The sequence below is a fragment of the Entomomonas sp. E7T21 genome (genome assembly GCF_058693955.1).
In genome coordinates this window covers 3056324-3112170 of the sequence record NZ_CP191672.1, presented here as the reverse complement: position 1 = coordinate 3112170, position 55847 = coordinate 3056324, and the positions used below count along the sequence as shown (strand labels likewise).

Annotated in this window: 69 protein-coding genes (1 of these 69 cut by a window edge); 49 read left to right on the top strand and 20 right to left on the bottom strand. The window is 37.5% G+C overall.

The genetic code is table 11. The features are described 5' to 3' along the window. On the top strand, window positions 1-74 hold the 3' portion of the coding sequence (locus ACQVD9_RS14845; protein ID WP_264746701.1) for a phosphatidate cytidylyltransferase. Its footprint begins 862 nt before the window's first position; only the last 74 of its 936 coding nucleotides appear in the window; the start codon falls outside the window, past its left edge; the stop codon is at window positions 72-74. Window positions 75-131: 57 nt separating this feature from the next. On the opposite strand, the gene glsA is transcribed toward ACQVD9_RS14845, so the two are convergent. Beyond that, window positions 132-1166 carry a glutaminase A gene (gene glsA / locus ACQVD9_RS14840; RefSeq protein ID WP_264746700.1) on the bottom strand — a complete coding sequence of 345 codons (1035 nt, stop codon included), beginning with the start codon at window positions 1164-1166 and terminating at the stop codon, window positions 132-134. Between the two features lie 91 nt (window positions 1167-1257). Here glsA and ACQVD9_RS14835 point away from each other — a divergent pair, with 91 nt between their 5' ends. From ACQVD9_RS14835 to ACQVD9_RS14815, 5 genes are all read left to right on the top strand, one after another. Beyond that, window positions 1258-2058 carry a hypothetical protein gene (locus ACQVD9_RS14835; RefSeq protein WP_264746699.1) on the top strand — a complete coding sequence of 267 codons (801 nt, stop codon included), beginning with the start codon at window positions 1258-1260 and terminating at the stop codon, window positions 2056-2058. A gap of 81 nt (window positions 2059-2139) precedes the next feature. Continuing rightward, on the top strand, window positions 2140-2724 hold the full coding sequence (locus ACQVD9_RS14830; protein ID WP_264746698.1) for a hypothetical protein: 585 nt from the start codon (window positions 2140-2142) through the stop codon (window positions 2722-2724). 46 nt (window positions 2725-2770) lie between these two features. Continuing rightward, the gene (locus tag ACQVD9_RS14825; RefSeq protein ID WP_264746697.1) at window positions 2771-3103 is read left to right on the top strand and encodes a phage holin, lambda family; all 333 of its coding nucleotides are present in this window, start codon (window positions 2771-2773) and stop codon (window positions 3101-3103) included. 132 nt (window positions 3104-3235) lie between these two features. Next, a complete protein-coding gene (locus tag ACQVD9_RS14820) occupies window positions 3236-5446 on the top strand; it encodes a LamG-like jellyroll fold domain-containing protein (protein WP_264746696.1) in 2211 nt (736 codons plus the stop codon). Window positions 5447-5564: 118 nt separating this feature from the next. After that, window positions 5565-8168: an RHS repeat-associated core domain-containing protein gene (locus ACQVD9_RS14815; protein WP_264746695.1), complete on the top strand. Its 2604-nt coding sequence runs from the start codon at window positions 5565-5567 to the stop codon at window positions 8166-8168. Between the two features lie 149 nt (window positions 8169-8317). Here ACQVD9_RS14815 and ACQVD9_RS14810 read toward each other — a convergent pair whose 3' ends face one another. From ACQVD9_RS14810 to ACQVD9_RS14730, 17 genes are read right to left on the bottom strand one after another with little or no spacing between them, the layout of a single operon-like run. Then, window positions 8318-8683: a Mor transcription activator family protein gene (locus tag ACQVD9_RS14810; RefSeq protein WP_264746694.1), complete on the bottom strand. Its 366-nt coding sequence runs from the start codon at window positions 8681-8683 to the stop codon at window positions 8318-8320. A 1-nt stretch (window position 8684) separates the two neighbouring features. Continuing rightward, complete coding sequence (locus ACQVD9_RS14805; RefSeq protein WP_264746693.1) at window positions 8685-9233, bottom strand: HI_1489 N-terminal domain-containing protein; 549 nt, start codon at window positions 9231-9233, stop codon at window positions 8685-8687. After that, a complete protein-coding gene (locus ACQVD9_RS14800; RefSeq protein ID WP_264746692.1) occupies window positions 9230-9469 on the bottom strand; it encodes a hypothetical protein in 240 nt (79 codons plus the stop codon). The genes ACQVD9_RS14805 and ACQVD9_RS14800 overlap by 4 nt, the downstream gene beginning before the upstream one ends. After that, a complete protein-coding gene (locus tag ACQVD9_RS14795) occupies window positions 9466-10023 on the bottom strand; it encodes a gp16 family protein (RefSeq protein WP_264746691.1) in 558 nt (185 codons plus the stop codon). Before ACQVD9_RS14795 ends, ACQVD9_RS14800 begins: the two co-directional genes overlap by 4 nt. Before the next feature lie 13 nt (window positions 10024-10036). Then, window positions 10037-10249, bottom strand: a complete 213-nt coding sequence (locus ACQVD9_RS14790; protein WP_264746690.1) for a hypothetical protein — start codon at window positions 10247-10249, stop codon at window positions 10037-10039. Window positions 10250-10293: 44 nt separating this feature from the next. After that, window positions 10294-10578, bottom strand: a complete 285-nt coding sequence (locus ACQVD9_RS14785; protein WP_264746689.1) for an HU family DNA-binding protein — start codon at window positions 10576-10578, stop codon at window positions 10294-10296. Continuing rightward, complete coding sequence (locus tag ACQVD9_RS14780; protein WP_264746688.1) at window positions 10571-10852, bottom strand: hypothetical protein; 282 nt, start codon at window positions 10850-10852, stop codon at window positions 10571-10573. Before ACQVD9_RS14780 ends, ACQVD9_RS14785 begins: the two co-directional genes overlap by 8 nt. Continuing rightward, entirely contained in the window at window positions 10849-11166 is a 318-nt protein-coding gene (locus tag ACQVD9_RS14775) for a hypothetical protein (protein WP_264746687.1), read from the bottom strand. Before ACQVD9_RS14775 ends, ACQVD9_RS14780 begins: the two co-directional genes overlap by 4 nt. Beyond that, window positions 11163-11345, bottom strand: a complete 183-nt coding sequence (locus ACQVD9_RS14770) for a hypothetical protein (protein WP_264746686.1) — start codon at window positions 11343-11345, stop codon at window positions 11163-11165. The genes ACQVD9_RS14775 and ACQVD9_RS14770 overlap by 4 nt, the downstream gene beginning before the upstream one ends. Next, window positions 11332-11580 carry a hypothetical protein gene (locus tag ACQVD9_RS14765; RefSeq protein WP_264746685.1) on the bottom strand — a complete coding sequence of 83 codons (249 nt, stop codon included), beginning with the start codon at window positions 11578-11580 and terminating at the stop codon, window positions 11332-11334. Before ACQVD9_RS14765 ends, ACQVD9_RS14770 begins: the two co-directional genes overlap by 14 nt. Further along, window positions 11534-11713 (bottom strand): hypothetical protein, encoded by a 180-nt coding sequence (locus ACQVD9_RS14760; protein ID WP_264746684.1) that lies wholly within the window; start codon window positions 11711-11713, stop codon window positions 11534-11536. Before ACQVD9_RS14760 ends, ACQVD9_RS14765 begins: the two co-directional genes overlap by 47 nt. 2 nt (window positions 11714-11715) lie before the next feature. Beyond that, window positions 11716-12882: an ExeA family protein gene (locus ACQVD9_RS14755; protein WP_264746683.1), complete on the bottom strand. Its 1167-nt coding sequence runs from the start codon at window positions 12880-12882 to the stop codon at window positions 11716-11718. Window positions 12883-12886: 4 nt separating this feature from the next. Beyond that, window positions 12887-14638: a TnsB C-terminal domain-containing protein gene (locus ACQVD9_RS14750; protein ID WP_264746682.1), complete on the bottom strand. Its 1752-nt coding sequence runs from the start codon at window positions 14636-14638 to the stop codon at window positions 12887-12889. A 3-nt stretch (window positions 14639-14641) separates the two neighbouring features. Further along, the gene (locus ACQVD9_RS14745) at window positions 14642-14800 is read right to left on the bottom strand and encodes a hypothetical protein (RefSeq protein ID WP_264746681.1); all 159 of its coding nucleotides are present in this window, start codon (window positions 14798-14800) and stop codon (window positions 14642-14644) included. Between the two features lie 5 nt (window positions 14801-14805). Beyond that, window positions 14806-15771: a hypothetical protein gene (locus tag ACQVD9_RS14740; RefSeq protein WP_264746680.1), complete on the bottom strand. Its 966-nt coding sequence runs from the start codon at window positions 15769-15771 to the stop codon at window positions 14806-14808. After that, window positions 15764-16087: an IclR family transcriptional regulator gene (locus tag ACQVD9_RS14735; RefSeq protein WP_264746679.1), complete on the bottom strand. Its 324-nt coding sequence runs from the start codon at window positions 16085-16087 to the stop codon at window positions 15764-15766. Before ACQVD9_RS14735 ends, ACQVD9_RS14740 begins: the two co-directional genes overlap by 8 nt. An 11-nt stretch (window positions 16088-16098) precedes the next feature. Then, window positions 16099-16326 carry a DNA-binding protein gene (locus ACQVD9_RS14730; protein ID WP_264746678.1) on the bottom strand — a complete coding sequence of 76 codons (228 nt, stop codon included), beginning with the start codon at window positions 16324-16326 and terminating at the stop codon, window positions 16099-16101. A 111-nt stretch (window positions 16327-16437) separates the two neighbouring features. Between ACQVD9_RS14730 and ACQVD9_RS14725 the strand changes: the two genes are divergently transcribed. From ACQVD9_RS14725 to ACQVD9_RS14530, 40 genes are all read left to right on the top strand, one after another. Continuing rightward, window positions 16438-16848, top strand: coding sequence for a helix-turn-helix domain-containing protein (locus tag ACQVD9_RS14725; RefSeq protein WP_264746677.1), 411 nt, complete (start codon window positions 16438-16440; stop codon window positions 16846-16848). Window positions 16849-16851: 3 nt separating this feature from the next. Then, window positions 16852-17280: a hypothetical protein gene (locus ACQVD9_RS14720; RefSeq protein ID WP_264746676.1), complete on the top strand. Its 429-nt coding sequence runs from the start codon at window positions 16852-16854 to the stop codon at window positions 17278-17280. A gap of 10 nt (window positions 17281-17290) precedes the next feature. Further along, window positions 17291-17626, top strand: a complete 336-nt coding sequence (locus ACQVD9_RS14715) for a hypothetical protein (RefSeq protein WP_264746675.1) — start codon at window positions 17291-17293, stop codon at window positions 17624-17626. 97 nt (window positions 17627-17723) lie between these two features. Next, complete coding sequence (locus tag ACQVD9_RS14710; protein ID WP_264746674.1) at window positions 17724-18227, top strand: lysozyme; 504 nt, start codon at window positions 17724-17726, stop codon at window positions 18225-18227. Next, window positions 18224-18655 (top strand): hypothetical protein, encoded by a 432-nt coding sequence (locus tag ACQVD9_RS14705; RefSeq protein ID WP_264746673.1) that lies wholly within the window; start codon window positions 18224-18226, stop codon window positions 18653-18655. The genes ACQVD9_RS14710 and ACQVD9_RS14705 overlap by 4 nt, the downstream gene beginning before the upstream one ends. Further along, on the top strand, window positions 18564-18758 hold the full coding sequence (locus tag ACQVD9_RS14700; RefSeq protein WP_492089216.1) for a hypothetical protein: 195 nt from the start codon (window positions 18564-18566) through the stop codon (window positions 18756-18758). Before ACQVD9_RS14705 ends, ACQVD9_RS14700 begins: the two co-directional genes overlap by 92 nt. Then, the gene (locus ACQVD9_RS14695; RefSeq protein WP_264746672.1) at window positions 18755-19036 is read left to right on the top strand and encodes a DUF2730 domain-containing protein; all 282 of its coding nucleotides are present in this window, start codon (window positions 18755-18757) and stop codon (window positions 19034-19036) included. Before ACQVD9_RS14700 ends, ACQVD9_RS14695 begins: the two co-directional genes overlap by 4 nt. Before the next feature lie 9 nt (window positions 19037-19045). Next, window positions 19046-19342: a VpaChn25_0724 family phage protein gene (locus ACQVD9_RS14690; RefSeq protein ID WP_264746671.1), complete on the top strand. Its 297-nt coding sequence runs from the start codon at window positions 19046-19048 to the stop codon at window positions 19340-19342. Between the two features lie 2 nt (window positions 19343-19344). Further along, a complete protein-coding gene (locus ACQVD9_RS14685; RefSeq protein ID WP_264746670.1) occupies window positions 19345-19902 on the top strand; it encodes a DUF3486 family protein in 558 nt (185 codons plus the stop codon). A 1-nt stretch (window position 19903) separates the two neighbouring features. After that, on the top strand, window positions 19904-21598 hold the full coding sequence (locus tag ACQVD9_RS14680) for a hypothetical protein (RefSeq protein WP_264746669.1): 1695 nt from the start codon (window positions 19904-19906) through the stop codon (window positions 21596-21598). After that, on the top strand, window positions 21598-23076 hold the full coding sequence (locus tag ACQVD9_RS14675; RefSeq protein ID WP_264746668.1) for a DUF935 domain-containing protein: 1479 nt from the start codon (window positions 21598-21600) through the stop codon (window positions 23074-23076). Before ACQVD9_RS14680 ends, ACQVD9_RS14675 begins: the two co-directional genes overlap by 1 nt. Next, window positions 23060-24286, top strand: coding sequence for a phage head morphogenesis protein (locus tag ACQVD9_RS14670; protein WP_264746667.1), 1227 nt, complete (start codon window positions 23060-23062; stop codon window positions 24284-24286). Before ACQVD9_RS14675 ends, ACQVD9_RS14670 begins: the two co-directional genes overlap by 17 nt. 2 nt (window positions 24287-24288) lie before the next feature. Then, window positions 24289-24774, top strand: a complete 486-nt coding sequence (locus tag ACQVD9_RS14665; protein WP_264746666.1) for a phage virion morphogenesis protein — start codon at window positions 24289-24291, stop codon at window positions 24772-24774. A gap of 273 nt (window positions 24775-25047) precedes the next feature. Further along, on the top strand, window positions 25048-26109 hold the full coding sequence (locus tag ACQVD9_RS14660; RefSeq protein ID WP_264746665.1) for a peptidase: 1062 nt from the start codon (window positions 25048-25050) through the stop codon (window positions 26107-26109). Between the two features lie 3 nt (window positions 26110-26112). Continuing rightward, entirely contained in the window at window positions 26113-26472 is a 360-nt protein-coding gene (locus ACQVD9_RS14655; RefSeq protein ID WP_264746664.1) for a capsid cement protein, read from the top strand. A gap of 11 nt (window positions 26473-26483) precedes the next feature. Beyond that, complete coding sequence (locus ACQVD9_RS14650) at window positions 26484-27425, top strand: phage capsid protein (RefSeq protein WP_264746663.1); 942 nt, start codon at window positions 26484-26486, stop codon at window positions 27423-27425. A gap of 22 nt (window positions 27426-27447) precedes the next feature. Beyond that, a complete protein-coding gene (locus tag ACQVD9_RS14645; protein ID WP_264746662.1) occupies window positions 27448-27870 on the top strand; it encodes a DUF7210 family protein in 423 nt (140 codons plus the stop codon). Continuing rightward, window positions 27870-28382 (top strand): gp436 family protein, encoded by a 513-nt coding sequence (locus ACQVD9_RS14640; protein ID WP_264746661.1) that lies wholly within the window; start codon window positions 27870-27872, stop codon window positions 28380-28382. Before ACQVD9_RS14645 ends, ACQVD9_RS14640 begins: the two co-directional genes overlap by 1 nt. Beyond that, window positions 28334-28846: a phage tail terminator protein gene (locus ACQVD9_RS14635; protein ID WP_264747913.1), complete on the top strand. Its 513-nt coding sequence runs from the start codon at window positions 28334-28336 to the stop codon at window positions 28844-28846. The genes ACQVD9_RS14640 and ACQVD9_RS14635 overlap by 49 nt, the downstream gene beginning before the upstream one ends. A 2-nt stretch (window positions 28847-28848) precedes the next feature. Continuing rightward, window positions 28849-29073, top strand: a complete 225-nt coding sequence (locus ACQVD9_RS14630) for an Acb2/Tad1 domain-containing protein (protein ID WP_264746660.1) — start codon at window positions 28849-28851, stop codon at window positions 29071-29073. Window positions 29074-29085: 12 nt separating this feature from the next. Beyond that, a complete protein-coding gene (locus tag ACQVD9_RS14625) occupies window positions 29086-29292 on the top strand; it encodes a DUF7210 family protein (protein WP_264746659.1) in 207 nt (68 codons plus the stop codon). Between the two features lie 6 nt (window positions 29293-29298). Further along, entirely contained in the window at window positions 29299-30054 is a 756-nt protein-coding gene (locus tag ACQVD9_RS14620; RefSeq protein ID WP_264746658.1) for a phage tail tube protein, read from the top strand. Window position 30055: 1 nt separating this feature from the next. Beyond that, window positions 30056-30523, top strand: coding sequence for a DUF6631 family protein (locus ACQVD9_RS14615; RefSeq protein WP_264746657.1), 468 nt, complete (start codon window positions 30056-30058; stop codon window positions 30521-30523). Between the two features lie 276 nt (window positions 30524-30799). After that, the gene (locus tag ACQVD9_RS14610; protein ID WP_264746656.1) at window positions 30800-34795 is read left to right on the top strand and encodes a tape measure protein; all 3996 of its coding nucleotides are present in this window, start codon (window positions 30800-30802) and stop codon (window positions 34793-34795) included. A gap of 11 nt (window positions 34796-34806) precedes the next feature. After that, window positions 34807-35688 (top strand): hypothetical protein, encoded by an 882-nt coding sequence (locus tag ACQVD9_RS14605; RefSeq protein WP_264746655.1) that lies wholly within the window; start codon window positions 34807-34809, stop codon window positions 35686-35688. Next, on the top strand, window positions 35689-36669 hold the full coding sequence (locus tag ACQVD9_RS14600) for a hypothetical protein (RefSeq protein WP_264746654.1): 981 nt from the start codon (window positions 35689-35691) through the stop codon (window positions 36667-36669). A gap of 4 nt (window positions 36670-36673) precedes the next feature. Continuing rightward, window positions 36674-38350 (top strand): hypothetical protein, encoded by a 1677-nt coding sequence (locus ACQVD9_RS14595; RefSeq protein ID WP_264746653.1) that lies wholly within the window; start codon window positions 36674-36676, stop codon window positions 38348-38350. Beyond that, window positions 38340-39161 (top strand): phage/gene transfer agent baseplate hub protein, encoded by an 822-nt coding sequence (locus ACQVD9_RS14590; RefSeq protein WP_264746652.1) that lies wholly within the window; start codon window positions 38340-38342, stop codon window positions 39159-39161. Before ACQVD9_RS14595 ends, ACQVD9_RS14590 begins: the two co-directional genes overlap by 11 nt. A 13-nt stretch (window positions 39162-39174) precedes the next feature. Further along, a complete protein-coding gene (locus tag ACQVD9_RS14585; protein ID WP_264746651.1) occupies window positions 39175-39405 on the top strand; it encodes a hypothetical protein in 231 nt (76 codons plus the stop codon). Window positions 39406-39409: 4 nt separating this feature from the next. Next, entirely contained in the window at window positions 39410-39664 is a 255-nt protein-coding gene (locus tag ACQVD9_RS14580; RefSeq protein ID WP_264746650.1) for a hypothetical protein, read from the top strand. After that, the gene (locus tag ACQVD9_RS14575) at window positions 39664-42453 is read left to right on the top strand and encodes a LamG domain-containing protein (protein WP_264746649.1); all 2790 of its coding nucleotides are present in this window, start codon (window positions 39664-39666) and stop codon (window positions 42451-42453) included. Before ACQVD9_RS14580 ends, ACQVD9_RS14575 begins: the two co-directional genes overlap by 1 nt. Window positions 42454-42894: 441 nt before the next feature. After that, window positions 42895-43695 (top strand): Mom family adenine methylcarbamoylation protein, encoded by an 801-nt coding sequence (locus ACQVD9_RS14570; protein WP_264746648.1) that lies wholly within the window; start codon window positions 42895-42897, stop codon window positions 43693-43695. Window positions 43696-43874: 179 nt separating this feature from the next. Then, window positions 43875-44222 (top strand): DUF4288 domain-containing protein, encoded by a 348-nt coding sequence (locus ACQVD9_RS14565; RefSeq protein WP_264746647.1) that lies wholly within the window; start codon window positions 43875-43877, stop codon window positions 44220-44222. A 222-nt stretch (window positions 44223-44444) separates the two neighbouring features. Then, entirely contained in the window at window positions 44445-44912 is a 468-nt protein-coding gene (locus tag ACQVD9_RS14560) for a tetratricopeptide repeat protein (RefSeq protein WP_264746646.1), read from the top strand. A gap of 190 nt (window positions 44913-45102) precedes the next feature. Further along, window positions 45103-45450 carry a YbbC/YhhH family protein gene (locus ACQVD9_RS14555; RefSeq protein WP_264746645.1) on the top strand — a complete coding sequence of 116 codons (348 nt, stop codon included), beginning with the start codon at window positions 45103-45105 and terminating at the stop codon, window positions 45448-45450. Between the two features lie 120 nt (window positions 45451-45570). Further along, on the top strand, window positions 45571-46146 hold the full coding sequence (locus ACQVD9_RS14550) for a hypothetical protein (protein WP_264746644.1): 576 nt from the start codon (window positions 45571-45573) through the stop codon (window positions 46144-46146). 103 nt (window positions 46147-46249) lie between these two features. Next, window positions 46250-46465, top strand: a complete 216-nt coding sequence (locus tag ACQVD9_RS14545) for a hypothetical protein (protein ID WP_264746643.1) — start codon at window positions 46250-46252, stop codon at window positions 46463-46465. A gap of 590 nt (window positions 46466-47055) precedes the next feature. Continuing rightward, window positions 47056-47661 (top strand): tetratricopeptide repeat protein, encoded by a 606-nt coding sequence (locus ACQVD9_RS14540; protein WP_264746642.1) that lies wholly within the window; start codon window positions 47056-47058, stop codon window positions 47659-47661. 78 nt (window positions 47662-47739) lie between these two features. Further along, the gene (locus ACQVD9_RS14535) at window positions 47740-48135 is read left to right on the top strand and encodes a pilin (protein ID WP_264746641.1); all 396 of its coding nucleotides are present in this window, start codon (window positions 47740-47742) and stop codon (window positions 48133-48135) included. A 192-nt stretch (window positions 48136-48327) separates the two neighbouring features. Next, window positions 48328-48537, top strand: a complete 210-nt coding sequence (locus ACQVD9_RS14530) for a hypothetical protein (protein ID WP_264746640.1) — start codon at window positions 48328-48330, stop codon at window positions 48535-48537. Between the two features lie 103 nt (window positions 48538-48640). Here the strand turns inward: ACQVD9_RS14530 and nfi are convergent, their stop codons facing one another. Next, a complete protein-coding gene (gene nfi, locus ACQVD9_RS14525; RefSeq protein ID WP_264746639.1) occupies window positions 48641-49339 on the bottom strand; it encodes a deoxyribonuclease V in 699 nt (232 codons plus the stop codon). A gap of 21 nt (window positions 49340-49360) precedes the next feature. Next, window positions 49361-50278, bottom strand: coding sequence for a DMT family transporter (locus tag ACQVD9_RS14520; RefSeq protein WP_264746638.1), 918 nt, complete (start codon window positions 50276-50278; stop codon window positions 49361-49363). A 264-nt stretch (window positions 50279-50542) separates the two neighbouring features. On the opposite strand from ACQVD9_RS14520, the gene ACQVD9_RS14515 reads away from it, so the two are divergent. The 3 genes from ACQVD9_RS14515 to mnmC all read left to right on the top strand — a co-directional run bounded on the left by ACQVD9_RS14515 (window position 50543) and on the right by mnmC (window position 55840). After that, window positions 50543-51946: an FAD-binding oxidoreductase gene (locus tag ACQVD9_RS14515; protein WP_264746637.1), complete on the top strand. Its 1404-nt coding sequence runs from the start codon at window positions 50543-50545 to the stop codon at window positions 51944-51946. A 305-nt stretch (window positions 51947-52251) separates the two neighbouring features. Then, window positions 52252-53655, top strand: coding sequence for a glutamate--ammonia ligase (gene glnA, locus ACQVD9_RS14510; protein WP_264746636.1), 1404 nt, complete (start codon window positions 52252-52254; stop codon window positions 53653-53655). Window positions 53656-53827: 172 nt separating this feature from the next. Beyond that, a complete protein-coding gene (gene mnmC, locus ACQVD9_RS14505) occupies window positions 53828-55840 on the top strand; it encodes a bifunctional tRNA (5-methylaminomethyl-2-thiouridine)(34)-methyltransferase MnmC2/FAD-dependent 5-carboxymethylaminomethyl-2-thiouridine(34) oxidoreductase MnmC1 (protein ID WP_264746635.1) in 2013 nt (670 codons plus the stop codon). Window positions 55841-55847 lie beyond the last annotated feature (7 nt).

The window sequence follows — 55847 nt, the reverse complement described above, 5'->3', positions numbered from 1 at the left end:
TGTTAGATAGGTTAGACTCTGTTTGTTTTGCAGCACCTATTTTTTTCCATGTGGTTCGTTATTGGTGGGGATAAGTAGTTTTAATATAAATATAGAAAAGGCTGTATCATTACAGCCTTTTTTGTTAGTTTTTAGTATTGTGGTGGAGCTTGATTAAACATATTGAGATTTAGGGATCTGGTTATATCTCTTACAATTTGTTGGCCGCGTACACTATTACCTGCTTCATCTAAAGGGGGAGAAAATACAGCAATTGCCATTCTGCCAGGAGCAATAGCTAATATGCCACCTCCAACACCACTTTTACCTGGTAATCCTGTCCAATATAACCAATCACCACTGGTCTCATATAATCCATTCATTGTCATAATAGCTAAAATATGAGCTACTTCTTCTTCAGTTAATAAACGTTTTTTAGTAATAGGGTTTATACCATTATTGGCTAACACAGAACCCATTACTGCAAGATCACGAGCTGTTATATTAATTGAACACGCTTTTGTATAAACATCTGTGGTGGTGAAAGGATCATCATAGAGTCTGTCATATGATTGAAGTAATACTGCGATAGCTTGGTTGTGTTGATTAGTAGCAGCTTCTGATTCATAAACCTCTTTATTTAAAGATAGTCTATGGCCTGCGAAATCGGACATAATATCAACAATACGTTTATATTTTTCTTCAGCATTATTTCCTTTCACTAAACTAGTAGTAGCTATAGCTCCTGCATTGACTAAAGGATTCATAGCTGCTTTACCTGTTTGGTTTTGCTCAATAGCTAGTACAGAGTTAAAAGGTAATCCTGTTGGATTGGTACCAATTTTATCAAACACTTCTTTAGCATTATGATCTTTCATAGCTAAGGCAAGTGTAAAAACTTTTGAAATAGATTCAATGGCAAAAGGTGTTTTATAATCTCCTATATTAATAGCAGTACCATCGGCAGTTACTATACTAACACCTAATAATTTTGGATCAACTTTAGCTAAAGCTGGAATATAGTCAGCATTTTTACCTTCATTATTTTGCTGAGCACGACTATAAGCAATTTGTGCTGCTGTATGGATAGAAGTTTCCGAAACGCGTGCATAGCCAATAGATGTAATAGCTAGATTACTAGTGATTAGAAGGGTGTAGCATATTCCTTTAAAAAATTTGATAGACATAAAAATTCTCTATATTAAATAAGGTGATTTTAGTGTTTTTGTTTGGGTACAATACAATCAATGAAGTTTTACAAAACTTAAAGAGTCTTATATGTTAAAACACTTTATCGCATTTCTAGTATTCAGTTGTATTAGTGTAACAAATACTTATGCAGAAACTAAAGTTATTCATGTTTTAGTTGCATTATGTGATAATAAATATCAAGGTATTGTCCCTGTTCCTACTGCTATTGGCAATGGACAAGATCCTCGTAATAATCTTTATTGGGGAGCGGGTTTTGGTCTGAAAACTTATTTTAATAAACAAAAAGATTGGCAATTGATTAGTAGTGAGAAAAATAATCAATCAATTATTTTGGAGCGATTAATTTATAAAAATAAGCAAAAAGATATTTATTTAGTAGCAGATGCGTATGATGGCCAATATATTAGAAATACTATACAGGATTTTTTAAATTACAGTGCTGGTTTGAACGACTTGACTATAACTATAAATAATAAAAAAATAGTGGTTGGAGGTAAAGCAAATCTAGTTATTTATGTAGGACATAATGGTTTAATGGATTGGTCATTATCTAGTATATTTTATCCACCCAGTTCTCCTGTTATATCACAACAACAAAGAAAACTGCAAAGTGATAGAACAGCGGCTGTGTTTGCCTGCAAAAGCCAACAATATTTTTCTAAGCCTCTTGAGGAAACAGGCATATCTCCAGTAATTCTAACTACACACTATATGGCGCCTGAAGGATATGTAGTTTATGCTTTAGTGGATGGCTATGTTAATAATCTATCAAAGCAACAGATTCATGAAAATGTAGCCAAAGCTTACAGTAAATACCAAAAATTAAAGCAGCCAGCTAGAAAATTATTTACTACAGAATATCAATAAATTTATTCTTGCTATGGCAAAAATACTTTCATAGGAAATCTCTGTAATCTTCTATCATTAGCGTAGTTATGAGTAAAGAAGATGAGATTAATTAACAGCAGACAAGCATGGCATGATGCTTATTATCCCAATATAAAATCCACAACATCATTTGGTTTAGATTCATTACAATTAGGGATTGTAGTAGAGCGGCCTTTAAAACATCATAATACTTATCAAATAATTCATCAATGGTTGGCAGGTAAGGTACAGCATTGCATAGATGTATTACCAATTCCTTTACAGTGTTTTGGTCATTACCTCTATTCACCAATAGCAACTGCATATGATTTAGATGTGGCGCATGAGTTAGTGTGGAGTATTTTGGCTAAACAAATTGCTCAAAGCCATCTTAATAAAGAAAATCAACAAAAAGCTTATTGGTTAGTAAGAGCTGCTTTGAAAAGTTACCAAACTTTAGTGGTTAATAAAAAGGATTATTTAAAAAAACCACAAAAAATTATTAAATTTATCAAAGATAATTACCAAGTTGAATTGCAATATTCAGACTGGAAAAAAGTTTGGCAACCACTTTATAACAACATGCTTTTTATCTGTAATGAGTTAGATAAACAAGCACTCATACCAATTAGCAGCTTAATAAAACAGTTTAAAGAAACAAATTAAGTTCTTTCTAAAAAATATCATTATCTAATTATTTATGGAGTAAAAAATGCCTGATAAAGACCCAAGTTTTTGGCAAAATTTATATATTTCAATTACTACAAGTCCTATATGGCAAGGCTCAATTCTTGCCACAATTATTGCAGCTTTAAGAGTACTTTATGATGATCAAGAAACAAAAATGATCAGCGTAATATTAGAAGCCTTACTTTGTGGCTCATTAGCACTTTGTGTTAGTAGTATTGTGGAAATGTTAAGCCTTCCTACAAGTGCAACTGTGACTATTGGTGGCGCTATAGGATTTGTAGGTGTAACAACATTGAGAGATAAACTTTTAAAGATTATTAATCGAAAAATGGATAAGGAGGAGAAAGATAAATAGTGTAATTATTTTGAGGCTTACTTATTGATGATAGACGCCTATTAGGCGTTTTTTTATGGTTGTTAGAAATTTTTTAAATAAAAATAGTTTTTAACTAAAAGAAAATTTAATTATTTAGTAGGAATAAATTATATGAAAATTAAAAGATATTTATTTTCATTACTAGTAATGTTGATGTTCGTTAATATCAATATTAGTGCAACAAGTTATTCGTGGAGCTGGCTTAATTCAGGTCCAAATTATAGCTCACCAGATGAGCTTTGTGCAGATGCTGGAGGAACGCCCAGTTATCCAATAACTGGCCCTGGTGGTTGGTATGGTTGTTGGGGTGTTTGTTATGGTTCTAGTAAGGGACCATGTTTTGTTCGTTGGGGAGATAGTTGTCCAACAGGAACACAATATAATAGTGATCTAGGTAGTTGTGAGAATACAGATAAGCAAGTGCCTGCTCCTGGAGTTGCAGGTGAACCACAATCAGATGACTGTCCAAATGGAAGAAATGATAATACAGGGCATTGTAATCCTGAGCCCGATATGTGTGAGTTTGTAGGTAACCCTATACTAATAGCAACTGGGCAAAAAGTAGAGTTTGAGGAAGATTTAAGTATTAATGGTTCAGCATTATCTTTCAAAAGAAACTATTGGAGTAGTAGAAGAAATGTTAGTAATGTAGGTTTAGGTTGGCAGTTTAATTGGCGTATGTATATTCAGAAGCTAACCTATAAAAATCAAGTTAAGCTTTATAGAGATGATGGTTCAGGCTATATCTTTACACCTAAAGAAAATGGCGCATGGGAAGGAACGGTTGGTACTAATTTAAGTTTAACTTCTCTACCTAATAACAATGGTTGGAAAGTAATAACAGCAAATGGCAATGTTGAAATTTACAATAATCAAGGGCAATTGATTAACTATAGTAAGAATGGTTATCCAACTATCAACTTTACTTATAATACGATAGGTCAGTTGATAACTTTATTAGAAGACAATACTGCTAGAACACTGACTTTAACCTATAACACTAAAGGTTTAATTACCAAAGTGGCAAGTAATGTAGGTTTATCAGTAACTTTTAGTTATGATACTCAAAATCGTTTAGTTTCTAGAGTAAAGAATGCTAAAACCAAGAAGTATCACTATGAAAATACACAATTTCCTAATGCTTTAACAGGTATTACTGATGAGCGTAATATACGTTATGTTACATGGATGTATAATGATAAAGGGCAAGCTATTAGCAGTGAAAATATAGGAGGTGCTAATAAATATCAATTGGAATTTTTAGATAGTAATCGTACTCAAGTAACTAACCCTTTAGGTAAGCAAACTATCTATCACTTTGGCAATTTTTTAAATAAGAGAAAAATAACAAAGGTGGAAGGGATTGCTATGAATTCTTGTGTTGCAAGTAATTCAGCGTATTATTATGACTATCAAGGATTATTAACCAGTAAAACTGATGAAAATGGTGCTACTACATCTTATAAATATAATGATCGTGGCTTTGAAACAGAGCGTAAACTTGTCGGTTCAGGTTTGAATTATACCGTTTATACGAAGTGGCATGATATATTACCATTACCTGTAGAAGTTAATCACAATGGACAAAAACAAGCCTACCAATATGATGAAGATGGAAGATTAGTTGAATTTACTGATGGCTTTAAAGATTTCAGTCATATAGGACAAGGCTATGATGTTGCATTATTGCAGTTTGATAATTTTTCTGATGCAGCAGGTAATATATGGACGCCAGTAAATAATCCACAAATAGTACAAGATGACGAAGCTATTGCAAATAATACCCTATACCTTGATGGAAATGCTTACCTAACAACCAATAATAATGGCGTGTTTGACTTTGGTCGAGAGGATTTTACTATTGAAATGTGGGTAAAACCAGAGGCTAAAACGGATTATTCTGCTACTTTATTAGATGGTACTTTTAGGCAAGGAAATGGATCCTCATTTTCAACTTATATCACTACTCAAGGATATGTCTATTGGCAAGGTTACAATCATGGTACTAATGAAATGGTTTATTTTAGAGCCAGTAAAAAAATATTGGATAATCAATGGCACCATATTGCCTATAGTAGAGAAAATGGAGTTTTAAGAATATTTATTGATGGTCAATTATTAAATTATCAAACAGATAAAAATAATTATCTATTAGATGAAAAAGTAATTGTTGCTATTGGAGCAAGTGCTAGTGAGCGAGAATATCAATATAATTACAAAGGTAAGATTGATCAATTACGTGTTACTAAAAAAGCCTTATATACAAAAAACTTTACTCCAAGTCACGAGCCCTACCTTTTTAATGGTAGTCCTACGGAGTAAACATTAATTTAATAACTAAATTTTAATTTTTTAAATAAGACAAAAAGTATCAAGAGCATGATATAAAAATTATGCACTAAGGGGTGCTTTTGTCTTTTAAATAGTCAAAGGAACTACAATGAAAAAACAAGTGATACCGATGCTGCTTGCATTAGCAGTATCTACAATTCATGCAGAGCAAACAATAAAGTATACCTATAATAATATGGGGCAAATAACGAGTATTGATGGATCACGCTATGATGTGGAAGATATTACACATTATAACTATAACAATGATGGACAATTAACAAGTATTGTAAACCCATTAGGTCATACTGTTACTTATAGTAATTTTGATAACTATGGAAATCCTCAAACGATAACCGACGAAAATGCTATTATTAGTACACTAACCTATACAACGCAAGGATGGCTAGCCAGTATTACAACGGCTGAATCAACAACACGTTTTACCTATGATGAAATAGGTCAAATAACGAAAGTAACCTTTCCTGATAATAGTGTACTAAGCTATACGTGGGATGAGGCTAAGCGATTAACTTCCATTAAAAATAATCTTAATGACAGTATTAATTATACTTATGACGCAATGGGTAATCGTACCGAAGAAATAGTTAAAAAAGGTACCACTATTACCTATCAATTAAAACGTCAATTTGATGAGTTAGGGCGTGTATTAGCTTTAGTAGGATCAACTAATCAAGCCTATCAATACTCTTATGGTACTCATAGCAAACCTTTATCAGAAACAGATCCAAAAGGTACTCAAATTACCCACAGTTATAATGCAGATAACTATTTAACTCGAGATTATTATGGTAAATACTATAATTATCATGATCGTGATGTACATGGTAATGTGACTATAGAAAAAGATTTTGGGAATAGTAGTACTTGGTTTGCTTACAGTGACCTTAATCAGGTGGTTGAAGAACAAAGTAGTGCAACTGGTACCACAACAAATAGATACGATAAAGCAGGTAACTTAGTAAAAGAAACTAATGCTAGAGGTCATATTACTCAATATAGTTATGATGGACTTAATCGCTTAATCAACCAAGTTTATCCTAATAAGCCTGAATTAAATATAGAATATATTTATGATCAACCTGTGACAGGTTTTTATAATATAGGTTATTTAACCTCGATTAATGATAGTAGTGGTACTACAGAATATAACTACAATAATTTAGGATTAGTTGCTCAGGAAAAAAGGCAATTAAAACTAGATGGCGAGTTATTAGGCGATCAACAAGTTATTAACTACACTTATGATAAAGCAGGTCGTGTATTAACAACAGATTATGGTCTAGCTACCCTAAGATATACGAGAAATATAGGAGGGCAAATTACTGCCATTACATTGGTTCAAAATGGTAGAACACTTACCTTAGTTAACCACATTACCTACCAACCTTTCCAACAAGGTATTACTGGATTAACATGGGAAAATGGTTTAATGCTAAGCCGTAGTTATGACTTAGATGGTCAACTCACCCAACAAACCATAGGTACAGTTACTACTAATTATCAATATGATGTTAATGGCAATATAACCCAAATAGTCGATAGCCAATTTGGTACTACCAATTATGAATATAATGAATTCAATCGACTTACCAAAGAGCAAGGAGAGTCAACTATCACCTATAGTTACGACATTGTGGGTAATCGAACTACACGTCAGAGTGATCAAGGTCTACAACAAGCAACTTATGCTGGAGGAAATGTCCTTTCTGGTATCAATGGTACTTACTATAAGAAAGACATTATAAATAATATAACATCCTTTAAAGACAACACAAAAACCTATGAGTATGATGAAAGCAATCGTTTTTCAAAAGTGATAAAAACAGAAAATAATGTACAAACGACGTTAGCTCGTTATATTCATAATGCTTATGGTGAGCGTACTATTAAAGTTAAGGAAGATGGCAGTATTAGTACATTTATGTATAACGATATTGGTCAGCTAATTAGTGAAACACAATATAATGCCAACAAGGAAAAAGTAAAAGAAATCTACTGGGCATGGTTAGATACAATGCCAATTGCCCAAATAGAAGTTCCTTTTACGAATGGTGTAGCAAGTGCGCAAACAGTCTACTATATTCATAGTGACCATTTAGATACCCCAAGATGGGCAACTAACCAAAATGGACAAAAAGTTTGGAGTTGGCAAAGTGATGCTTATGGTACTACAATGGCAAATGAAGACCCGTTAGGTACAGGAGTCAATACCACTATTCCATTGCGTTTTGCTGGTCAGTATTTTGACTCAGAAACAGGTTTCCACTATAACTATTTTAGAACCTATATTCCTGATTTGGGTAGATATAGTCAGAGTGATCCTATAGGGCTTGAGGGGGGGTGGAATACTTTTCTTTATGTTGAAGGGAATCCAATATCATATAATGACCCTTATGGGTTAGCTATTCCTTTGCCAGGTGATTCGACACAACATGCCAAAATAAAAGCTTATATGGCTAGAGGTGATGTGAAAGGGTTAAAAAACTTACTAGATTCTTTGGATCCAAAGAATGCAAGAATCGTAAATGAGTTTATAAAAAAAATGGAGTCTAATGCTTCAAAATGGATACAAGAAAAATGCAAAGGAAGTATTCGAGGAAAATTTCCTGAAGAGTTTTTGAACAGTAATATTAAAGACATCTGGAAATTATCTCAGCAAGGTAATGAAAGATGTTTACTAGCTTCATAAATAATAGAAAAAAGTTTCATAATTGCGGGATATTATAATTATTATTGGTATATAGTGGGATTAAAATTGTAAAAGGTTTTCAAATAGTGAAAAAATAAAGGGCAAGTTTTAAAGTAAACAATTTAACCTTAAAAATTAAAATAAATATTTTAAAGTTTAAACATTACTTGCCCATTTTGATCTATTTCCCTTTTTTTAGCTTCTTTTAATTTTTGGTTCATCCATTTATAAAGAGTGCTTTCGGAAATGTTATGCCGTCTTAATAATTCCGTTTTATTATAGCCTGTATATTCAGAGATTACTTGCTCTTTTAACCGCTCAAAGTATAAACGCGGTTTAGCTGGAAAATTTAAATTTTGCCCTCTCCATTCTTCGTGAAGTTTGAGCGCTATTTCTTCGGCTGCTTTTTCTGGTTCATTAATATTATTGGCTATCAAGTGGCGCGTTAAGCCGTCTATTAAATCTTCAAAAAAACCGTTTCTACGCTTGGCTTGTTCTGATACATGATATTCCATACTAACCCCCAATCTTTAATTGGCTTATAAGCTGGTGTGCTTGTTCTTCATTAATTAGACCTAGCCGCAGATCGGAATAAATTGCGGCTATTTTTTCGTTTTTTTCTTCTTGTGTACTGGTTACCTTTTTAGCTGCTTTAGGTATTAATAGTTGTGCTTGTTTAGGATCGCTGGCGATACCCCACACTATAGCCCTTAAATAGTTATGGTTTTTAAGCGGTAAGGTTAAGCTGCTATATTGCTCTGTTACTTGTTCTAACCCTGCTAGCCACATTTCCATAGTTGCTGGCTTTGTTTCATTGGTTCGAGCGTCATTAGTTACAGTACCAGCCTTAATAAGTATTATTAAACTATCCAATAACTTAATAGCTTTACTATTTTTTAAAGCACTTTTTGCAGGGCTAAACAGCCTTAAATAGAGTAAAGCAGCCTTTGCTAGTGCTGGTTGCAATTCACCAGTTAAAGCTGCTAGCTTTTTTCCGTCAACTTCTACAAAACCAGCTTCAAGAGGAAAAGTAGCAGCACAGCAGGGGCATTGAATCTGTATCATTTATTCACCAAAGAACTATTAACAGTTTCACCAAACATTAAAGTAAGCAGTTTTTTTGCGTCATCTATAATTTTGCTTTGATTAGAAGATGACATAATAGAAGCACATAAAAGTATTGAATGATAATCTACTAATACACAACAATAGTATTTTGATAATCTACGGCTAGAAATTTTGTTTTTTATAAGCTGCCTTAGTTGCTCATTATTAAGCGTTGATATAGCTACCTTACTCATAAGCTACGCCCCTCTAAATTACTTAAAGTATTAATAACATCTTCAAATTTTTGTTTGCGCTCTACCCATTCGCCACCCTTGGTATAACTTAAAAAACGTGCTTTTTCTTCATTAGAAATATTATGTTTTTGGCATAGGTCATTAATTATGTTGTGGTAGTAGTCTTTTTGTTGCTTATAGTAAAGGGCTGCAACAATATCATGCAATTGTTGCTCTTTTTTAATCCATGCTACTTTATCAACTTTAAACATGCGCTTTGCCATGCTATCGGCATAATTCCAATCTAGTTTCATGTCAGCTAGTAATGCTTCTAGTTTTTGCATGATAGCTGGCTGATTATCAAAGTTATGTGGTTTACCTTTGGCCTTGTTAGGTTTTTTAGGCTTCCAGCCTTTAGCTATAAATTCATCTATTACCCTTTCAGCTTGTACAATAGTTAAATCTTTAGATGATGTAACACCAAAGCGCTTAAGCATTAGCCTATAAGCGTCTTCTGGTATGTTTAATTGCTGTTTAGCAATATGAATTTTAGCTATTTGAGATTGTCTAGCCATAACACAATACCTGCTAAGGAAATTTAGTTGGAGTTAAAGAGTTAATTTTTTGCCTTAGTTCATCATTTAATGCTTTTAAAGACATAAAAGCGTTAGTTTTTAGGTTTCCTAAAACATTTTTTAATTCTGGGCATTCTGTTTTAATTATGTATTCAGCATGTGCAATACCACAGTCTAAAGACGTTTGTATATCTCTTAATAAAATAGCTAGTTGTTCATTTGTCATAATGCCACCATAGGTAAAGCCCCTATTGCTAGGGGCAATTAGGGTTAATTTAAAGCTTCTTTTAAATCTTTAGTTAAAGTAAATTTAACTGATCTACTAGCAGCTATTTCTACTGGTTCGCGTGTTTTAGGGTTGCGGCCTATACGGGCATTACGCTTAATAGGTTTTAACTTACCTAAGCCATGTAATGTAACAATTACATCTTTTTTTAAGTTTTCTGTAGCTACTTCTGCTAAAGCAGCTAGTACACTTTTAACAGTCGTTTGTGCTTCTTCGGTTTTAGCTGCTACAGCTTCTACTAAGTCTGCATGATTAATAGTCTTAGACATTGTTTAAATCTCCGTTGTATTGTGGTTTTAAGCCGTTTTTGTAGTTGGTCAATAACTGGGCGGCTTTTTCCTCAGTTAATGAATTTAGAAAATCAGTAGCTTTTAATAGATCGGCTTCGTTTGCTTCCTTTGGAAACATGTAAATAGAGGTAGTAAAATTAGCGCCTAGATATTTATACTTAAATTCTATGCGCGTACCATCACTTCTAGTGTTGGCATGGGCTACAATTTCGCCATGCTCTTTAGTTGTAAATACTTTGTTAGCTTCAATCATTGTTCACCCTCGAACATATCTATAGTTTTATCTTCACGTATAGGCGGTATAGGTTCACCTTCTGCAATAAAAGCAGTGCAGATCGGGTGGCCTTGTTCGTTGTATTGCCATTGTTTAGGGTAGTCAGGATCGTCAACCTCATAAATAAACGTATCGCCCAAAATCTCGCATTTTTGGCTATCGTCACATTCATCTATTGATAACCCTTCATTCATGGCAGAATCACGCGCACATTTGCGACACCATTCGCAATGAAACCAGTCGCCCTCATAGCTATTACTAGGTCTATAAAGTTGTATTTTTTTATCGGTCATAATGTCTCCCTTTGCCAGCCACAAGGGTTAATGTTTAGCTGCTTGTCTTTATAGCTGGCTAGCTGCTTAATAGTTCCGCCATTTTTAACAAATAACTCGACTTGGTTAGCAAGCATAGTTCTATCAAAGTCCGCTAGTATTTGCTTTATAGTAGTAACGGGTGTTTTATGCTTTGGCATGAAATACACCTCGCTCTAATTTGCTAGCCTTATCTAGTGCATTGACATAATCAGAAGCAAAGCCAACAACGCGGCCATGCTGGAATAAATGAAAAAAGTTTTTGCCTTTGGCTACTATGGTTACCTTTTCTTTTCTTCTACGTGCAAAAACTAAAGCAATACCAATCAATCGCCAATTAACAATAGCCTTAGTATCTGTTAAAGCCTGTGTTTCTACGTTGTCTAAGTTTGTCATAAGCTTTTTTACCTTCGTGAGTATAAGCTTCTTTAAGCCGTTTACCTTGTTCACAATAGCGGCCGCTTGGTGCATGACAGCAGCCGCCTTTGTTAGCCATTAAGTGATTCATAAAATCATTAAAGGTGGACATTGCTACACCTCTTTTATGATCTCCCCAGTAATAAGACTTTGGCCTGTTTCGGCTGCTATATTCATAGCGGCAATAAGGGTGTTATTAATCACTAGTGGATAATGGTTCGGTTCTGTTTCACCGTAACGGCGGTAGCTAAGTTTTTGCTTAAGTTCATCTATGCCGCTTTGGTCGATCACTTCGGCTAGTTTTTTATTGGCTTTGTTAAAGGTATGGGCTAGATAATCTTCTAAGTAATTAGTTACAGGGGCTAGCTTTTCTATTGTACAGCGCTGGGTTACTTCGCGAATTTCTTTGTTATGCTTACTTAAGGTTAGCAATAGTTCTGGCTGGGCAATAAGTAGCACAGTAAATAGGCTGTTAAATCCGTCTGGGCTTTCCATTTCCAGTATGCGCTTAAAGTGTCTTAGCGTATCATTTGGCAGGCTGTGGGCTTCTTCTATGATAATAACAATTTGATAGCCATTGCTGACAGCCTCAGCCGCTAACGTATGAACTTGTCTAAAACGATCATCTATTGATCTAGGTTTAGCAGCAGTAGGCGCAATAGCAGCCTTAATAGCGTCTATAATTTGGGTTACTTTTAATGACTTTCCTTTTTGGTCGTTGCTTTCCATTCCTATAATATAGGGTTCTACAAAGATAACTTTGTCTTTAGCCCTAGCTACACGGGCTTTTAATGCTTTTTTAAGGGTTGTTTTGCCGCTGCCAGACTCACCAATAACAGCTATAAACTGTGAACATTTAGTCGCTATATATAAATCTTCATAGAGTATTTTTGCTTCTGGCGATAGATAAAGGTCGTCAATACTGCGCGGTTCGTCAAAGGGATTTACTTTTAAATCAAAAGCATTTCCGGCAGCTTTGGTTAAATGCTGTTTTTCAAGTATCATATAATAGTCCTCATTATTTGTAGGTGGGGATATTTCCAATAGTGGCTGGGGGTGGCCGCCCTCAGTCACTACATTAAAAACACTATCATTAGCAGTTATACCTTTTTGAGCTAACCAGCTAATAATGCGTTGCTTAAATTCGGCCTTATCTGTCTTTTTAGGCCATGTATTTAAGTTAATTAATAAAGATACGGCGGTATTACTAACATTAAGATATTGGGCTAAATTCGACTGTTTAAGCCTGTGATCTGCTATGACTTGTTTAAGCTGTAGCATTGTTTTAACCTCCTACCACACTTAAGCGGGGGCGTTGTTTATAGCGTTCTGCTATGGTGTTAAGTTCGTTTTCTGGTGCGCCTTGTGGGTAGTGCTTTTGTAGCCATGCCATGTGTTGTGGCGACCATTCACCCAGTAAGCCTTTAAGCTGTTTAGCCATAGCGGTTAGGGTTAAATTAACTTCTACTACAGTAGGTATAGCTATTGTTGTTTCTAACTCGCTACCCTGTTTAGGTAAGAATGCGGGTAGCTCGGTATCTTTAATGGTTTTAAAGGGGTCAATTGCACCCTTAAAAGGTAGTTGCTTAGCTTTCTTGGCTTGTTCTGCTTCTTCTACACTGTTAGTACCAGTTACTAACTGGTCTAGTTGTTTAATGTTTTGTTGTGCTGGGTTTTCGGCATGTTGTTTGTAGTTAGTACCAATAATGGCGGCGGTATCTGTAAAGCCGTATTGATTTTTATTAACACGCTCTACAACTTGGAAGTACTCGCGGCCATCTTCATTAACTAACACTACTTGGGCGCTGTCATCATCTCGCCAAGGGTTACGGGTAATAAGTAATTTTTCACCTACTAGCACATTAGGTACTTGGCTAACGTCATATTCATGGCCTCTAAATGATACTGTTAGGTATACATTAACTTTACGCTCTAGGGGTTGGCTTATGGCTAATTCGCGGCATATATCTGCACTAGGGGCTAGTCTTAGCTGTTCTTTAGTGATTGTTTGCCAAACACTGTAGCGGCTTTTACCTGTGCGGCTATGGGTTTTAAAGGTGTTGTAGTGGTGCATCCAAACATGCAACAACTTGTTAAGATCGTTTAAGTTACTTGCTGGGCGTAGTTTTAAACCGCTTTCAAAATTACATTCGATTAAATCGTGTGCTTTCTCTACTGAACCTTTAGCCCGTGCATTTTTAACTTTGTTAATAATTAAGGTTATACCAAGCGCCCTGCATAGGTTACGGAACATGGCAGACTTCATAGCTGCTCCGGGGTCTGTCATGATTATTTTAGGTACACCATAAAAGGGGTATTTGCCCCGTTGCTGTATGGCATTAATTAAACAATTGCATAGGCTTTCGGCACTTTCACTGCCTAGCGTGTATTCAGCATAGATAGTGCCTGTGGCATGGTCTGTAATTGCATAACGTTGTAAACGCTTCTTTTCTATGCGTTTAAGGTTTTCTGGCTTGCCGTCGTAGTATTCAGAGGGGTCTATTTTTTCTAGGCCGTTATCATCTAAATAATACTGGGCGCAAATAGAGGCGTCTATTTGCCAAACGTGGTTGGGGTGTTCACTGGCTAAGCGTGTAGCTGGTTCTGGTTGTAATAGCTGTTTAGGGTGTAAGTTATAACCATACAGAGCATTAATAATAGCACTGGTTGAAAGTGGTTTAACTTCGCCTGTTTCTTCGTTAGTAGATACGGCATTAATCATGCCCTCAGCTTGTAAACGTTCTACCGCTAATTCAATACTAGAAAGTTGCTTTTTGTTGTTATTGCGTAGGCTAAGCATTAATAAGGCGGATATGTGTTGCGCGTCAGTGATTGAAAGCGCAAACTTGCCCGCGTCACTACGTTTTTTACGTGTACCTTTATCTACAAACTTTTTAACTAAGTTAATAGCTGTACGGGTTGATTTATTTAATTTTGCTGCTAATCCCTCATAAATAGCCATGTTTTGCCCATGCTTAGCGCTGGCTATCTGTTTAGCTGCTTCTGCAATAAGTTGATTAATAGCAGGGTTATTCATGGCTTACTTACCTTTAAAATAAAAATACAATCCAGCACAACCACTAGCAATAACTAAAATAGCGGTTAAGCTTGCTATTACAAGGTTATTACTGGCTACATACTGGTTTAGAAGAATGACAAGTAACAAAGTAACTAAGGTATTAAATTTAAATTCATTCATTGCAATTATTCCCCTATACCTAACTCGGCTTTTACTAGTTCCTCAGCGTTAGGTGCTTGCCAGTCATTTACAAGGCTTTCGGTTAATTGGTCTGGTAGTCCTAATTGGTTGCTAACAAAATTAACAGCGCGCTTAACAGAAATAACTAAACCTGTCATAGTTGCTTCATGGTCTATGCCTGTTTTGTTTTGATGGTCTTGTAAAGCCTGCATAGCTATTAATAAATTGCCATATATCATGCCCTCTACAGTGGTAGCAGCTACAGTGGCTTCTTGGCGTAGTTCTTCGCCCACTTCTTCTGGTTCTAGGTTAGCTATACGTTTTTTGGTTTTTTCAAGTTCCAGCTTAACCTTGTCTAACTCTTTTCCTTTCTTTTCGGTTACTTTGCTTAAAGCGTCATAGCTGCCCTTGGCTTCTTCAAGGTCTTTAGTAAGGTTTTCTTTATCGTTTTTATGCTTAACAGCCATTTCCTGTAGTAACTCTATTACTTTGTCGCGGTCTTGAGTTTCTATAGCTTGTTTAACTATTTCCTGATCGTCAGCAGGCAAAGCCTTTAATGCTTGGTAATCCCTAGCCCTAAAGCCTATTTGTTCGGCTTGTTGGTATAATTCCTCACCTAATAAATTAAGGTTTTGCGAAAGTTCGGCACAGCGTCTGTAGGATTTATGTAAAAAGACTTGGCAAAATTCCTCTAAATCTGCGACATGTCGCACATTTCCGTCGGCGTCATTATATGGTAAGTCCTTATATTTCTTGCTGTTTTTTATTTCTTCAAACTGTTTAGCTATGGCTAAATCTGAAATTGTCGCATAAAAATGTGATGTTTCAATACGGCCAATAGCTTTGAAAATTTCATAAGAAGCTATTACAGAGTTATCCGCTATAGAAGACTGTACAGCTACTTCTTGTACTATTTCTAGTTCTTGGTTTTCTGTAGTCTCAGCTACAGTAGTCTTGGTTTTCTTAGCCATTTAATAAAGCCCTCGCATTTGCTGTAATTTGGTTATAACGTTGGTTAGTTCTTTGTACTGTTTCTTGTGTTTCTAAAGTATGGGCGTGTGCTATTTCAAGCAGTAGAGAGCTATAGCGGAATCGGTTATCGTCCCATTTCTCAACTAAGCCAGCACTTATAAGGGTATTTAAGGCGCGGGTAATATTGGTAGGTGTTTCCTTTAACTGTGTAGCTAGTTCATTATTAGTAAAACCAGCAATACTTTTTCCGCGCATGGCTTTTAATACTTCTAATGATTTTAAGGCGCTTTTGTTTATGCCTGTTTCTTCAATCATGGCTTAACCCCTTATGCTACTTGTATTTCTGGGATTTTTAACCCCAATTTAATAGCTATATCATGGGATACACCATAATTGCCTTTTATTAATCCATTCGTTAATAAGTAAACACGGTTTACAGGAAAATTATTTTTTTTAGCCCATTGAGCTATAGGAATACCAGCCTTTTTAAATAAGGCTTTTACTTGTTCATGTGTATAAGGCTTTGTTTTGGGCAGTGCGTATGGTACTTGCATTGACCTTTCTCCTATTGTTGGTAAAATTATCAAAATACTTTAAATTAATTTATGTTTATTATATTGCGGAAATCTGCAATTGTAAATATAAATATTGCGGATAATTGCTAAATGATAGGCGCTCGAATAAAAGAAGAAAGGGAAAGACTAAAACTCACACTGTCAGAATTTGCGGTAATTGCTGGCGCTGGAAAAAGAACGTTAAGCGATTGGGAGAAAGGCACAACATACCCTACAGCATTGCAGTTATCCGCGCTAAATACTGTAGGCGTTGATGTCACATATATTGTAACTGGTCAACGTTCACAGGCAGCTATAACACCAGAAGAACAAGTGATGTTAGACGCTTATAGAAAACTACCAGAAGAAAATAAAAAGCGTTTGATGGTTTTAGCTTTAACGGGTGTTGATATTTCCAGCAGTGATGAGAAGAAAAAAGGCAAAGCTAATACTAAAGTATCAATAAAAGGCGACAATAATACTGGCAATATAGCAACGGGAAATATCAAATTGAGGAAGTAAATTGTGGGTACTGATATTAAAATAAAAGGCTCGAACAATAGAGGTAATATTTTAGCTGGCCGTGACTATGTAAATATCAATATTAATCCAGACAAATACAAACCCTGTCCATATTGTCAAAGAAGCTGGATAAATTTAAATGATGATATTTGCAACCCTTGTTTAACTATTTTAGAAGAAGAACAAAAAAAACAAAACCGTTTAAAAATAGCAAAAAAACTACAGTTATTTTTTTTATTAACAGTAGGTCTAACATTAACTCTAACTGTATTAAATTTATATTTGACTAAAGTCGAAAATCAAAAAAATATTTTTCATATTGTACAGAACTTTAATAGAGCCATTCTTAGTAGTTTATTAATTTCTTTATTAACTGTAGCATTAAGTTATTTATTATATTTTCTAATTAATTATTTACTTAAAAAGCGTTAAAGGAGGACTAATGCAATTAATTAAAATACTTTTTACTATCACTGCTTTTGTTTTATTGACTGCCTGTGCTACTTCTGGCTATGATTTTAAAGAACAAAACATTAGCCAATTACAAATAGGTGTTACTACCCCATACGATGCCGAAAGCATTTTAAAAGGTACACCATACCAAACAGTAAATAATGATAGTGGTACTTTTTTAGTTTTTGTTTTTTCTAGTGCAGACCCTATGGGCGTTAAAACTAAAATGGTAGAACTACAATTTAATAATAATGTATTAACGCGCATTTCAAGAATGAGTGGCTTTGAGTTACCACAAGCCGACAGAGCAAGACTAATGCCATAGTTTAAAAATAGTAAGATTAAAATTTTTTAGAATTTTCTAAAAGATTTAAAACCATAAAAAAAGCAAGATACCTCTTAATAATTAAGGGGTATTTTTTATGGTCGCTGATGAACCAACAATTAAACAATTATCTGTAATTACAGGCATTAGTATTCCTGTACTTATCCTATTACTTGGCTTACTTTTACCCTTTGAAGGCAAGCATAATAAAGCTTATGTAGACCCTGTAGGCGTTGTAACTATCTGCATAGGCCATACTGCAACAGCCAAAGCAGGCCAATATAAAACCGATGCCCAGTGCTACCAGCTTCTAGCTAAAGACTTAGAAGACGGTACAAAAGCTATTAACAACTATGTAAAAGTACCCTTATCTAATCACTTAGAAGCGGCTTTAAGGTCGTTTATATTTAATGTTGGTTCTGAGAATTTCCGCAAATCAACTCTACTTAAAAAACTTAATAATACTGATTATTTGGGGGCATGTGCTGAGCTTGAGAAATGGATAAAAGCCACAGATCGCAACACTAAACAAGTAAAAATATTAAAAGGTCTAGTTAATCGTCGTGCCGCTGAGCGTAACATGTGCGAGGCTGGTCTATGAGTTATTTAGCCCGTCCTATTATGGCCGTATTCGGTCTAGTTCCTGCTTTAGTTGGCATTTACTACATAGGCTACACCAAAGGCCAGCAACAAGCCGAAAACACCCACAATGCGCTACAACTTAGCGAACTAAGGGCAATTATTGCCCAATCCAAAAACTTAACCCAACAAGCCCAAAAAGCTAGCAGCGAGATTGAAAAAGTTATCGCCCAAGCTAAAGAGGCTAACTATAAAACCACTGTAGAGTTTGAACATGACCTTGAAGCCACTAAAAATGCTAGGGCTAGTTGTGTGTTTGATGATGTCATCATGCAGCAACTCAAAGCCGCCCGTAGTCGTGCCGCAGCCGCCGCAATCGCCACCGATACCAGCAGCCTTGATGGTGTATTGCGACCCACCAGTAATGATAACCCACAACACAGGCGATAGTATTGTAATGACCTTAAAAGAACTATACGACCAGTACGGGCTATGCGCTTGGCGACATGCTGCGCTTATTCAATACCTTATTTTTCCTAGAGGTGATGAATGATTGAAGAATACAGCATAGGGCAGCTAATCCAGTTTATTTTACTGATTGGTATTTTTTTATTTACGTTGTTCTCACGTAGAGAAGCAGCCAAAACAGCCGAAGTAAAAGAGCTAACAGACCGCTTAACCAAGTTAGAAATAAAAGTCGAATACTTACCCACTAGTAACCAGTTTAGCCAGTTATTAGCAGAGGTTAGAGAGCTTAACGGCAAACAAGAAGCCATGAACAACACACTAGTATTGATTAATGAATCGTTAATTAATAATGGCATTAAATGAGGCTATGTAATGAAACAAACCTACAAAGAGCTATTAACCGAACAAGAGCGACTAGTTATTCTAAGGGTATTAACCGAATTAAACGGCTACACCTCTAATAATTCGATTATTACAGAGCTACTAAAAAAATGGGGCTTAAAGGTAAGCCATGACCAAGTAAAAACCCATTTAAGGTGGTTAGATGAGCAAGGGTTAATAACCATTGAAGATATTAACGGGGTACTTATTGCCACCCTTACAGAACGTGGCGAAGATGTAGCCAACGGTTTTGCCACTGTGGATGGTGTTAAAAGGCCGAGGGCTTAGACATGGGGCGTAAATCTAGTTTAGACAAACTACCTAAGCCAGTAATTGAGTTTATCCAGCAATTACTAAGGGAAAACCGCCTTACTATTAGTGAGCTATTAGACGAGGTTAATAATAATTTTCCTGAGCTAGAAAACAAGCCCAGCCGTTCTGCGCTTGGGCGTTTTAGTCAAAACTTTAATAAACGTTTTGAAGAACATAACAAATTTAAAGAAATGGCTAATATTTATGTTAGTCAACTTGGCGAGAATACCGACGATAAAACAGGCATGTTTTTAGCCCAATCTTTAACCATGCTACTAAGCCGGGTAACTATGGAGCAACTAGACAAAGACGATAACCAGATCATTATCAAAGAAGCTGGCCTATTGGCTAAAGCTGCCCTAGATATACAGCGCGCTAGAGAATTATCACTAAAAGAACGTTTAGCTATTGAAGAAGAAGCCCGCAAACGGTTACTACGTGAACAACAAGACAACCTAGAAAAAACCGCTAAAGCCCAAGGCTTAAGCGCTGACTATGTAGACCTATTAAAACGTGAAGTATTAGGGGTTAATTAATATGGCCTGCAAAGTTACCCCCGAAAGATTAAAGCCACAAAAAAATACAAGGCGTATTGTTGAATGGAACGAACTACCACCCTCAACACAACAAGTACAAGCTGATTTAAACCCATTAGCTAAAGGCATTTTAATGGCGCACCAAGTCGAGTACATGGCACTCGACGCGCCAATTATTGTGGCTGAAAAAGGCCGTAGGACGGGGATAACCTTTGTAGAAGCTTTAATAGATACCTTAGTAGCTGCTTCTAGTAAACAGGCAGGCGGTATGAATGTTTACTACATAGGCGATACTAAAGAAAAAGGCTTAGAGTTTATCGGCTATGTAGCCAAGTTTGCCCGCAGTATTGCCAAAGTACAAAAGCTTGGCGTTACTGATATTGAAGAATTTTTATTTGAAGATCAAGACGAAAACGGCAACAGTAAATATATTACCAGTTACCGCATTCGCTTTGGTTCTGGTTTTCAAGTGGTCGCGTTATCTTCTAACCCTGCCAATATTCGTGGTTTACAGGGTAAAGTGGTTATTGATGAGGCCGCTTTTCATGGTGATGTACAGGCCGTTATTGATGCTGCTACAGCCCTTTTAATTTGGGGCGGTAAAATTCGTATTATCAGTACGCATAATGGAATTAAAAACCCGTTTAACCAATTAATAAACGATATTAAAGGCGGTAAGTTTGGTAACAGTGCCATAGTATACAAAGCCACCTTTGATGATGCGGTAACTAATGGCCTCTATGAACGTGTTTGCTTAATGACCAACGAAACACCTACCGCACAAGGCAAAGAAGAATGGTATACAACTATTCGCAGTGCGTATGGTTCAAGGGCAGCCGCCATGCTAGAGGAATTAGACTGCATACCCCGTGCTGGCACTAGTATTGCGTTACCTAGTATATGGATTGACAACGCCATGCGCGAAGTGCGCCCCGTGTTGCGTTGGTCATTAGATAAAGATTTTGAATACTTGCCCGTTAGTGATCGTGTTAGTTATGGTGAAGACTGGATACATAAATACATAGACCCTGTTTTAAAAGAATATGTAGACCCAACTTTAAACCATGTTTTTGCGCAAGACTACGCCAGACATAGAGACTTTTCGGTAATTGGTACAGGTGAAATTAGCCCTATCTTAGAATTAAAAGTGCCTTTTGTGGTTGAAATGCACAAAGTACCCAAGATGCAACAAGTACAAATAGCCTCATACATTATAGAAAATCTACCAAGATTTACCTGTGCGGCTATTGATGCTACGGGTAATGGGCAAGGCTTGGCCGAAGACTTAGCCGACCTATACAGCCGTGAGTACGTCCACCAGATTAACATTACTAGAAATTTCTACAAAGAATGGACACAGCCATTAATAGACCTTTTTGAAAGTGGTTTTATTGATATTCCACGCGATAACAATCTATCCCAAGATTTACTACAAATTACCGAGATAGACGGCGTTAAGATGATACCGGCCATTCGTGCCAAAGACTTAAAAGAGCCTGAGCTATACCGCCACGCGGATAGTGCAGCAATGTTTATCTTATTACGTTATGCCATGCTTAACCAATTAACTACCCCTTTTAATTTTCAAGCACTAGGCATAACCCGTAGCAGCATTATTGACAACCATATTAAAACCACTGTTAAAGGCTGGGGAACTGTTACTAGTGGCACAAACTACAGAGGTTATAACGACTAATGACTGATAACATACCCAAAAAACCAAAGCTTAATCTTGAAATTGCCACTACGGGTGATGGTAGAGATATTACACGCCCTTATATTAACGGCTTAATGCTACCTAATGACAAAGTATTAAAAATCAGAGGGCGTGGTAATTTTGATATTTACAAAGAAGTACTTAGCGACGATCAAGTAAAATCTAGTTTTCAGCAGATACAACTAGGTATTACTAAACATGCTTGGGAAGTTAAACCGGGTGGAGATCGCCCCATAGATAAGCTAGCCGCTGAATTTATCGAGCAACAAATAAAAAACATAGGCTTTGATAATATTACAACCAAGATGCTATACGGTGTTTACTATGGCTTTGCAGTAGCTGAAATCATCTACAAATTAGATGGCCGTTATATTGGTTTAAAAGACGTTAAGGTTAGAGACCGTAGGCGCTTTAGGTTTAATACACAAAACGAGCTTAGATTATTAACCCGTTCCAGTATGTTTGAGGGTATCCCATGCCCAGCGCCTTACTTCTGGCACTATGCCACAGGTGCAGACAATGACGACGAGCCTTACGGCCTAGGGTTAGCCCATTACTTATACTGGCCTGTATTCTTTAAGCGTAACGGTATGAAGTTTTGGGCAATGTTTATGGAAAAGTTCGCCATGCCAACGGCCGTTGGTAAATTTCCAATAAATGCCACCCCAGAAGAACAAAACAAATTACTAGAAGCTATTATGGCTATCCAAACCGATAGCGGCATAATCATTCCACAAGGGGCAGAAATTGCGCTAATCGAAGCCACTAGAAATGGTGTTAGTGACTACAAAAGCTTTATAGAGGCCATGAATAATGCCATTGCTAAGATTATTCTAGGACAAACCGCCAGTACGCAAGGCACACCGGGCAGGCTTGGTAATGATGAACTACAAGGCGACGTATTAAACAATATAACGCAAGCCTATTCTGATCTTATTAATGAAAGCTTTACCCTTAACGTGGTTAAGTGGCTTACCTTGTGGAACTTTGCAGGCGCTGAAATACCCGAAGTAACCCGCAATCTTGAGCAAGAAGAAGACAAAACAGAACGCGCTAAACGTGATGAAATCGTCTTTAAAATGTCTGGTAAGCAGCCTACTACTGAGTATGTTGTAAATACTTATGCTGTGGAAATTGACGACACCACCGCAACGGATAACGACAATAATCTAAGCTTTGCCGAGCCTGAACCAACCCCCAGCGACCCAGCCGCCGCCATGACACCGCTATTAGCTAAAAATATGCAACCTGTTATTAAAAAATGGGGCGAAGCCTTAGTAGCAGCCATTGAACAGGCCACTACTTTTGAAGAAGTAGAGAAAGCCCTGTTAGCGCTTGCCCCTAGTTTAAGCCTAGACGAATATACAGACGTTATGCAACAAGCCATAACAGCCGCTAACTTAGCAGGCCAAAACGACGTACTAGACGAGGTAAATAGCAATGGCAATAGCCGCTAGTTATGGTAGCTTACCCTTTGAGCAACAGATTAACTACATGCAGCGTAAGCTGCCTAGCATTGACTATGCTACTGTTAGCCGTGATGCTCACAATACCGCCTTTGTAGTAGCGGGTGCTAATCGTACCGACTTAATAACAGATATACACCAAGTGTTAATGCGGTCTATGCGTGATGGTTCAACCCTTGAGCGCTTCCGCGAAGACTTTTATGCAGTACTTGACCACTACGGCTGGGAACCAGAGGGTGGCAGAGAATGGCGAAGCAGTGTCATCTACGAAACTAATCTACGTGTTAGTTATAATGCAGGCCGTTATAGTCAACTAATGGAACTGCGCGATGTGCGCCCCTATTGGATGTATAACCACTCAGACGCAGTTATAACCCCACGCGAACAACACGAGGCATGGAATAAACTAGTATTATTATGGAATAACCCGTGGTGGGAAACACATTACACCCCTAATGGCTGGGGTTGTCAGTGTTATATTACAGCCCATAACTTACGCGACCTAAAACGCATGGGCAAAACAGGTGCAGACACCGCCCCAGCAGATGAAACAGTAAGAGTATTCTATAAAGGTGAATGGCAAGATGTACCCAAAGGCATAGACCCCGGCTGGAACTATGCACCGGGGCGCAGTCAATTTGCCCAACAAATACAAACCAGTTTAGAAAAAACAACCAAGCTACCAGCCGAACCAGCCGCCGCCATGAACCAACAACTACTAAGCAATGAAGCGGTAAGCAGTGGCTTACAAACTGATTTAACCCAGTTTATACAAGCAGTAAGCAATAACCAACGCATGAACAATAACCAGTTATTTATTGGTACTATTGAGCCTGCCATTATTGAACCATTGAAACAACAAAGCAAAATACTACAAACCGCTAGTATAGATTTAAGTGATAACACGCTACGCCAGATATTAACACAGCCTACTATTGATGCTGCCCTAGCTAGTCAATTGCCAACGGTGTTAAGCAATCCACAAGCGGTATTACTCAATAGTAATACTAATACGCTGCGTTATGTTTACGACTATAGCGAAACCTCAAAGCTAATGGCTGATGTAAGCCTACACTTATTAACAGACCCATTCGCTACTAAGTTAAGCAACCCATTACAACAGCTAAAACTAATCAATATAGAATCAAACCCACTTATTAACCTAGGTTATCAAGTGATAAAAGGAAATCTAAGGGGCTAATTATGGCGGGAATACGGGTAGAGATAACAGCCAATAGCACTATTATTGACGATACGCTACAACACGCTTTTAACACCTTAGCTAATCCAGAATTGATGCTTAAGGATATTGGCGAGTATTTAGTTATTAGCACTAAAGATAACTTTGATAAAGAACAAACACCCGATGGCGACGCATGGCAAGCCCTTTCGCCCAACTACTTAAAATACAAAAAACCAAACCCCGGCAAAATCCTACAACGTAAAGGCGGTTTATACCGGCAGATATTCTGGCAAGTGAGCAATAATGAATTAGCCGTCGGTACTGATCGAATCTATGGCGCATTAATGCACTTTGGCGCACCAAGAGGCCAATTTGGTAAAAGCCCTAAGAAAAACCTAGAGCTACCTTTTGGCGATATTCCAGCCCGTAACTGGTTAGGGGTTGGCAAAGATGACGAAGAAGAAATATATTTAATCATTCAAGACCATTTACAAGCTAATAACTAACAATAGCCCTAAATTGCATTTTAAGCGTTTTTTTCCGTTATTTATATCATTTATCAAATTCACTTAAAAAAACGCTTATAAACGCTTTATAAACAAACCTAGGGCTATCTAACAATAATAATCTAATCCCTAATCTATTTTAGTTAAAACCACCCTTAAAAATACCCTAGTAAAAATTTTAGAATTTTCTAAAAGATTTAAAACAGCCCAACGCGCAAACTGATAACTCTCATAAAACAAACGCGACTAATCAACTATACGAGGGCTTAACATGTGAACGGTAAACCTATAGCCATATTTCCAGTGGGTAAACATACCGCCATGAGTGGTGAAGAAATCAACGTAACCCCTGAAATTTTACAAGAAATAGCAACAACCTATAACCCAACGCTACACGAAGCGCCTTTAGTCTGTGGACACCCTAAAGACAATAGCCCTGCGTATGGCTGGGCAGAGTCATTAACCGTTAAAGATGGCCTGTTATATGCCACCCCTAAACAAGTTAATCAAGACTTTGCAGAAAGCGTGGCGCAAGGTGCATGGAAAAAGCGCAGCGCTTCTATTTACTTACCCAATACACCGGGCAACCCAACACCGGGCAAGCACTATCTAAGACATATAGGCTTTTTAGGCGCACAGCCACCCGCTATTAAGGGGATGCCTGATATTAATTTTAGTGAGAATGACGGCGCTATTACGTTGGAATTTTCAGAACCTACACCCAATACCAACCAACCAGAGGGCAACGACGCTGACATAGTGCCTGCTACTACGTCAGAACAGCCACAGCAGGCAACGCCCCCACCAGCAGGCGGTGGGGCAACTGTAACCACAACGGAGCAACCCGCTACCATGACCGACCCAAACAAAGCTACCCCACAGGGGGCTAATGATGAACAAGCGCAAAAACTCAAAGACAAAGACGCAGAAATTGAGCGCTTACAAACCCAACTCAAACAGCAAGAACAGGCAAAGCAACGCAAAGAAGCGCTGGATTATGCGGAAGGACTTACAAAGGCTGGCAAGCTTTTACCCGTCCAGCAATCAAAAGTCGTGGAATTATTGCTTGCTCTACCAACTGAGCAGCCGTTGGAGTTCTCAGAAAACGGTCAAGCAGTTAGTAAACCAGCTAACCAAGTGCTGCGCGAACTGTTAGACGCTACGCCCGAAATTATTAATTTTGCGGAAAAGTCCAAAGCAGATGGCGAAGACTTAGACAACTTAACGCCTCAAGTATTAGCCAAAAAAGCGCGAGCTTACAAAGCAGAACAGGCTAAGTTAGGCAATGAAATTAGCATTACTCAAGCTATGAATGCTATTACCAAAGGAGCATAAACAATGCATATCCCACAACTTATAAGCGCTTTTATGGCCATTACTGACATAGAAGCCAATTTAATTGTAGCCACTACGGGTAATGATGGCGAAGCCAAACAAGCTACCGCTGCTACTGACTATTTGCTAGGTACTTCAAGCGAAATAGGCGTAACCCAAGGCCGCCATGTAAGCGTAATCCGTAGCGGTTTATCTAATGTGGTTTACGGTGGCACTATCGCCATAGGTGACCCAGTAACTAGCGACGCACAAGGCCGCGCTATTAAAGCAACCGCAGGCGATAAAACCATAGGCTTTGCAGAGGTAGCAGGTGTTGAGGGTGATATTGGTTCAATTTATGTTACACCGGGTGTAGGTGTTTAGGAGTTTAAACAATGAAAGATTTACCGTTTACTATTGATGCCGTCCAAACAGGCATAGCCATTGCTTACCAAAATAAGAGCTTAATTGCTGACTCAGTGCTACCCCGTGTGCCTGTGGATGCTGAAAAGTTTTCATGGGAAAAATACGACTTAGCGCAAGGCATTACTATTCCAGATACTAAGGTAGGCCGTACTAGTCAACCTAACCAAGTAAGTTTTAATTCAACCACAGAGCAAGCCAGAACCAATGACTATGGCCTTGACTGTCCTATTCCTGAAAGTGACCGCTTAAACGCACAAGCCAGCGGCAAAACTGACCCTGTAGGCACTGCTACTGAATTTACCACCGACCTTGTATTACTTGATCGTGAAGTACGGGTAGCAAATACCGTTTTTAATGGCAGTAACTATGCCGCTGATAATCAGCAAATTTTATCGGGTAGCAGCCAATGGAGCGACCCTAGCAGTGACCCATTAAAGAATATTATGGAAGCCTTAGACGATGTGATTATGCGCCCTAATGTGGGTGTACTTGGCCGTCGTACTAGTACTATTTTAAGAAGCCACCCTAAAGTAGTAAAAGCCTTTAACGGCACTTTAGGTGACGAGGGCATGGTGCCGCTTAACTTCTTAAAAGAGTACTTAGAGCTAGAAGAAATCTTAATCGGTGAGGCTAACGTAAATATAGCCAAGCCGGGGCAAAATGTACAACTAGCGCGCACATGGGGTAATCATGCAGCGTTTATCTATCGTAACAAGTTAGCCACCAATCAGCGTGGGGCTACCTTTGGCTTTACGGCACAATTTGGCGACAAGATCGCGGGCTTTATTACTGACCCTGATCTAGGGCTACGCGGTGGGGTGCGTGTTCGTGTGGGTGAGTCGGTAGAGGAAGTAGTGTGCGCTAAAGACTTGGGTTATTTCTTCCAGAATGCCGTAGCGCCAAAACAATAGCCATTATTAGATAGGTGAAAACATGCCAAAATTTATAGTTAATAAAAAGCTACGCCATAATAACAAAGTCTTTACTTTGGGTGATTCTATCGAACTAACCAAAGAAGAAGCCGCCCCACTGTTAGAGGCTGGGGCTATTATTGGTGGTGGCGAGCCTTATAGCGAGCTAAAAGGATTAGTACCTAATAACGCGGATTTATTTTCATTAGATGAAGCTATTGAACAAATAGCTATGGATGATGAATATTTTAACCGCGTGTTAGTACTGCGTGGGCAAATTGACAAAGACGCTGATTTAATCCCAGCAGATACAGAACTGTTAAAAAACCCTGTAGCTACGCCAGCCGTAGAACCTGTAGCAGAAACACCAGCCGTAGCGGTAGACCCTGCCCCAGAAGAACCTACAGCAGCCCCTAAAACTACAGCGAAAAAGAGTAAAAAATAATGGCTTACGTGCAGCTTAACGACTTAGCCGAACAACCCGGCGCTACTGAGTTATCACAGGTGGCAACACCTATCCGCTATAGTGCCGTCGATTATGATCTATTAGACGCTATGCTAAGGGGGCGCGATACAAGCGGCTGGCCTGCTGACGAGGTAGAAATAGCCCAGCTAGTCATTGCGGTTATTGTTGAAGCCAGAACTGATGCAGACGGAGTAATAGACGGTTTTTTAGCTAAGCGCGGTTATAAGCTGCCTTTAATTAAAGTATTTCCTTTGGTGGTTCACTGGTCTAGGGTAATTACCCGCTACTTTTTACATAAGAACCGCCAAGCGTTAGAAAGTAACGACCCCATAGTGCGTGATTATAAAGACGCGCTTAAGTTCTTACAGATGGTGGCCGAGGGTAAATTCTCACTGGGTGAAGATGACACCCTAACCCCACCGAATAGCGCAGCGCCTAAAACATGCCACCCACCAAGGGTATTTACTACCGAAAGCCTAAAGGATTATTAACCATGAGTAGTGCGCCTTTTGATTTTATGCAAGTAGTAAGGTTATTAGAGTCGGAAGTTAGTGGCTTTCAAAAGATAGGCGGCGCGGCTGACTATGCACTAGTATCAAAGCTAGCAGACTTTAGAACGCCTAGCGCCTATGTCATTGTACCGCAAGAAAATGCCCGCCCCAATCCTACTGGAAACAGTATGCCGGGCGAAAGATCAAAAGTTAAGCAGCTAGTAACGGTTACTTTTGGTGTGGTGGTAGCGGTGCGTAATTTTCGTTATGACAAAGGCCAAGTAGCCACCCAAGATGCCTACCTATTAATTGGCCTTGTACGTGAGGCTATCATGGGTTGGACACCTAGCTTACCGTTAGCACGGGCTTGTCAATTTGTATCTGGGCGAGTTATAGACTATGACAAAGATACGTTGTTATGGGCTGATATATACCAAACACAACATAGTATAGGTAAAAGTTAAGTATGAAAGATCAACACAAAAAAATTAAGGGCTATCGTGATTTATCACAGGCCGAAATTGATGCAATGAACGAAGTTAAAGTACTGGCCGAACAGGTAGGCGCTTTACATGAAAAAATTGCACAAATGCCAGATATTGACCAACGTTGGTTAGCTATTGGTAAAACTGAGTTACAACAAGGCTTTATGGCCTTAACTCGGTCAATTGCTCAACCTACAACATTTTAGGAGTTATTTATTATGGCGTTAAAGTCTATCACTTTAATCAAACCACACGAACACCAAGGCGTAAAGTATAAAGCCGGCGATACTATTGACGTAGCGCCCCATACTTACGATTGGCTAGTAGAGCGTAAGGTAGGCGAGGCTAGCAAAGAAGCAGCTACCGAAACAGAAACCCCAGAAGCAGCTACTAGTACTAAAAAAACTAGTAAGACTAAGGAGTAATTAACCATGTCTTTATATTCCATTCAAGCCCGCGTTTTGTTTGCTGATCGCTCGCCATTAGGTAAGCCAGTTAATCCAGTTTGGGTTGGTAACGTACCTACTTTTACATTAGGACTTGGTACAGAAACTACTACCCATAATGAAAGTTTTAGCGGTAAACGTTTACCCTATGGCCGTTTAACTACCAGTACAGATGCTACTTTAAATGTGGTTTTTGAAGAACTGTTTGCAGCTAACTTAATCCAAGCGCTGTATGCTAAAGAAACCAAAATAACTGCGGGTACTGTTACCGATGAAGAACTACCAGACAATCTAAAAACAGGCGATATTATTAAACTAGATCATACTTTTTTAGAGGGTGTTGTAACTATTACTGATAGTGCCAGTACACCCGCTACGGTAACAGATGCCCAAGTCAAAGTACGTTCTTTAGCGGGTGGTATGTTAGAAGTAGTCGATATAACAGGCTTACAATTACCCCTTAAAGTTTCTTATTCTTATACAGCTAATTCAAACTTTGCTATCTTTGGTGAAACACCTAAAGAGAAGTATGTTATTTTGGATGGTATTAATACCGAAACCCAAGAGCCAGTAATATTTAATGCTTACCGTTGTAAGTTCGACCCTGCCGAAGAATTTGCACTGATTAACGAAGAATACGGCCAGTTATCCTTAACAGGTAGCTTGCTTTATGATGAATTAAATGTAAATGATGATGGCAGTCTAGCGGGCTTTGCTGACTTCCAACTAAAGGCCGCCTAGTATGGCTAAGAAAATTACTGACCCTGCAAAGGAAAACGCTAAACTATCTGCTCGCACTGACGAGCAGATATTAGCACCTAATATCAAAGTAACTATTCAAGGTGAACTATTAACGGTTAAAGAATTAACCTTTAATGACCACATTGAATACAGTCACTTAATAAGCCCCCTTAAAAAGGCGTTTGACCAATTAGCGTTAAACCATGATAGCGAACTGTTAGACCATGCTATGGATATTTTCTTTAATAATGGTACAGAAGCTAGCGAACTATTAGCGCTTTGCTGTGATAAATCTGCCGAATGGGTAAGAAGTTTACCTATCAGCGACTTTGATTTATTAATTGATAGCTGGTGGAGTGCTAACGGTAGTTTTTTTATCAACCGCCTGACCCGAAAAGGAATGCTAAAAGAGCTAATAGCAGCAAGCCAAGCACTACAACAAGCTGGGCTAAAATTTTCGCAACCTTAATCAAGGCAGGCCATAATAAAGAACAACTGGGCGCTTATACGTTCCCCCAATTGGAGTTATTTTATAATGAAGCAATTTTAGAGCAAAACAAAGAAATAGCCCGTATTGCAAGGGCTGTAAATATTTCCAGACAAAGCAAAAAAGACTTTACTAAATCCCTCAAAATACTAGAAAGTGACCTTAAAAAATAGGTCACTTTTTTTTAGAATTTTCTAAAAGAATTAACCTTAGCCATTCGTCACAATAGCTATATCTTAACTTACTAAGTAAATAGCTATGTCCCGTGATCTTGAATTTGCTATACGTTTTAAAACTGACGTTAATAACGCTAAAGCCGATATACAAAAAAAAGTTATTGATAGCCTTAAGGGGGTTGGTGATGCCGTTAAACAGGCGAATAGTTCACAACAACAAGCTAACGAGCAAACAGCAAGCAGTACTAAAAAGCTTAATGATGCCATTAAACAAACCACTAGCACTGTAGAAAATGCTAACAGCGCTCAAAAAAAATCAGTAGAGGTTCATAACGAACTACAGCAAACCCTAGAAAAACAGGTTAAAACCGAAAACCAAGCAGCCCAAGCAGCCGAACAAACCGCTAAAAGTTTAGAAACGGTTAATAACCGATTAAGCCAAGTTTCTAGTAACTGGCAACAAACCACAGCTGCCCAAAATGCGGCCATGCGTACCTATCACGCAGCCGCACAAGCAGCCGAACAACAAGCAGCCGCCGAAGCCGCACAAGTTGAAACCGCTAAAAAAACCACAGCCGAAAACGAAAAGAAACAAACCAGCCTACAAAAGTTATTGGGTGCAATAGATAAAACCCAAAAAGCCCTAAATGATCTGGACAAACAAGAACAGGAGCTTATAAAGCATTTTCGAGAAGGTCGCATAGATATTGACGCCTTTAATAATGCTATGGCGAAAATTCAACAGAAACGCAACGCTTTAAGCGGTGTAGCCAGCGACGCGAAAAAGTCTACTAATGAAGTTAATAAGCTTACTAAAGCTGTACGCAGTTTATCTGGTTTATTGGCTACCGCTGTTACGGGTTATAGTCTAGTTAATCTTGGTAAATCAGTTATTGAAACTAACCTTAATTGGCAAAAAACCCAGAATATTTTAACCAGTGCTACAGGTTCTGCCAGTGAAGCAGCCAAACAACTAGATTATGTGCGTACAGTATCTTCTAAATTAAACACAGAACTATTAAGCACTGCCAATAGCTATAGCAAACTTTATGCAGCGGCTAAAGATACCCCCGCCATAGCCAATGAGCTACAACATATTTTCGAGAGTATTAACGAAGTAGGCACAACCTTACAGCTTGCCCCTAGCGACATGACCAGTATTTTAACTAATTTTGAGCGCATGATTAGTACAGGCAAGGTACAGCTTACCGATCTACAACAACTAGCTAACTATATACCGGGTACATTTGATAAAGCCGCGCAAGCTTTAGGCACAAATACAAAGCAACTAAGCGAATGGATTAAAAAAGGTTTAGTACCTGCTTCTGAGTTTTTACCCCGTTTTGCTGACCAGTTACATAATGCCTTTGGCAGTAGCGCGCAAACAGCCGCCGACGGCCTACAAGGTCAACTAACCAGCTTAACGAATGTCTGGACAGAACTTAAACTAGAAGCGGGTAACGCTGGTTTTATTGACTCATTTACTGAAGCTGTAAAAGCGTTAAGGGATGTACTACAAGACCCCGCAGTAAGGGAAGGACTTAACACCCTTATTCAAGCACTAGGCCAAGTAGCTAAAACCACTGTACAGGGTGTAGGAAATGTAACCAATGTTACGCGCTTTTTAGCCGAAGAAATCGCCAGTATAACAGGCGGTATAGCGCCCGATGACATTGTACGAATTGAACAACTTATTAATAACAATAATAGTGAAATTGCCCGCTTACAAAGTGTTTTAGCTAAATATAAAGAGCCAGATTTTCAGCTAGACACCTTAGAACGTTTACTAGGTCGCACCGTAGAAAGTCAAACGGACACCATTAATAAAAATATTGCGGCCATGCAAGAAGCGAACAAAGAACTTATAAAACAGCGTGACGAGTTTTATAACACCGCCTCACAACCACAAATTACTACTACTGAGCCTTTAGACCCATTAATAGCAGCTTATCAAAAAGCAGCCGAACATTTAGCCAGCGTAAGAAAAGAAATAGCAGACGGTAACAAGGATCTGGACGACTCACTAGCTGCTATTCTTTATCAAGATGCGATAGATAATATTCAAAACTATGTTAATGAACAAGAAAGTACTTTTACAGATCGTAATAATACCGTTGATTTATTACAGCAAGATTATTTAACTAATCTGGCTAATTTTTCTACACAAGAACAAGCTTACCGCGAAGAAGAAATAGCCAATACTAAAGAAGCGGTAGAACGTTTAGCCAAAGAACTAGAAAAATACAAAGCTATCTTAAAATCAGCTAGCAGTGCTACCAGTGGCATTGGCAATCGCTCAGCCTTTGTGCCTGATGAAAAGCCCAAGAAAGGCCGCACAGGTAAAACTACCGAACAACGCCAAGCCGAAGAAGCCGAACGCTATGTAAAAGACTTAGAGAAGCAAGCCGCTACTTTAAATATGACCCGTGCAGAGGTGCAACAGTACGAACTAGCCGAAAAAAATCTAACTGGGGAGCATTTAAAACGCGCCCAAGCTGCTTTAGCTATTGTTTCTGCTACTGAAAAAATGGCACAAGCCACCGCTAATGCCCGTACTAATAACACTATGCAAATTGATCTACTAAGGCTTACAGGAAAAGACTTAGACGCTGATCTATTAGAGCTAGAAAACAAGTTTAAACAAACCACCGAACAACTAAAAAAGGATGGCAACGAAGCAGGCATAGCCATTGCTAAAAATTTATTTGATGCAGGCAAAGCCAAAGTTCAACTAGACGCTGTAAAAAATGAAATAAGCAAAGCATTTACTAACCAAAACCTACAAGAGCAAAGCATACAAGCTCAAGTAACAGCGGGCTTAATTACTCAGTACCAAGGCCAAAAGCGTATAACTGAACTACACAAGCAAACCGCGTCTATAGTAAAAAGTTATCTGCCTGCTTTAGAAAAAGCAGCACAAATGCCGGGGGCAATGGGTGAACAGGCTAAACAATATTTAACCGATATTAATAACCAGTTACTCGTATTACAAACCACGACTAGTGAAGTACAAAACGCTTTGAGAAATGGTTTGCAAGACGGTATACAGTCCAGTATAGAGGGCTTACGTCAACAAACCATGAATTTACAAGAAGCCTTTTTAAATATCTTTGAGAGTATTGGCAGTAGTATTCTAAATTACTTTGTACAAACACTAGCCCAAAATGCAGCCACTGAAATAACAGGGGCTTTAAGTGGTTTAGGTAGTTTTTTTGGTCTTGGTGGTATGGAAACAACAGAAACCGACCCACAAGCCTTAGCAATTAGCACAGCGTCACAAGAAGGCGCTTTAGCTATGCAAATGGGCATTGAACAAGGGTCAATAGTAGCCGCGCAAACGATTAGCGCAGCCGTTAGCAGCTTAGGCGCAATGCAAGCCAGCAACGAAGCGGGATTATTTGGGAATGTAGCCCAAAATGCTACAGAAGCAGTAACCGCTATTAACACTGTAACAGCCGCCAAAACTGCCTCAGATGCTACTGTTACTGCCTCAGCAGCTAGCGCAGCGGCTACTACTACTGCAACCAATACCGCAGCCGCAGCCGCTTCTACGGCAGCGTGGGCACCAGCAGCAGCCACAGCTTCTACTGCTTCTTTTGGTAGTGCTGCGGCCATTGGTTTAGCTGCTTTAATGGCTGTAATGACAGCCGTTAAAGCTTTTAAAGATGGCGGCCATGTACAAGGTGCTGGCACTGGCAAAAGTGACTCTATCCCTGCTTGGTTATCCGATGATGAATTTGTTATTCAGTCGGATGTAGTAAGACAGCCGGGAATGCTACCCTTTTTAAATAGTTTAAACCGCAATGGATTAGCCGCTATACCAAGGGTTAAACATGCTACAGGCGGCTTGGCGGGTGTGCCTGCCCCGAATGTAGATGTACCCGCTTACATGGGCGTAGAGCCTGCCGAGAATATAAACAATAACAGTGCTACCGTAAACAATAGCCAAAGCTTTGTATTTCTACGCGACCCAAAAGAGATACCCAACGCTATTAACTCAAGTAGCGGCCGTGAGGCTATTGTTACTGTTATGAAAGAAAACCCAGAAGAATTTAAAAGCGCATTGCAACTAGGATAAAGGTTAAAAATATGGCATTTCAAACAGGCACAGCAACAGACAGCACACAACTAGCCCACTATGAGCTATTGCAAATTATCCACGACTTAGCCACTGCTAATGGCTGGCAGGCGGTACGCTATGACACCACGATAGATAATAGAGAACTGATCTTAAAAGGCACGGGCTACAGTGGCGACGATGAAATATACCTTTGTTTCTACTGTTATCAAAATGCTAATAGTGATTATTATAATTTGGCTGTAGGTACTGCCCTTGGCTATGTGCCTAGTAATACTATTACTACCCAGCCTAATGTTATTTTTAGTGGTGTTCCCGCTCATAATCAAAGTATTCAATATTGGTTATCAGTTAACCCACAACGCATAGCGGGTGTATTGGCTGTAGGCGGTAATACAGTTTATGAATCGTTCTACGTGGGCAAATACAATGCCCTTGAATACCCCCACAAGTACCCACAGCCTTTAGTGTGTATTGGTATGTTAGAGGGTGCAGCAGCTACCCGCTTTTCTGATACCTATCATGGCATAGGCTTTAAGGGCTACCGTACAACAAGTAGCCCCAACTATACCTACCGTAATTTAAAAATGTTTATGAATGGAGCATGGTTAATGCCTGAATGCTGGCCTTGGAATAATAGCTATATTTGCGGTACAGCCAGTAACGTTAATAGTACTCATTTTAGAGATACAGAGGGAACTTATACCTTACAACAAATAGAGCTAACCGACACTACTAATGGCAATTACGGTGTATTAGACGGTGTAGCCCATATCACAGGTTTTAATAATGTAGTAACCAATACTGTAACCGTTGGCGCTGATGAATGGATTATCTTTCAAGACGTATGGCGCACGGGTGCGAATGATTATTTTGCAATGAGGGCTAATTAAATGCCATTTGTAGCTGGAAGTGCTAACAATGTAAACGAAGTATTAAGCGCCTTACAAAATGCCTGTACAGCTAATGGCTGGACGTTGGCAAGCGGTATCTTAAGCAAGGGCGACTGTTACGCTAAACCCTTTATTAATGACGGTACTATAGCGCTATTAGTGGGTACTGGTCAAAGCGGTACTACTATTATCAATACGCCAGTTGTAGAAGCTAACCCTTATTATGTGCCAGGCTATCCTAATCTTTGGACTTCTTTGTCAGGCATTAATAATGCTATACCTTACCCATTAACTTATTTTATACACGTGATGGAAAACCCTAACGAGGTTTATCTATTTATTAACCATAGTGTAGAAAGTTGGAGCTATATAGCTTTTGGTCAATCGCCTATTGAAAACTTAGCGGGTACGGGCATTTGGTATGGTGGCACTGGTATTGGTAAAAATATTTTAGCCAGTGGTGATATAAGCAATAGCGGTGCTAATGGTCATATAAGCTGTGCTTTATTTAACTATGTTGCACAGGGCGGCACTTCTGGCAATGGTAATCAAACTATAAAATGCCTCTTTCATCATGGTGTTAATGATCTTCCTACTGAGTGGTCAGGAGCTGGTACAGATGGTATTGGTTCAGCGACTACAACTTCTTGGTCTGGTATGCCAAGCCAAGCAAACGCCACTTTAACACTAATGCCCTTACTTACTAGAGAGCCTAGCACATGGAATAGCGGCGCAGGCTTACACCCTATACAGCCGTCTATTATTAGACCTGATAATAGGCGTTCTATTGTAGGCGTTATAGGCCATGCCCGTTATGCTCGTATCGATAATATAAATCCCGGTGAGATCGTCACCCTAGGCTACGAGAAATGGCGCTTTTACCCTTGGTTAAGAAAAAATATAGCAGATCGCAACGCTACCAGCAGTGATAAAACGCATAGTGGCACGTATGGTGTAGCTATTCGTTATGATGGGGATTAAGTACATGGCTAAAACTGGTCAACTACTACCCACCGCTATTGGCACTGCAAGCCCTAATATTGTTAAGTACCCAGAGCAAGGCGGCTGGTTTCCTTATAGTACCAATATTATTAATAGCTTAGGGGCTGGCAAGGTTAAACGCGGTAATAACCAGCCAGCAGGCCGAGCTATTAAAGGCCAGTTATTGCCCTGCTATTTTAATGATTTTTATTTTAGAGTGCATATAGTACCCACCAGCTTAGACTTGGGTAATATTGTTAGCAGCCAAGAACATGATATTTATCTTTGGAATGCTTACTTTACTAGTAAACGACTAACCGCTATTAGCGGACTTACTGAAGGTATGGTATTAGATGGACAGACTGCGCCCTATACTTTTACGCCATTACAAGAGAAATACTACAAGCTTACTATTACGCCAGATGGTGCGCCCAATATTGATAATAATATTAGTTGGGTATTTGACAGCGAAAGCCCTAGCATACATATAACAGGTAATAGAGTAACCGCTTTTACTTTCCGTGCTGATTGGTCGGACGGTGTAACCGAGCGCTTAGAATGGTCAACCGATATTTTAACCAGTGAAAGTGGCGTAGAACAGCGTAGCGCCTTGTATTTAACACCACGCCGCTATTTTAAAACTGATTTTATTTTGCACCAAAAAGAACGCCAGTTATTTAACAATATGATGAGCTGGTCCGCAAAAAATTGGGCTATTCCGTTATGGCCATATATTCAAATAAGTAAACAGCCACTTACAACAGGCGATAGCTTTATAAGCTGTACTACTGAACACATGGACTTTTTAGAAAATGGTCTAGCTATATTATGGCGCGACCCTTTCACTTATGAGATCGTCGAAATTACCACCATTACTAATGATGGTTTAAACCTACGTAGACCCTTATTAAATGATTGGGCGCGTGGTACGCGTATTTATCCGCTAAGAGTTGCACGGTTTAATAGTACACCGCAGCTAGTACGCAAAACCGACAACTTACAAACCGTTAATATTGAATTTCAACTAGCCGAAACTAGCCCATATACAGCTATAGCACCTACTGCTAGTTATTTAAATTATCCAGTGTTTGAGCTACGACCCGAAGAAAGCGAGGATTTAACAAACGAATATCAACGCTTATTAATTACTTTAGATAATAAGATGGCATTACCCCTAGTCACTGATACTAGCGGCTTTAGCTTCTTAATACAGTCTTATAAATGGCAAGCGTTAGGCCGTGAAGATCGCGCCAGCTATAAAAGCTTACTGTACTATTTAAAAGGCCGCCAAAAAGCTATCTGGATACCTAGCCACGCAGACGACTTAACGGTAGTAGCCCGAATAGCTGCTACTGAACCACTTATAACTATTACTGAATGTGGCTATAGCCGTTATGCGGTTAATGATACCGATAAACAGCACATAGCTATTTATCTCTGTAGCGGTGAGGTGTTTTATCGTCAGATCACTAACGCAGCCGTATTAAATGACGGTACGGAACAATTAACCCTTGATAGTTCTCTAGGGCAAATAATCGAACCTAAGCAGATTATGCGCGTTTGTTTTATGCGCTTGTGTCGCTTAAATAGTGATCGTGTCGAAATAGATCACATGACCGATAGCGAGGGCGTGGCCGCTTCAAAAATTACATTTAAAAGGGTTAGAGATAATGAGTTATGAAACTATCGAAAATTCATTAGCAGACCGTGAGCCTATACGCTGTTATAAGTTCAGTAGAGGCGCTTTAACATGGTTATATAATACTAGTTCAGAAGCCATAACCCGTAATAATATGCGGTTCTTAGCTTTAACGGGTGGTATTAGTGATAGTGGTATTATTCGTAGTAACGGTAGCCAAACGGATAATTTTACAGTGATCGCCCCAGCTACTATTGCCATAGCTAAACTATATAATGAGCAAGCGCCTAGCAATCGCATATATTTAACCGTCTATAACGCCCACCGAAACACAGAAAAATTAATACAGTGTTGGTATGGAGCTATTAATGGTATTAACAACTCAGAAATAGACCAAGTGAAAATAATCTGCACCCCTAATGCTTCACTAGCTAATAAACCGGGGGCTACCCAAGTTTATGCTAGGCAATGTGACGCGGTCATTTATGATACAAAATGCAAAGTAAATAAAGAGCTATACCGCGTAAATGGCACAGTACAACAGATTAGCACTAGTAGTATTCAAGTAATACAGGCCGCCAACTATCCTGATGGCTGGTTTAATGGTGGTTTTATTCAATTTGATGTGGGTAGTGGCGAACTAGACCGACGTTATATTGAAAATCACCAAGGCGCAACGCTTATTGTTTGGGGCGGAGGCGTTAATTTAAACCTAGGCCAAGCTATTAACCTTTTCCCCGGTTGCAACCAAGCAACCAGCACATGCCAAAACAAATTCGATAATTTATTAAATATGCAAGCCTGCCCCCATATACAAGGGCGCTCAATCTTTGACGGTAATCCAGTCTGGTAAGGAGTTTATTATTATGTGGTCATTAATAGCTGTAGCGGTAATGGTGGTAATTTCCTTATTTAACCGCCCTAAAACCCCTAAACAAAAGCCGCAAGCCTTTAATAGTGAAGCGTTCCCAAAGTGTGACGATGGCACACCTAAGTCTATAGCCTTTGGTCAAGTATTGACTAAGGATTTTATTATATTGGGTACTGGCGGCTTTAGAACTAAAGCCATTAAAACTAAAGGCAGTAAAAAGGGTTAATACGATGATTATCACTATACAGCACTTAAGAAGTACAAGCACTTGGACGGCCAAAAGTGGTTACTGTGCTACTGCTAGCAGGGCATTTTTTAAGCGTCATGGCCTCGACTGGGCAGACTTTGTAGCGAATGGTATCGAAGAAGAAAAGCTACTTGCTACAAATAATGCTTTAGCCATTAATTTAGTAGAGTTCGCCCGTAACCAAGCCCCCAGTCAAAGTAACCAAGCATTAACCGAAGCAGTGGCGGAGTATAAATAATGGGCGGTAAATCTAAAAAGCAAGTTATAGGCTATTGGTATGGGGCAACTATGCACATGGGCGTTGGTTTAGCGTCTGATGAAATTTATCTAATTAAGGTAGGTGGTAAAACCGCATGGAGTGGTTCAATTAAAACTAATTCAACGGTGAGCATTAATAACCCTAATTTATTTGGTGGTGAAAAGGCCGAGGGCGGTATAGTTGGCACGTTATCTGCCTTATTTGGTGGTGCAGATCAACCGCGCCATAGCTTATTAGCGGCTACTTTTGGTGCAGCTATTCCAGCGTTTAGGGGCTTTGTTAGTTTAGTGTTTGATGGCTGGCTTTGTGCAATGAACCCTTATCCTAAAACATGGGAGATAGGCCACAGACGCATATTTGCTAAATGGCCTAATGAAAACCCTTGGTATCCTGAAAAAGCGCTTATTAGCTTAGCTAATGGCCAAATACACGCCATGAACCCAGCCCACATGCTGTATGAAAGTTATATTAGTGATAGTTGGGGCGCAGGCGAAGCACGCGCCACTATGGATGATACTGCTTTTAAAGCGGCTGCTGATACCCTTTATAATGAGGGCTTTGGTTTATGCATTGAATGGAAAATAACTGACGAGCTAGCCAAGTTTAGGGATACGATCTGCGACCATATAGGGGCTAGATTAGATACCCACCCACTAACTGGGCTTACTACTATTACTTTAATTAGGGATAATTATAATTTAGACGAATTGCCCGTATTTACCGAAGATACGGGGCTACTAGAACTTAAGTTCGATAGCTCGAATAATACCGAAGTACCCAGCCAAGTTATTGTAAAATATACCGACGCTATCACTTTTGCGGAATGTTCAGTAATGGCTAACAATCCAGCTATTGCCCAAGCCCAAGGTGGCCGCAGTGTTGAAACCGTAGACTATTTAGCGACACCAACGGGCGAGCTTGCCACCCGTTTAGCTTATCGTGATCTTAAAGCTAAAAATAGCAGTTTAAAGCGCTGCACCATTAAACTAGACCGCAGAGCCAGTGGCATTGTTAATGGTCAACCCTTTAGAATTAAAACCCTTAAACGTGTCAATAATATAGATATTGTGGTTCGTGCGGAAAAGATAACAGAAAAATTTATTACAGACGGTGCTATTACTATGTCCTGCTTACAGGATGTATGGGGCTTACCAAAAATAGCATTTAACCCAACCCCAGAGAACCCCGGCCAAGAGCAACCACTACCACCAGCGCCAATAACTAAACGCTTATTAATAGAAGCGCCTTATAGGGAGTTAGCCGGGGTGATCGACCCAGCCAACTTGCAACTGGTAGACAATACAGCCGCTTTTTATTTTGTGGTGGCTGATAGTCCTAATAATTCATGTAGAAGCTATAACTTACTTTCACGGGTGAAAGGGGCTACTAGTTTTAACCAAGTAGACGACTTGGGCGCGTGGTGTCCTACCGCTACTTTAGCCACTGATATTGATTACTTAACTAAAACTATAAGCATTGATGACTATTCACTATTAGAAGATGTAGAAATAGGTACAGCCGCTATTATTAATAGTGAAATAGTACGTATTGACGGTATAGACCTTGTTAATAAACAACTATTAATAGCTCGCGGTTGTGCTGATACTGTACCCATTAAGCATAATAAGGCGGCTGTTATTTGGTTCTACGATGGTTACGAAACTATAGACCCAGCAGAATATAATACAGGTTTAATAGTAGAAGCTAAGCTATTAAGTAATACAGGCACTGAGCAACTAGAAGAAAGCGCAGCACCACTTGAAACTATCACACTACAAAGCCGCCAAGCTAAGCCATACCCACCCGCAAACGTTAAAATTAATGGTATCAGCTATCCATCCTCAGTAACTACTAATCCTATTAATATTAGTTGGGTAGAAAGAAACCGTTTATTACAAGCAGATCAATTAATCGATACAACGGTAGGCGATATTGCAGCCGAAGACGGCACAACTTATAACTTACGGGCGTATTTTAATAATGAACTTATGATAAGCGAAACGGGCATAACAGCTAATAATTATAATCTTACCGTTATTGGTGGCATTAATGATGTATCTGTATTAGTGCTAGATAATGAAATAGATAAAACTGGCCGACTTTGGACTATCTCAGGTAATGCTAGTTTTGATACTACTGATTATAAAGTAGGTAATGCTAGCTTAAAATTAGCTGGCAATGCTTGGCTACAAACTACTAATACCGCCGCTTTTGCTTTTGGTTTAAATGATTTTACTATTGAGGCATGGGTAAAATTAAGCACTACAAATGGTAGAGACCGTATAGTAATAGATAACTTTTATAATATTTCAGGGGTTAGAAGTTATCAGATGAATATAGGCAGTACAGGGCAGCTTAATTTCTACTCTTATAATAATGGCGGTTCTTATGTACGTGGTACTAGTAATTTAGTTAATGGCGAATGGCACCATATCGCAGTAACTCGAGCTAATGGTGTTTTAAGGCTGTTTGTTGATGGTCGATTAGAAACAACCGCGAATAATAATGTGAATTATGACGCTATTACTAATATTACAGCAATTGGCGCGCAAGTGAATAACCGTAATGTAAATTATGATTTTAGCGGTAATATTGACCAAGTTCGAGTGACTAAAGGATTAGCGCGCTTTACTGCTAATTTTACGCCAACTACTGAACCTTACGACATTGAAAGCAGCGTAAGTGGTTCTATACGGGTTGAACTTGAAGCGGTGCGTGATGGTTTAACAAGCTATCAGGCACATAATATAACTTTTAACTATAACTAAAGGAGATAAACAACTAGAGAGAATAGGCACTTACTTAACGTGCTGTAACACATTAAGTAAGTTGCTAAGCAGAACCAGCCTGCAAAGCTGCCTAAACCCCCTAGGGGCGTAAAGGCTAACATAAACTTTTATATTATGAAAAGGTTTTGCAGTCATGAAAATACTAGACTTTCGTAGTGAGTGTAACTACTTACTAGCTAAAGTTAAACTGGCTAATAATGCTGTAAGTACTGAGATTAAATGCCGCAAGTGTAAGCAAGTACAAACTAACATTATTAGCCACAATACTAACGAAATTAGGTGTAATCATTGCGACCATTTATTAGCTATAGCTAAAAGCAATAACGACTTTACCCAGCTATCTATTAAATGCCGTATAAGTAAATCAATTAATAACTTAATCTTACAGGCAAACTAGCCTAATCAGTACGAGCGCTCAAAGTGCCAGAGATCGCAGTAATGGCACGAAAACCCAACCACCACCCAAAAGCGCCAGGTATCTTTAAAGCGCCAATAACCCAACAAATAGACTATATAAAAGGTACAGAAGCAATAGCAGGCTTTGGTAATAAAGACTTTTATGTAGCTATTATTCCTTCAAAATTAGCCCGTGAAATTATTATAGCTAACCACTATTCAAAGCGAATAGTTAATAACTCTTATATTCATTTAGGCGTATATGTAGATGGCATAATGCGTGGCGTACTACAGTTCGGCTATATGTTAAACCAAACAAAATACGGCTTAGAAAAGATAGTAACAGGCACTAAACAAGGTGACTATTTAGAGCTTAATAGAATGTGGTTAGATGACATAGCCCCAAGGAACAGCGAAAGTAAGGCCATAAGCTATGCTATTAAGTACATTAAAAAAGCCTGCCCTATGGTTGGTTGGATACAATCATTCGCAGATGAACGCTGCGGCTGTTTAGGCGTAGTATATCAAGCGGCAAACTTCTTATACTTTGGTCATCATAAGACACACTTTTATGAGCTTAATGGTGAAACTTATCACTCTATGCTATTAAGTGTACGCAAAGCTAACCCTTGCCCAAGGGATAAGCATTTAATGGATAACCTATCTAAAGCAAAGCGGCAATCGCTAACACAATTTAGATACATTTACTTTATTAAAAGATCATGGATAGCACGTTGCAAAGTAAAACCGCTACCATATCCAAAACCAAACCAACCACTACCCAGTAGGTCAATAAAAGTAAATAGACTAAAAAAGCCCAGCTAAAAACTGGGCTTAATGCTAAAATTTGAAAAAGATTTGCATATAGTGAAAAAGTAGTTAAGCTTTAAATATGAAAGAAAAACCGTTCAAATATGAAACCGCGCTACAGAAAGAGCAAAAACAGCATGGAAATTAATAAATGATAATAGATTCAAAAAATAATATTATTTGGAGGTATTTAGATGAATACAAAGATAGTATGCAATCAACATATTTGGTTTACAGTAAGTCTGATTTATGAAATGGATATAAATAATCAAAAAATAACAAATGACGGCAGTTGGGAGGAAAGTATACTTCTTATTGATGCGTTGTCATCAGAAGATGCTATAGAAAAGGCTATTTTACTTGGTAAAAAGAAAGAAATTGAATACTCCAATAGTTATAACGAGCATTGCCAATGGCGTTTTATTGGTGTAGCGAATTGCTATCAAATACTTGATGAAGAGATTGGTGAAGGATGTGAAGTTTTTTCTCGATTTTTACGTCCAGAAGAAGGCAAAAGCTTGTTAACACCGTTTGAGAGTTAAAGCTTCAGTTATTAATGCCATTATTTATGGATATTTTATTACCCCCTATTAATAACTAGGGGGTATCTTATAACTATTTATGGTGATTTATGATCTTAAAAGATAATCAGCAAAAAATACAATATGAGAAAGTAATGGATTTTTATAACAAAGATAATATTCAGTTATCCATATGAATTATTTGAGCAATTAGCAAATAAAGGCGTTCCAGAAGCTTGTGAAATGCTTAGCTTTATTTATAGAGTAGATGAACCTTTCAAGGATAGTTTGCAATCATCCCAATGGAATGATAAGTATCTATTTTTTTTAAAGAAATATTCCGATGATGGTAATTTGGAAGCTACATTGGAGTTAGGGCGAGCATATCAGTATGGTTCATGTATAGGAATTAATAATAAAAAGGCGGTTGCTCTAATTACTAAAGCGGCTGAGGGCGGGCTTGATGAAGCTCAATTTCATTTACAAGGGCTATATAGATATGGTTGGGCAGGTTTAGCAAAAGATTATGAGAAAGTGTCATATTGGCTAGATAAAGCAGCTGCACAAGAACATTTAGAAGCGTTATATCAGAAAGGATTGGATTTATTAGTATTAGATAGTAATCGTTCTAAAGGAATAAACTATATAAAAAGATCTGCTGACTTAGGCTTTTGGGTAGCTATAGAGTATTTAGATAGTTTTAGAAAGTAAATTGATACAATATTACAGTATTTAAGAGGATGAGTTCAGAGTTACCTTTTAGTGTTTAATGGAATATCAAATACTTTTGGGTATAAAATATAAAAAAATACCCAATAAATAATATGTTTAGAGAAAATAACGATTGATAACTAATTTAATTAAATTCAAAAAAGGAATATTTGTTATATTATTGGTGATTATGATTTCATGCTCTGCCTATGCTCAGAAATCAACAGTTATACCTACCAATAGTTATGCATTAGAACTTTTAGATAAGAGATACCTAGAAGAAAATAATGAGATAGGAGAGAAGGAGTTAGTTAGTTCTAAAGTAATGGCATTAGATTTAGCCGAAATTTATATAAAAAACTATTATGGAGAGAAAGTTGCTAATGAGCAAAAACCTTATCTTATAGCAGATAATCAAAATGAATGGATAATAACGGGCCAGATTTTACAACAACCAATTCTTACTGCAGGTGGTACATTTTTAATAGTAATTTCTAAAACTGATGGTAAAGTTATTGGGTTAATGCACGATCGATAAACTATAGTTATCCTAGATAATTTTCTAGGATAACTAAGTTTAGTTTAGCAAGTTACTGAAATTATAATTACTCTTATGATAATTGAACTGCCAAGAATAAAGTCAATGGGAGAAAAACAGATGTTAAATAAATTACTAATCAGTATATTACTGTTTTGTACAATTAATATTTGTAATGGAGAGGGAGAATGTGAAAATTATAATAATAAAAATTACAGGAGTTTAATTCCTTCAATAGAAATTGATTTTAATAATTATAATGTGGTATTAGCTGTTGAAAATACTTCTGATGATTTTATTATAATTGATGATCCTTTTGGTTATAACAGAGATGAGCTTGAGAATATACCAGTAAATAATGTTTATTCTACTAGTCGGTTAGGAAGAGTATATCCTTTAGGCTTTCATGTTTATATAAAAGATACTACTACACAAGAAGTAAAAAATTATTCTAGAGTATCTATTAATATGTCAGTGATATCTACCATACAACCTTTTGTAACAAAACCATATGCAAAGTATCAATTAGAGTTTAATTTGGAAGATTTAAGAGACAGTAAAACAGGGAGAGTAGTCACAGATAAAGATTTAAAAAATAAATTAATTAAGGCTTGTTTTACAATAGGTGTACCACATAAAGATGGTTACAGAATAGGTGTAGTTAGTAAAGAGACAGCTTGGATATTATTAAAGTAAAAATAGGCAATTTAATTGCTTATATAAAATCTGAGTTTCTTTATGTCTAAATAATAAACATAATATAAATAATTTTACTTCATCCTTTTAAGGATAAGCGAGCATGAAAATTAAAATTTTTATTATCTATGCTGTTATTGTATTAAATTTAATAAACCTATGTTTTGCAGAAGCATTATTACCAGAAGTTAAAAAAAGCTTAGAAATTCCTAATATAAATTTAAATAAAATAGATCAAAATGCATTTGTTGGTTTAGTAGCTATAGATGCGCCAATAAATATGAATCCACAGGAAATAGAAAAGGAAATAATATTATAAGAGATTTAAGCCATTTAGTTCCTAATAGAAATGTTAGAGGGTATCAAGGCTTTGGTTTTAGTAATATGATTTGGGGGGGGATTCAAGAATAGGTTGGGGAAAAACTTATAAAAATGGAGTACAACAATGACTCGAAAAACATTTCAAACTTTTATCTACACTTCGCTAATATTATTAATACTAAGTTTATTTATGTTAAGTGGGGTGTTTTTTGTGGCTATTTTTTTATCATCACTATATATTTTGATAGGTAATATTATTGTAAAATATTGCAATAAATTGAGTGAAGCTGCTTTGGGGGTAGTTGTTGCATTGTCTTGTGCTTTTTCACCCTTTCTTTTATATTTGTTAATGCCTATTTTACATCCATTAAAATTTTGATTTTTATAATTAATTAAAATAATATTTAAATAACTTTTCTATAGTTATTTTAAATTGAGAAGTAAATATGTATAAAAACTTCTCAATTTTTAATGATGTTTTTAATCTACACTAGCTAATGAAGGCCCATTGAATACAGAAACCACCACTACAAAACAAAAGTGCCATGATATAGTAGTAACTATATCATGGTTTTTTAATGGAAGCTTATGATCTTACAAGATATTAAATTAATAGCAGAATATGACAAAGCAATGGATTTTTACAACAAAGATAATATTCAGTTATCCATTGAATTATTTGAGCAATTAGCAAATAAAGGCGTTCCAGAAGCTTGTGAAATGCTTAGCTTTATTTATAGAGTAGATGAACCTTTCAAGGATAGTTTGCAATCATCCCAATGGAATGATAAGTATCTATTTTTTTTAAAGAAATATTCCGATGATGGTAATTTGGAAGCTACATTGGAGTTAGGGCGAGCATATCAGTATGGTTCATGTATAGGAATTAATAATAAAAAGGCGGTTGCTCTAATTACTAAAGCGGCTGAGGGCGGGCTTGATGAAGCTCAATTTCATTTACAAGGGCTATATAGATATGGTTGGGCAGGTTTAGCAAAAGATTATGAGAAAGTGTCATATTGGCTAGATAAAGCAGCTGCACAAGAACATTTAGAAGCGTTATATCAGAAAGGATTGGATTTATTAGTATTAGATAGTAATCGTTCTAAAGGAATAAACTATATAAAAAGATCTGCTGACTTAGGCTTTTGGGTAGCTATAGAGTATTTAGAAAATTTAACAAATAAAGAATAAAAGAGGTATTTTTAATACTTGTATAAAAAGATCATTATCATAAAGAAAATTATTAAAAAGATTTATTAAGAGTTAATTATGAAATATAAAAAAATAGCGGTGATAGTTTTGATATTTTTAATAATATTTTTAGTCTTTATGATTTACTACTATCAAATGAGTAAAGGAATTATGAAAGAAGCTTTTAATGAAACTAATAGATTTAAAAAACAAGTAGAGGAGTTTTATAAAGATAATGGGTATTGCCCTGAGGAGGAGGGAGAACATGTTAATAAATTTTTATCAGTAATCAATTTAAAAAAAGGAATTGATGAAAATACTTGTTTAATAGTGGCTAATATAGCTGAGCGATCCCCAACGGTTGGAGGAAAAAAGCTTACTTTAGAGGCAGTTTTTAATGAGGATCGCTCTGTAAAATATTGGAAATGTTCTACAGATGTATGGTACGAGTCTATTATAAATGCATGCCATTAAGTTTAGATAAGATTCTTTTAAAAATTCAAAAATAAATTTTACGTTAAGAGATTAATAGATTTGTTAATCTCTTAATTTTTAAGTAAGCATTATAATTTGAATTAAACGTTGTTTCGCTTATTATAATCTTGCATTTATTTCCCATTATGTTAAAAATAACAATGAGATTAATAAAAAAGGTAACAAGTAGCTATGAAGATTGGACGACGTGTTAGACGTTCGAGGCTTTTAATTACATCAGGGATTCGATTGGTTATTGTTTGTTTAGTGCTTATTGTTGTCGCATTAACTTTTAAAATGGTATGGTTAATGGAAACAGTAGCTATTGTGGCTATTTTGGTAGCTATTTTTACAGCATTTGAATATTGGTCTGTTAAGCGCTTTAAACCAAGAAAACGTTAATTTATAGCTATTGCCTTATAATTTTATACGTTGTTGAATGCCCTTGTCGTACTAGTTGTACTGTCTTTGTCCATTCGCCTAGTCTAAAATTATATAAAAACAGCTATATATTCCATTCTTTAAAGATACGTTCTTCTGCTACCCGTCTTGATGCTAAACGGTCTGCTTGTCTAGTGGGTTCAGGAAGTTTGTATTTTGTTAAGCAATTAGTTACCCAATTAATCGCAGAATCTAAGCAAATACGGTGGCCTATAGAGATAAAGAGTGGATTAATATTATCTTTTGAGCGCAATACAGCACCAATTGTTTCTCCTTTATCTTCTAGTGGTACCCAGTTTCCTTTATGTTCAGGAACAGTTTGGTATTTTCCACAGAGTCTTTTTTTAGCCACACCAATAGTAGGAATATCTAGCCATAAGCCTAGATGAGAGGCTACGCCTAAACGACGAGGGTGAGCAATGCCTTGTCCATCTACCATAATTAAGTCTGGTTGTTGTTTAAGTTGCTGAAAGGCGGCAATAGCTGCTGGCACTTCTCTAAAAGATAATAACCCTGGGATATAGGGCATTCTTGTTACTTCACGATGGAGTGCATAGTCCACTACTTTAAGTGAGGGATATTCTAATACGACAATAACTGCACGGGTTAAGGTGGTGTCATTTTGTTGTTCAAAACCTATATCTACGCCTGCAATATAGTTAATAGTAGCAGGGAGTTGGTCTGTTCTTTCCACTTGCGATGCTAGTTGTTTTTGTATAGTAATTGCTTCTTGAGGGTTTTGTGTCCATTGATGCAATATCATTGTTACCTCTGTTTATTTTAACTAATTTAAACCTTTAATAAAACGTGTTAATGCTGCCTCACCACTTACTAGAAGGATACCTAGTAAAATAAGAATTGCGCCTATAATAAAGTTAATTGTAAGCTTTTCGCCTAGTATTAATACACCAAAAGTTACACCAAACATAGGGGTCATAAAAGAAAATACGGCTAAATTATTGGCTAAATATTGGCGTAGTAACCAGAACCATACTAAGTAGCTGACAAAAGAAACAATAACACCTTGGAACAGTAAACTACTCACAGACATAGGTGTTAAGTTAAACGTAGCAAATTGTCCTGTTACTAATGCAATCAGTAGTAGTGAAATAAAAGCAATAAATAGTTGATAAAATAAAGTTAGACTGGCTGGTGCTTCAGAGAGTTTAGTTGATCGTACTACTACCGTAGTTGCTCCCCATGCAATACCTGCAAGTAATCCAAATAAGTCACCTAGTAATATCGTGGTATTCATTTCACTAAAGGAAATGCTACCACCAAAAGCCACTAGTACCCCAATAAAGCAGACAGTAATACCAAGCCATTGCAAAGGCTTTAAGCGTTCGCTGGCAACAAAAAAGTTTAATCCTAAGGCAGAAAAAATGGGAGCTGTATAAAGAAATACGGCCATGTGTGAGGCAGAGGTATATTGTAAACCAAGTGCAATAAATAAAAATTCACTAGCAAATAGTAATCCCACCACCATACCTGCTTTAGAAGTACCTTGCCATGAAGGCTGCCAACCTCCTTTAATAACTAATACAATAGCTACTAAAAAAGCAGCAATACCTGAGCGTAGACTGGCTTGTACAATGGTAGCAATATCTCCCACCACTAGTTTAATAGCGATTTGTTGTAATCCCCAAGTAACACAAAGTATAAGCATTACTTGAAACATAAAAAAATCAGCAGATTTACGCATAACACGCTCTAATGTTTATTTTAAAAAGTGGGAATACTAAAGAAGTCAGCTATAAGTTATCTATTGTAGTTGGCTGTTAGTATTTGGTTTTACAAAGGATTATTATGATAACTCTGTTTTATAGTAAAGACGATAGTAACTATTAGCTTCTTAAGTAAATAGTCATGATTCTTTTAGGATGCTTTGTTTATGGGAAACTATTTGTATTAATTACCGTCTTAGCTTTGTGTTATTTTGATTATTAGTTATCTTTGTAGGATAGAAATGAATACTCATACTAGAAAACCATTACCTGATCTTTTTTTAAATGCATTAAAGCTTTCCTTAGGTGATCAAGTATCCACTGCATTAGCCGTAAGAGAACATCATGGGCGTGATGAGTCAATGTATGATATTTGTCCTCCAGATGCGGTGGTGTTTGCACGTTCTACAGAAGATGTAGTGACGGTAGTTAAGTTATGTAATGAGTATGAAGTGCCTGTTATTCCTTTTGGTGTCGGCTCTTCCATTGAAGGGCATGTATTGCCTTTTTCAGGTGGAGTAACCATTGATTTCTCTGAAATGAATCAGGTTGTTGCCATTAATCCAGAGGATTTAACCGCTACTGTGCAAGCTGGCGTAACTCGTAAACAATTAAATCAAGAAATTCGTCATACAGGTTTGTTCTTCCCCATTGATCCTGGTGCAGATGCCTCTATTGGTGGTATGGCTGCTACTCGTGCTTCAGGTACCAATGCTGTGCGTTATGGAACAATGCGGGATAATGTACTTTCTTTAACAGTAGTTACTGCGGAAGGTAAAGTAATACGTACTGCTAGTCGTGCTAAAAAGTCTGCTGCAGGTTATGATTTAACAGCTATTTTTGTGGGGAGTGAGGGAACTCTAGGTATTATTACTGAGGTGACTGTTAAGTTACATGTTCAACCAGAGGGAATCTCTGCTGCTATTTGTAGTTTCCCTACTGTACAAGACGCTGTGCAGTGTGTCATTAGTACTATTCAAATGGGTATCCCAATTGCCCGCGTGGAAATTATGGATACTGCGGCTGTTAATGCAGTTAATCAATATAGCCAACTTTCTTTGAAAGAATCCCCTGTATTGTTGTTTGAATTTCATGGTACGCCTGCAAGTGTTGAAGAGCAAGCCACTATGGTGCAAGAGATAGCTAAAGAAAGTGGTGGTCTAGATTTTAGTTGGGCAACACAAACGGAAGACCGTAGTAAGTTATGGACTGCTAGACATAATGCGTTTTTTGCTTCTATGCAATTAAAACCTGGTTGTCGTGGTGTAAGTACAGATGTCTGTGTACCTATTTCTAGGCTAGCAGAGAGTATTGATATAACTATTCAGGAGTTAGCTAAGTCAACCATTCCTTACACTATTGTAGGACATGTGGGGGATGGTAATTATCATGTTATTTTATTGATTGATCGGCATAATTCAGAGGAGGTTGCGGAGATGGAGCGTATTAATCACGGCATAGTGCAACGTGCTATTGAAATGGACGGAACTTGTACGGGGGAGCATGGTGTAGGTGTACATAAAATGTCTTTCTTAGTGGAAGAACATGGTGAAGATGCTTTGGATATGATGCGTGCTTTAAAGCGTGCTTTTGACCCAAAAAATATCTTAAATCCTGGGAAAATAGTACATTTAAAAAATACATGATGCTTGTTAGCGATTAGTGTAAAAACCCATCTACTCTTTATATTTAACCATGTTATGATAGCTCAATAATTTTCTGCACCTACTTGATGCATTATATTGTTTATAAGTATTATTTTGGTGCGTTGTTTAGTTCTTTTATTAATAGATAGAGTTATGCAATTATCTAAGTAAGCGATTCTCTATTAATAATTAAGGATGGCATATAATTTGCTATTTACTAGTAAAGGTTTCTAAACTAACAGTTTACTTGGTGTTGATTTGCTGGGACTGCCTAAATAATCCAGCTATATTTCTTGGAGAATAACATGTCAAAAGCGGTACAACTAATTAAAGAACATAATGTAAAGTGGGTTGATTTGCGTTTTACAGATACTAAGGGCAAGCAACAGCACGTTACTATTCCAGCTCATGTTGTTGATGAAGACTTTTTTGAGTCTGGACAAATGTTTGATGGTTCATCTATTGCAGGTTGGAAAGGAATTGAAGCTTCTGACATGATTTTAATGCCAGATGATAGCTCAGCTGTGATCGATCCATTTACTACTGATCCTACCTTAATTCTAGTTTGCGATATTATTGAACCTTCTACCATGCAAGGTTATGATCGTGATCCTCGTGGTATCGCAAGACGTGCAGAAGAATATTTAAAATCAACTGGGATTGGTGATACAGTTTTTGTTGGTCCAGAGCCAGAATTCTTTATTTTTGATGAAGTAAAATATAAATCAGATATTTCTGGTTCAATGTTTAAAATTTATTCTGAACAAGCTTCTTGGAATACAGATGCTGATTTTGAAGATGGTAACAGAGGCCACCGTCCAGGTGTAAAAGGTGGTTACTTCCCAGTACCTCCTGTTGATCATGACCATGAAATCCGTACAGCAATGTGTAATGCATTGGAAGAAATGGGTTTAGAAGTTGAAGTTCATCACCATGAAGTGGCTACAGCAGGTCAAAATGAAATTGGTGTTAAATTCAACACACTAGTGACTAAAGCAGATGAAGTACAAACTTTAAAATATGTAATCCATAATGTAGCAGATATTTATGGTAAAACAGCTACCTTCATGCCTAAACCTTTGTATGGTGATAATGGTTCAGGTATGCATGTGCATATGTCTATTGCAAAAGATGGTAAAAATACCTTTGCTGGTGATGGTTATGCAGGCCTTTCTGAAACAGCTTTATACTTTATTGGCGGTATCATCAAACATGGTAAAGCATTAAATGGTTTTACTAACCCATCTACTAACTCTTATAAGCGTTTAGTTCCTGGTTTTGAAGCACCTGTAATGCTCGCTTATTCGGCACGTAACCGTTCAGCTTCTATTCGTATTCCTTATGTGAATAATCCAAGAGGCCGTCGTATTGAGGCGCGTTTCCCAGATCCAGCAGCTAACCCCTATTTAGCTTTTGCAGCATTATTAATGGCTGGTTTAGATGGTATTCAAAATAAAATCCATCCTGGTGATGCAGCAGATAAAAACTTATATGATTTACCACCAGAAGAGTCAAAAGCAATTCCACAAGTGTGTGGTAGCTTAAAAGAAGCATTAGAAGCATTAGATGCTGATCGTGCGTTCTTAACAAAGGGTGGTGTATTCAGTGATGAATTTATTGACGCATTTATTGAACTAAAATCTGCTGAAGAAATCAAAGTAAGGACATTCGTACATCCATTAGAGTACGATTTGTACTACAGCGTTTAAGCGTTTAGTAGAAATACAGCATAGTTTTCAGGGACAATAGCTTTAAAAGGCTAAATAAAGTAAAACCTCATAAAGTGATTTATGGGGTTTTCTTTTTTAACCACCTTCAACAATATCATTTAATTTATTCCATGTATAATTAACGCTATAGTATTTTTGATTATTAATAGCGATGACTAAAACAACCTATGCTAAATTAACTTGGGATGAACAAGGGCAGCCTGTTTCAACTGAGTTTGATGATATCTACTTTTCTAAAACATCTGGTCTAGATGAAACCTATTATGTTTTCTTAAAACATAATAATTTATTAGAACGTTTTAGAAATTTAAAAAATAATAACTGTTTTGTTATTGGTGAAACAGGTTTCGGTTCTGGGTTAAATTTTTTATCTGCTTGGCAATTATTTGAAGAAGTAGCTCCTCATCATGCTAGGTTACATTATATTAGTGTTGAAAAATACCCTTTGACTATACAAGACTTAGGGCAAGCACTAAGTTTGTGGGATGATTTGGCTAAATTCAGTAAAGAATTAATTAACCAATATGTCGCTATTCATGAAGGCTACCAGAATTTTATTTTTGCTAATGGTAGAGTAGCGTTAACATTATTAGTCGGTGATGTACATGAACAGTTACCTAAGTTAAATGCTAAAGTGGATGCATGGTTTTTAGATGGTTTCTCGCCTGCAAAAAATCCACAAATGTGGACAGATGATTTATTTAAACAGTTAGCTCGCCTATCAAAAATTAATACTACCTTAGCTACTTTTACTAGTGCAGGCTTTGTGCGTAGAGGCTTGCAGGAAGCTGGTTTTGTTGTTGCAAAAGATAAAGGATTTGCTAATAAACGAGAAATGCTTTACGGACATTTTCAAGGAGTAATAGAATCTAGACCTAATCGTCGTAATATAACACCTCCTTGGTATAGCCGTCTTGCTGAAACAAACTTTGCTAATCGAACTGCTATTGTTATTGGTGCAGGTGTGGCAGGGGCTTCGTCAGCAGCTAGTTTAGCCGCTAGAGGGTGGCAGGTTACAGTATTAGAGCGTAATCATGATATTGCTTTGGAAGGGTCAGGTAACGCGCAGGGGATACTTTATTTAAAATTATCTGCTCATCAAACACTACAGTCACGCTTATTAATAGAGGGTTTTGGTTATACCCGACGTTTACTAGAGTCTCTAACAAATCAAGGAAAATTAACTAAAAATGAAGACTGGCAAGATTGTGGTGTTCTACAATTAGCTTTTGATGATAAAGAACAAAAACGCCAACAACAACTAGCAGAAGCTTTTTCATCTTCATTGTTATATCCAGTTGATCAACAACAAGCAAATCAGTTAGCAGGCCTAACTGTTAATAATAATGGTTTATTTTTTCCAGAAGGCTGTTGGGTTAAACCCCGTAAGTTATGCCAGGCATTATTAGATCACCCAAATATTAAAGTGTTGTGTAATCAAAATGTAGTATCGTTGGATTATCAAGTAACACATTGGAATGTTTTAAGTGGTGAAAATACTTTAGCTACTGCTGATATTGTTGTCTTGGCGGGGGCAGCTGACACTAAGCAATTTATGATGACTAATAAGTTGCCTATTAAAGCTATTCGAGGACAAACCACAGAGTTACCTGTAACTGATAGTAGTCAAGCATTATCAACAATAGTATGCAGTGATGGTTATATTTCTCCAGCGAGAGACAGTAAACATTGTTTAGGTGCTACCTTTAACTTTCATGCAGCAGATTTAGCATTGAGTAACAAAGAGCATCGAGAAAATATCCAAACATTAAAAACAATATCTTTAGATTTGGGTGATCGGTTACAAGTAGATCATTTGGACATAAATAGTTTAGAAGGGCGGGCAGCTTATCGTTGTACAGCGACTGACTATTTACCTCTAGTGGGGCCTATTGCAGATAGAGATACTTTTTTACATGATTATCAGGTTTTAATTAAAGATTCTAAAAAAACACCCAATATACCTTGCCATTGGATAAGAGGATTATTTTTAAATGTAGCACATGGTTCTAGAGGTTTAATAACTGCTCCCTTATGTGGTGAAATGTTAGCGAGTTGGATGGAAAATGAACCTTTTCCAATCGAGCAAGATTTAATGGAAGCATGTCATCCTAATCGATTTTATATAAGAGAACTTAAATATTTTAGACGTAATCAAGAGTGACATTAGG

Bases quoted from the DNA above. Each gene is read 5' to 3' on its own strand.
- nfi (WP_264746639.1), bottom strand. From the start codon at position 49,339: ATGATATTGCATCAATGGACACAAAACCCTCAAGAAGCAATTACTATA.
- ACQVD9_RS14765 (WP_264746685.1), bottom strand. From the start codon at position 11,580: ATGACAAACTTAGACAACGTAGAAACACAGGCTTTAACAGATACTAAG.
- ACQVD9_RS14815 (WP_264746695.1), top strand. From the start codon at position 5,565: ATGAAAAAACAAGTGATACCGATGCTGCTTGCATTAGCAGTATCTACA.
- ACQVD9_RS14655 (WP_264746664.1), top strand. From the start codon at position 26,113: ATGCATATCCCACAACTTATAAGCGCTTTTATGGCCATTACTGACATA.
- ACQVD9_RS14705 (WP_264746673.1), top strand. From the start codon at position 18,224: ATGAGTTATTTAGCCCGTCCTATTATGGCCGTATTCGGTCTAGTTCCT.
- ACQVD9_RS14620 (WP_264746658.1), top strand. From the start codon at position 29,299: ATGTCTTTATATTCCATTCAAGCCCGCGTTTTGTTTGCTGATCGCTCG.
- ACQVD9_RS14595 (WP_264746653.1), top strand. From the start codon at position 36,674: ATGGCTAAAACTGGTCAACTACTACCCACCGCTATTGGCACTGCAAGC.
- ACQVD9_RS14770 (WP_264746686.1), bottom strand. From the start codon at position 11,345: ATGCCAAAGCATAAAACACCCGTTACTACTATAAAGCAAATACTAGCG.
- ACQVD9_RS14730 (WP_264746678.1), bottom strand. From the start codon at position 16,326: ATGCAAGTACCATACGCACTGCCCAAAACAAAGCCTTATACACATGAA.
- ACQVD9_RS14695 (WP_264746672.1), top strand. From the start codon at position 18,755: ATGATTGAAGAATACAGCATAGGGCAGCTAATCCAGTTTATTTTACTG.
- ACQVD9_RS14540 (WP_264746642.1), top strand. From the start codon at position 47,056: ATGATCTTACAAGATATTAAATTAATAGCAGAATATGACAAAGCAATG.
- ACQVD9_RS14590 (WP_264746652.1), top strand. From the start codon at position 38,340: ATGAGTTATGAAACTATCGAAAATTCATTAGCAGACCGTGAGCCTATA.
- ACQVD9_RS14725 (WP_264746677.1), top strand. From the start codon at position 16,438: ATGATAGGCGCTCGAATAAAAGAAGAAAGGGAAAGACTAAAACTCACA.
- ACQVD9_RS14800 (WP_264746692.1), bottom strand. From the start codon at position 9,469: ATGAGTAAGGTAGCTATATCAACGCTTAATAATGAGCAACTAAGGCAG.
- ACQVD9_RS14650 (WP_264746663.1), top strand. From the start codon at position 26,484: ATGAAAGATTTACCGTTTACTATTGATGCCGTCCAAACAGGCATAGCC.
- ACQVD9_RS14565 (WP_264746647.1), top strand. From the start codon at position 43,875: ATGAATACAAAGATAGTATGCAATCAACATATTTGGTTTACAGTAAGT.
- ACQVD9_RS14515 (WP_264746637.1), top strand. From the start codon at position 50,543: ATGAATACTCATACTAGAAAACCATTACCTGATCTTTTTTTAAATGCA.
- ACQVD9_RS14520 (WP_264746638.1), bottom strand. From the start codon at position 50,278: ATGCGTAAATCTGCTGATTTTTTTATGTTTCAAGTAATGCTTATACTT.
- ACQVD9_RS14830 (WP_264746698.1), top strand. From the start codon at position 2,140: ATGAGATTAATTAACAGCAGACAAGCATGGCATGATGCTTATTATCCC.
- ACQVD9_RS14750 (WP_264746682.1), bottom strand. From the start codon at position 14,638: ATGAATAACCCTGCTATTAATCAACTTATTGCAGAAGCAGCTAAACAG.
- ACQVD9_RS14805 (WP_264746693.1), bottom strand. From the start codon at position 9,233: ATGATACAGATTCAATGCCCCTGCTGTGCTGCTACTTTTCCTCTTGAA.
- ACQVD9_RS14785 (WP_264746689.1), bottom strand. From the start codon at position 10,578: ATGTCTAAGACTATTAATCATGCAGACTTAGTAGAAGCTGTAGCAGCT.
- ACQVD9_RS14630 (WP_264746660.1), top strand. From the start codon at position 28,849: ATGAAAGATCAACACAAAAAAATTAAGGGCTATCGTGATTTATCACAG.
- ACQVD9_RS14530 (WP_264746640.1), top strand. From the start codon at position 48,328: ATGAAGATTGGACGACGTGTTAGACGTTCGAGGCTTTTAATTACATCA.
- ACQVD9_RS14625 (WP_264746659.1), top strand. From the start codon at position 29,086: ATGGCGTTAAAGTCTATCACTTTAATCAAACCACACGAACACCAAGGC.
- ACQVD9_RS14710 (WP_264746674.1), top strand. From the start codon at position 17,724: ATGGTCGCTGATGAACCAACAATTAAACAATTATCTGTAATTACAGGC.
- ACQVD9_RS14665 (WP_264746666.1), top strand. From the start codon at position 24,289: ATGGCGGGAATACGGGTAGAGATAACAGCCAATAGCACTATTATTGAC.
- ACQVD9_RS14610 (WP_264746656.1), top strand. From the start codon at position 30,800: ATGTCCCGTGATCTTGAATTTGCTATACGTTTTAAAACTGACGTTAAT.
- ACQVD9_RS14735 (WP_264746679.1), bottom strand. From the start codon at position 16,087: ATGATTGAAGAAACAGGCATAAACAAAAGCGCCTTAAAATCATTAGAA.
- ACQVD9_RS14755 (WP_264746683.1), bottom strand. From the start codon at position 12,882: ATGCTACAGCTTAAACAAGTCATAGCAGATCACAGGCTTAAACAGTCG.
- ACQVD9_RS14640 (WP_264746661.1), top strand. From the start codon at position 27,870: ATGGCTTACGTGCAGCTTAACGACTTAGCCGAACAACCCGGCGCTACT.
- ACQVD9_RS14645 (WP_264746662.1), top strand. From the start codon at position 27,448: ATGCCAAAATTTATAGTTAATAAAAAGCTACGCCATAATAACAAAGTC.
- glsA (WP_264746700.1), bottom strand. From the start codon at position 1,166: ATGTCTATCAAATTTTTTAAAGGAATATGCTACACCCTTCTAATCACT.
- ACQVD9_RS14575 (WP_264746649.1), top strand. From the start codon at position 39,664: ATGGGCGGTAAATCTAAAAAGCAAGTTATAGGCTATTGGTATGGGGCA.
- ACQVD9_RS14560 (WP_264746646.1), top strand. From the start codon at position 44,445: ATGCTTAGCTTTATTTATAGAGTAGATGAACCTTTCAAGGATAGTTTG.
- ACQVD9_RS14535 (WP_264746641.1), top strand. From the start codon at position 47,740: ATGAAATATAAAAAAATAGCGGTGATAGTTTTGATATTTTTAATAATA.
- ACQVD9_RS14605 (WP_264746655.1), top strand. From the start codon at position 34,807: ATGGCATTTCAAACAGGCACAGCAACAGACAGCACACAACTAGCCCAC.
- ACQVD9_RS14760 (WP_264746684.1), bottom strand. From the start codon at position 11,713: ATGTCCACCTTTAATGATTTTATGAATCACTTAATGGCTAACAAAGGC.
- ACQVD9_RS14545 (WP_264746643.1), top strand. From the start codon at position 46,250: ATGAAAATTAAAATTTTTATTATCTATGCTGTTATTGTATTAAATTTA.
- ACQVD9_RS14585 (WP_264746651.1), top strand. From the start codon at position 39,175: ATGTGGTCATTAATAGCTGTAGCGGTAATGGTGGTAATTTCCTTATTT.
- ACQVD9_RS14680 (WP_264746669.1), top strand. From the start codon at position 19,904: ATGGCCTGCAAAGTTACCCCCGAAAGATTAAAGCCACAAAAAAATACA.
- ACQVD9_RS14835 (WP_264746699.1), top strand. From the start codon at position 1,258: ATGTTAAAACACTTTATCGCATTTCTAGTATTCAGTTGTATTAGTGTA.
- ACQVD9_RS14615 (WP_264746657.1), top strand. From the start codon at position 30,056: ATGGCTAAGAAAATTACTGACCCTGCAAAGGAAAACGCTAAACTATCT.
- mnmC (WP_264746635.1), top strand. From the start codon at position 53,828: ATGACTAAAACAACCTATGCTAAATTAACTTGGGATGAACAAGGGCAG.
- ACQVD9_RS14820 (WP_264746696.1), top strand. From the start codon at position 3,236: ATGAAAATTAAAAGATATTTATTTTCATTACTAGTAATGTTGATGTTC.
- ACQVD9_RS14790 (WP_264746690.1), bottom strand. From the start codon at position 10,249: ATGACAAATGAACAACTAGCTATTTTATTAAGAGATATACAAACGTCT.
- ACQVD9_RS14795 (WP_264746691.1), bottom strand. From the start codon at position 10,023: ATGGCTAGACAATCTCAAATAGCTAAAATTCATATTGCTAAACAGCAA.
- ACQVD9_RS14690 (WP_264746671.1), top strand. From the start codon at position 19,046: ATGAAACAAACCTACAAAGAGCTATTAACCGAACAAGAGCGACTAGTT.
- ACQVD9_RS14715 (WP_264746675.1), top strand. From the start codon at position 17,291: ATGCAATTAATTAAAATACTTTTTACTATCACTGCTTTTGTTTTATTG.
- ACQVD9_RS14675 (WP_264746668.1), top strand. From the start codon at position 21,598: ATGACTGATAACATACCCAAAAAACCAAAGCTTAATCTTGAAATTGCC.
- glnA (WP_264746636.1), top strand. From the start codon at position 52,252: ATGTCAAAAGCGGTACAACTAATTAAAGAACATAATGTAAAGTGGGTT.
- ACQVD9_RS14775 (WP_264746687.1), bottom strand. From the start codon at position 11,166: ATGACCGATAAAAAAATACAACTTTATAGACCTAGTAATAGCTATGAG.
- ACQVD9_RS14825 (WP_264746697.1), top strand. From the start codon at position 2,771: ATGCCTGATAAAGACCCAAGTTTTTGGCAAAATTTATATATTTCAATT.
- ACQVD9_RS14670 (WP_264746667.1), top strand. From the start codon at position 23,060: ATGGCAATAGCCGCTAGTTATGGTAGCTTACCCTTTGAGCAACAGATT.
- ACQVD9_RS14745 (WP_264746681.1), bottom strand. From the start codon at position 14,800: ATGAATGAATTTAAATTTAATACCTTAGTTACTTTGTTACTTGTCATT.
- ACQVD9_RS14635 (WP_264747913.1), top strand. From the start codon at position 28,334: ATGCCACCCACCAAGGGTATTTACTACCGAAAGCCTAAAGGATTATTA.
- ACQVD9_RS14780 (WP_264746688.1), bottom strand. From the start codon at position 10,852: ATGATTGAAGCTAACAAAGTATTTACAACTAAAGAGCATGGCGAAATT.
- ACQVD9_RS14810 (WP_264746694.1), bottom strand. From the start codon at position 8,683: ATGGAATATCATGTATCAGAACAAGCCAAGCGTAGAAACGGTTTTTTT.
- ACQVD9_RS14600 (WP_264746654.1), top strand. From the start codon at position 35,689: ATGCCATTTGTAGCTGGAAGTGCTAACAATGTAAACGAAGTATTAAGC.
- ACQVD9_RS14740 (WP_264746680.1), bottom strand. From the start codon at position 15,771: ATGGCTAAGAAAACCAAGACTACTGTAGCTGAGACTACAGAAAACCAA.
- ACQVD9_RS14580 (WP_264746650.1), top strand. From the start codon at position 39,410: ATGATTATCACTATACAGCACTTAAGAAGTACAAGCACTTGGACGGCC.
- ACQVD9_RS14550 (WP_264746644.1), top strand. From the start codon at position 45,571: ATGTTAAATAAATTACTAATCAGTATATTACTGTTTTGTACAATTAAT.
- ACQVD9_RS14685 (WP_264746670.1), top strand. From the start codon at position 19,345: ATGGGGCGTAAATCTAGTTTAGACAAACTACCTAAGCCAGTAATTGAG.
- ACQVD9_RS14555 (WP_264746645.1), top strand. From the start codon at position 45,103: ATGATTTCATGCTCTGCCTATGCTCAGAAATCAACAGTTATACCTACC.